Below are 57,671 nucleotides of genomic sequence, written 5' to 3'. Positions count from 1 at the left end.
GACTTTTCCCTTGCAGCGAATGGATATTATGTAAAGGATGGTAAAATCGTTGGACCAACCAACCTAATGACAGTTGCTGGGAATTTCTTTGAGATGTTGCAAGACGTAGAAAAGGTAGGCTCAGATCTAATATTCTCACCAATGGATGCTTTCGGATACGTTGACTCACCTTCTCTGAAGGTAAAGAACTTATCCATAGCAGTAGATTAAACCACGAACAAGAACTCCTCAGCAACGAGGAGTTCTTGTTCGTAATGTCGAAATTTGTCGGTGCCAGGCACCCTATGCAATGATTATGATTCCAGTTTTATATAGGAAGTGGTTTCGATCATATTTAACTAATTCAAATAGACCTCTCCCTATTCAGAAAGAGGTCTAACTCTGGAAGTCAATTTAATTATTTTGTGCCATGCGGGCAAGTGGTCCGTCTTCTGCAATAATATCTTGTATATCATAAACCGAGATTGGAAACATTGGGAAGCCAAAGACATAGGGTGTAATTTCATATAGTTGAAAATATATCACCAGTGTTTTATCAGCGATGTAAAAGTCTTGATCAGGACGAATACTTGTAAAATCATCAAGTAATTGTATATTCCGTTGTTTGATTTGCTGGTCAATCAAAGTCGAAAGTCGTTTTACATAATCACTTCCAGGCTTGAATAAGTCTTGTAGCTTATCATGCTTTTCTTTTTCTAAGTCGAATGTCAGTGACTTAATAAATGTCATCCCATGTGCAGCTCGATAATGATACGTATAATTAGAAAGAGATAAACTTAAAACATTTCGCTGGTTATTTTTAATCTCATAAGTTCCTAGCATTTCTTCTACAGTAGAAGGCATATTACCAACTTGTTGATCGATTAATTGTTGCGTTTGGTCGGCTATTGATTGATTAATATATCTTTGTAATCCTTGATTATTCATGGCATACACCTGGGGGAAATAAACGTTTTTATCGGAACCACTACTAATCCATTCCGTCTTTATATTTACTGGCAGTGTAACAGACATAGTTATCCATCCTTTAATGGGCTTTAACACATTATATTCAGGATGAATTTGGAAGTGACAGTAGAAGTTGCTAACGTCAACACCTCCATATGAATACTATTCTTCCACTTTCCCAGGCACCGAAATTTTTCACTTAACTTTAAACCGCTTACGGATTTATCACCCGTTTTATAAATTTACTTGTTCGCTCTTGGGTTGGGGATTTCAATACTTGACTCGGATGTCCTTGCTCAACAATTTGTCCATGATCCATAAAAATAACCGTGTCTGAAACTTGTTCAGCAAATTTCAATTCGTGTGTCACAATCACCATGGTCCATCCTTCATTTGCTAAATCTTTTATAACCTGTAATACATCACCAACTAACTCCGGATCTAATGCAGACGTAGGCTCATCAAAAAGCATTAATTCCGGTTCAATTGCCAGTGCTCTTGCAATTCCAACTCGTTGTTGCTGTCCTCCAGATAACTGATGAGGATACAGGTCCATTTTATCACCTAAACCAACTTTATTTAATATACTTTTTGCAAGTTGTAATACCTCATCCCTCTTTCTTTTTTGTACAATCAGCGGGCCTTCCGTAACATTTTCCAATGCAGTTTTATGAGGAAATAAATTGTATGATTGAAACACCATTCCTGCTTTACGACTTAGCTTGCTGAGTTGTTTTTTACTTACTTTTTGACCAAAGTTCACTTCAAAACCGTCGTGAAACGAAAGAACACCTTGGTCGGGTATTTCTAAAGCATTTAAGCATCGAAGTAGTGTTGTTTTTCCCGACCCAGATGGACCGATAATCGTTATAATGTTGCCCTCATCTATAGTTAGATCAATACTATTTAATACTTGTAATTCTCCAAAAGCCTTTGTTAATCCTTTTACTGATAAAAACACTACTTTTCCTCCTCATTAACGAGCAACATAACGATTTAAGCGATTTTCAATTTGGTCTTGAATGATGGAAAGCACAAAACAAATGATCCAATACAATAGGGCAGCCTCTATATAAAGGAGCATGAAATCATAGGTCCTTGCTGCTATCTCCTGTGCTTTACGAAATAATTCCGTTACTAATATTAGTGATGCCAGCGACGTATCCTTGACTAAACTAATAAATGTATTCGATAAAGGAGGAATGGAAACTCTAGTAGCTTGCGGTAATATAATTCGTTTAAGCGCTTGGGTATAATTCATACCAATTGTTTGCGCTGCTTCCCATTGTCCCTTAGGAATGGAGGAAATTGAAGCTCGTATAATCTCCGAACCATATGCTCCAACATTTAGAGAAAATGCAATTACAGCACTAGGGAATGGCTCAATAGTTAACCCAATACTCCCTAAACCGAAAAACACAATAAATAATTGGACTAGAAGTGGGGTCCCTCTAACAGCAGATACATAAATTCTTGCAGGTAATGTTATTATTTTATTTTTTGATAAACGCATGATCGCAGTAACTAGCGCAATGATTATACCTATTGTAAATGAAATTAAGGTAAGTGGAATCGTGTACCTAATCCCACCTTGAATCATCGGGATAAGGGAATTCTTAAACAACTCCCATCCCTCCATATCTCCCGTAATTGCTAAAAGTATATTACTCGGAAACATCTTCACCAAACCACTTTTCAGAGATTTCTGCTAACGTTCCATCCTCTTTCATCGCTTCCAGCTGTTCATTAAATGCCTCAACTAATTCTGCATTTCCTTTTCTAAAAGCAAATGCAGATTCGGATACTTCTTCTTCTCGTACTGCAATTTTCACTCCTGCATCTTGTTGTTGATTCAAGTAATCCAACACTGCTAGTCGATCGTTTACCGTTACATCCACACGACCTTGCCTAATTAATTCTATTGACTGGGACAGTCCCTCAACACTAACCAATTCTGCCCCATTTTCCTCTGCGATTGCTCCAAAGTTACTCGTTAAGGATTGGGCAGATCTTTTCCCTTCTAATTCTTCAAACGAATTTATGTCTGTATTGTCTTCTGGAACAACTACAACAGCAGATGACACGGTATACGGAACTGAAAAATCATAATTTTCGAGTCGATCTGGGTCTATCCCAACTTGATTAGCAATCACATCGAAGCGTGCTGCATTTAATCCAGCAAACATCGAATCCCATGCTGTTTCATTAAAATCTACTTCAACCCCCATCCGATCAGCAATTTCTCTTATCACTTCTACATCATATCCCGTTAACTCATCTTGCTCATTATGAAAAGTGAATGGCGCATACGTACCCTCTGTTCCAACAGATATTACTCCTTTATCCATTATTTCATCATATAATTCCCCAGTATCATCTGCACCACATGCAGTCATGAATACTGTAAATGTAAGGAACAATAGACCTAAAAATTTCTTCATCGTAATAAACTCCCATCGATTTTGTATGTTTCTATAAGGAATAGTTTCTATGACTTATTTTTTAGATAAATGAAGGAATTATTCATCAAATAGAATTGCTCACAAAAAATAGCCAGCACATAGCTGACTATAAAAGGGTTGAATATGGAATTAGCATGACACTTTTTAAATGATATCTTAGGTATCTGGATGATTTATGATTCAAATACAATTACAGGCCCACGCCACTTTTCGTTGTTTAATATTTTTTCATGTATCAAGCTACTGTTTGTATATTCAATAATTACATGTTTCCAAAAAATATAAGCTTCTTTATTTGCTTCCGTTTGCCGAATTTCCCAAAAACCTTTAAATTGGTTAAACAACGAAAATGCAACTTCCTTTCCTACCCCTTTTCTTCTATATTTTTTCATGATGAAAAAATCACTTATAACGTTTGTTTTCACAGAAGTACTGAGTTTGACATATTCCCTTGGTACATCAAGGATCACTAAGACAAAACCCGCAATTTCACCATTTACTTTTACTACAAATGGGCGCCGATAACTATCCGTCCATTGATGGTCTATATATTTATATGAATATAATCCATGGTAATTTAATATGTGTCCATCAAATTCACTACTATCATACCTATAAAGTTGAATTAAATTGTTTAAAATTGCTTTATCCTCATACGGGATTAAAGATAAAGAAATATCCATTTGGGAACCATCCCCTGACCTTTCACTTCACGTAAACAAACCAATTTCAAGTTGAAAATCTATGTAAGGAATATCATTTTCTATTTTATGCTTCATACTGTGAAGGATCTGATTTATTTTTTTATTATTTTTTTGCTCCTGAGTAAGGAATTTTGAAAAATACATATAGGAATATAATTGTCTATAATTTAAGAAGAAGGGCAATTTATTTATCCACTCAACACACAATTGATTTTCTGTATGATATCCTTCTATAAAAGAGTTCATAAAAAGCCGTGCAAATTCCCTTCGTTGCTGGATACCATTACCATTCATAGTTTGTAACGCATGATATATCACTATTGCAATATCATAAACAAACCAATTATATTCACAATCACCAAAATCAAATAATATAATTTTACTATTATCTATATAGAAATTTTTATGATGTAAGTCATTATGTATCATACCGTAAGCATTTTCACCTTTGGGCAACTGTTCAAGTTCCTTAATGTACATATCCCACTTTTGTCGCACTCCATCTGTTACACCATTTTCTTCTATAAAAATTTTTCCTTTATTCCAATCTTGTCTTCTAATTCTAGGATTACTTGGTTTATATTTTTTTGATAAGAAATGTATTCTTCCCAACGTTTTTCCCCATCTATAGTAAAAATCTGTATTCCAATCATGTGGGGATGAAATGTCTATAAAAGCACCCTTCGCTTTTTCAAAACCTACAACATAACACGCTTCCCCATGATCCAATGGTAATATTTCCATTAAATGCCCATCTTGAGAAGGTATAGGAGCCGTTACATGTAGATCTGACATAAGTAAATACGATATCCAATCTATTTCTGCCTCAATTGAGCTTTTTTCATAGATCGTACTTAGATAAAATTTTAATATAAAATTCTGCTTAGTACTTTTACATTCAAATACATTATTAGAGAATCCACCGATTAATTCTAGATCAGATACTTTTACACCAAATCTCTTTGCACCTTTCGATAAAAGAATGTTGTCCATCATATCACCTTATCCTTAAATTAAAGCTTTTATTATGATTACCAGTAACAAATGATCTTCATCCCTTCTACTTTCTTATAGAGGAGGTAATCAAAGTAATCTCGTCTTTTGACAATTCATTTCCCTTATAGTCAATTGCGTCTTCAACACCTTCAATAATCCAACTAATCCTCTTTACGTTATCACTATTATTGTAATATGCTCGTACGTCACTTTCATGTTACCACAATCCCCTTGTTTAAGTTCAAAAAATTCTGGACTAGTAAACCTTATGACTGAACATTATTGAATCTTTCTCTGGTTGATCTCGTTATTACTACTTTTTGAAGATACAAAGCAAAACACCGATAAGACCAAAGATAAAATCAACATTACTAAAACACCGAAAATTACTGTAAGTTGGATAGAAATATTTTCAGCTACAAGTCCCATAATACTAGTAGCTACTATTATTAGAACTGCTTCCATTAATCCATAAATGCTACCGACTCTTCCCATCATCGTCACAGGGATATTGTTTTGATAAAATGTTAAGAACCCAGTATTCGCATATGCGATAAAAAATGCTAATACAAAAAAACCTATTCCCGCAAAAAGAATGGAATGTGAAAAGGCGTAAATAATATAGCCTATCGAAACGAATACAGGACCGAAACCAATGAGTAATAAGGTTCTAATTTTACTTACTAATAGCGAGTTTGTAACTGCCCCTACAACAATACCTGCTCCGGCTATGGACACTAAGAAACCATAGTCACTTTCTGATAAACCAAGTACTTGTTTGGCAAAGGCTGCTTCGAGGGAGTCGATTGCACTTGCCATTATTACCATCACACAACTAAACAAAAAATAGATTATCATGGTACGACGATGGCGAAAGCTAAATTTAAAAACTATATTCCAATCTTCTTTTAGTATTTCAATTGATAATACGCTCTTTCCTGAAGAAAAGTTCTGTTGTTTTTCCAGATCAGGCATTAAAAGTGTAATTATTCCTGAAAACATTAATGCGATTGCATTAGCAAATATTGCAACCAGTGGAGTAACAACCATAAATAATAAGCCTGCAAGTGCTGGACCAATTAAAAAAGCACCTGAGGTAACTAAGCTAAAGAGAGCATTAAACCTTTTTCTCTTTTCTTCTGGTATTAATTTTGTAATGTATGACATGGAAGTTGGATAAAAGATGGAGCTTGCCATGCTCACTATAAAAACAAAAAAGTAAATCAAGAATAGAGATGCCATGAAAGGAATTAATGCAATGATTATAGATCGAAAAATATCAAGGTAGACCATTAGAGTTCGCTTATTTAGACGATCAATCATACTTCCAGCCCAAAAATTTGTAAGTAATGAAGCCAAAGTTTTAACAATATAAAGACCGGTTACTGCTAGTGGTGAACCTGTCATTTCATATACGATTAAATTAAGTGCTAGGAAATAAACCCACTCACCGACATTTGATATACCAATACCAAACAATAATATTGATGGATATTTCCAAGTTGCAATTTTTCCTACCAAACCCCTTCACCTCCCTAAAAATATGAACAAAAAAATCTCGCCCCCAAGACAATAGCCTTGGGGGCGAGATTTTTCATATCACGGTGCCACCCCAGATTGTTAATATGTCACCACATTAACCTCTCTAAGTATAGTGTTCCGCGGAATTACTATACTTTTGCTCTATAACAGGAGCAGCTGTCACGTTATCATCCATAATCCAACGTGATACTCAGAGTCTTGTTTCAATAAATCAATTCATACTCCTTTTCAGCATCCGGAGCTCTCTGTGATGAATAGATATCATTTACTCTTCTCGTCATCGTACTATTTTCTAATATATAATTTTTACAATATTATCATTTATAGAAATACATTTCAACACTTTTTTACAGTACCTTGATCTCTTAAGCGTTTAGTAGGTCATTCATTTATCCTTCTTACCTACATGTTGTTTTAATGCATTCGAAGTCTTTTCTAAAAAATCTTGATTCACTTCTACATAATAAACCCCGTCAATATATATATCTTTTAATCCCTCTTTAAGATTTATCAGTTGAATAGATTCAGAATAAATATCACCTAACTGGAACTGATTTAATATATCTCTGGGAATATTAGTTTTATTTTCTTTCATAAGATTTTTCAGCTCAGGAAACGTTAATCGTTCTTTAATTAAATCTTCCATATCATTTTCTTGAATTTTATTATCAACTTCTAAAGCTTCATTTATTTTTTCAATTGGAATTACCGAATAATAATCAATTGGTAAATCAAAAAGGTTTGACACTGTAGTTAAAACAGTTTCAGGATTAGAATTTATTGAAGCATGCGACAACTTATCTTCGCGAACCATTTCTCCTTCCGAGTTATATATTTCAACATAAGTATCACGTGGAATTGGTACAATTTGTATGCTTTTATCTTCACCGTTATAGGTTAATAAAATATTTATAGTATATCTATAATTGGTTGAATCCTTTCCAAATATTAATACTGAAAAGGAATCGTTCTTATAAGAACCTACCTCACCATAGGTAGATTGTATATTATTCGGATCTTCTTGACTTTGATTATTTCCTGATATTAGAGTTGATAATAATAAACCAACGGATAATAACAAGACGGTTATTGTACTCATAACCGGTTTAAAATACCGCTTTCCTAATAACATAAGAAGTGAGGTTTTAGACTCATTCTTATTTTGAATTTTTCGTAAGGTCTCTACCCTATCTTGTTTTGTAAAATTTAAATCTTCATCATCCATAAATGAAAACAATTCTTTATTATCCATACGCATTCGCCTCCTCGATTATTATTTTCAATTTATGCTTTGCTCTTTTCATCCTTGTTTTAACAGTATTAACATTTAGTTCTGTTACCTCAGCTATCTCACCAATAGTGAAGGATTTATAATAATATAGATAGATCACTTCTCGATATTTATCGGGCAAGGAAAACACAAACTTTTTCAACTCTTCATTTGCTGATTCTTTTATCACTACATCTTCTGTTGTAGATGATATGGATGAAACAACATTTCCGATAAAACTTTTAGCATGAACTTTTCGATAATGCCAGCTTCGCAGATAATCTTTACATTGATTAATAGTAATTCTATATAGCCAAGTTTTTATAGATGATTCAAAACGAAAACTATCTAATTTTTCATAACATATAATAAAAGTATTTTGAACCACATCCTTGGCTGTTTCTTGATCTTTTAAGTAGTTAAATGCAAGCCTAACCAAATCACTCCCATGTTCTTTCATGATCTCCTCTAATATTCCCTCTTTTACGTTATTCTCCATAACTCCCCTCTTCCTTCTACTCGAACTGTTTTTTCGATTTGCTCATTTGACGAATGCCGGTTATTCATGGTTTCAAATAATCAATATTTTTTCCATTAAACTAAATCTAGCTTCCTAATAAAATTGCTTTAACTATATTTCTAGTATAATGTCCCTCTCCATCCAAATTTTATGGGATGTCGAGCTAACCATTCTCTAACTTGCAATTGACTAACTATTCCACAAAACTAAAAGAAAAACTGCCGAAACAGCTCTTCAACTTTTTCTTACTTCTTCAAAACTGGTATCCATATTTCACTTTTAAACGTTGGTGAAGTTAAATCCTTATTTTCGTTCCACAATATCTCTGGACCTTTAGCTTGTTCGTTGTGTGACGATGGGGAACCCCGAAAAGCTCTAGTAAATGAATTTGGTGAACTGTACCCATACTTTATTGCGACAATAGAATAACGATTCATTTCTTTACATGTATGTCTAACATACCGTTTCATTAGTAGTATAAAACCTATTTGGCAATAGTAATAATCCTGTTAGGATCGGAAATACTATTATGTATAATAACAATTAATATATAGCCAAAGGTGAGAGTTTGGTTACATTTTCTTTTATATGCTTGTTTTTCATTATGATCTTTGGATATATGAAATTAAATACTCTTCAATTAACTGTAATTATACCATTATGGCTTTTCATAATAATTAGCTCGGGTATCATTATTAACGCTATTGTTACAAATTTACAATTTATTATGAAACCAACGACAGTAGACCCCTATCTTTCATACAAAATCTTGCTAAATTTAATATTGCCACTAACTATAATCATTTTTATTAACTTTTACAACATGCTAAAAATGCCACTAAAAGCGGGAATACCCATTTTAGGAGGCATTATATTAATGTTCGCTGAATTATTGGTGGAACAGGTAGGAGTATTCAAATATCAGCATTGGAATCTGTGGTTTTCCTCACTATTGTGGTTTTCAGTAATATTTATTTCCTTTGCTTTTTACCGTTACATCACTTCTGAATCCATGGAAGAAAGGTGATAATATTGCTTAAACTCCCATTAAATTTTGATGCAAATGAATGGTTTGTTCTAATTTCTTTGGTATCACTTATGATAATATTTATTAAAGTTCGAAAAATATTTCCTAGACGTATGACTATAACAATCCTATTATTCTTTTCTGTTATGGGATTATTTGTTGATGTCATTGCTGGAGTCGATTATCCGTTTAATTTCTATCAAATCATGGACTCTCTTAAGTTAGAACTTTTCGATGTTTTAGTTTATGCAGTTAATTACTCTATTTATGGATACTTTTTCTCCTACTTTATTCTAAAATGGGAAATGAAGAGAATTAATTTATTGTTATTTATTATCATATGGAGTGGGATTACTACCCTTATAGAATGGATCTCAATAAAGTTTCATGTGTTCACATACATGAACGGATGGAATATTGGATTTTCATCTATAGCATATATGTTCATTTTTACTATCAGTGCATTATTTATAAAATTATTTAGTTACTTGTGGGGCAACGTAAGAAGTGAAAGTATGTGTCTAAAAGGTGCTCACGATGAAAATCTGTAATTTAATAATTACCAACATCTAACCATTCGAATAAATGCTTTTATTGATTTCCTTTAGTTTATTTTTGAATTTATATTGAATTGCTTTAAAATATCCGTCAATCTTTAATGTCATACTGTTGCCATCAGTAAATATTATCGTACACCCTAAATTCCCTTTCTCGTCAATTTTCCCGTATTCGATAGATTCAACTTCTTCCCAAGTATAAGTATAGTGATTCATGGAAAACATGGAACGATAGGAAAGCTCTTCATCTGATAGAGATTTATAGGAGAATGAAGCAATAATAAAACAGAGAATACTTAAAATCACACAAGAAATACTTAAAAATATGGAGATTTTTTTAATATCCAAAATGAAGAGAAGTATAGTGGCTAAAAAAATCAATAAAAATCCTATTGCAAATGCAGTAAAATTTTCTCCTGGTGTGAAAACATACCACGTATCCTTACTATAATATAAAATTTGTGCAACGGTTTGCGGGACGAACAATAGTAATATTGGGGCGAAGATTGGTATACATACACCAAGCGCCAAGTAGATATGCCGGGTTTCATATCTTTTTTCATTCACTTACCTTCCTCCTTACTAACCGAAAAAAAAGACGGACTAATTCTTGATCTTTTAATCAACGGTATCTAATATAATATTGATTTCATCTAGTTTCTTGTAAAATTTGTATTCAATTGCCTTAAAATACCCATCATTTTTTAGCCTCATACTGTTACCATCTGTGAATATAATTGTATACTCTGATCTCCCTTTTTCCTCTATTTTCTCATATCGTATTGCATCCACATCATCCCATGAATAAGTAGCATGGTTAGTAGAAAATATAGAGCGATACGAAATCTCTTCATCTGATAAAGACTTATAGGATAAAGATGCCATTATAAAGCATGCAATACTCAAAACAATACAAAAAATACATAAATATATGGAAATCTTCCGAATGCCAATAAAAAATAGAAACATAGTGGATAAGAATATAAAGAAGCATCCAATCCCATATGCAATATAATTCTCTCCCGGTGTAAATACATACCAGGTGTCATTCGTATAATACAGCAGCTGCGCAATTGTTTGTGGAACAAATAATAGTAAGAATGGTGCAAAGATTGGAATACACACACCAATCGTTAAGTAAATATGCCGGGTTTCATATAACTTTTCACTCAACGAAATATCCCTCCTTCCTACTAGATTCTTTCAATTTATTACGATATTAACCTCAATAAGTTTCACAAAAGAATAAATTTTCTATATTTAGAGTCAGGAAATATCCTTTACTAGTTAGAATATAGTAAATTATGCTCCAATTAATAGTTTGACTTTGCTTTCATCCTCTAAAAATGTTTCTATTTGTTTTTTTAGTTCATCTTCACTGGAGTATTCACGTAACTCATCTCCATACCATTTTTGCAATTCTACTTTACCTAATTTGTATTCGTAATCATTAAAATGAAACGTTATCCAACCAGCATTCTGAACTAAAGTAAAAATAAATGTAGCATTATTTATTGCGGTTTCTATGTACCTTTTTTCTGATTCCATCCAATCATAAGTCAATACTATTCCAAACGGTTCCACACTTGTATTAAGTTCAATTTCTTCTATATGTTCACCACCTGGTAACTGGTGAACGATATTCGCTATCGCACTGTTATCACCTACAAAAGACCCTTTGTATTGAAATATATCCTCTGTTCCTTTTGTAGAATTACATCCATTCATGAAAAGTAATACCATAAAAGTATAGAAGAATATTCTAATCCATTTATCCATTTTAAATAAACCTCCATTTTATCACTGACAAGAGTAATGTCGTTGCATGTTTTGAGACATAAAGCTCTTTAAATAGTACTAATAATAAACTCCTGAAACTTATCTTCTTCTTCAGAATAAGGGTTATGATTACTTTCTTCAAAAATTGTTAATGATGCATTTGGGATTAATTCTGCAATTTCAACCCCATACTTCATCGGACATTGAACATCATATTTTCCGGCGTAAATATGGCTAGGTAAAATTACATTCTTCAATTCATCTCGCACATCATATGTTGGGTATTCTACTTTTCTAAAGTAGTTTAATCGTTCGCCAACAGTCTTTCCACTGTTGGGCTTTTTCATCGCAAGTTGTAATTTTTCTTCTGAGTTATAGGACATTAAATCCCACTCATACCCTATTTTTCTACGAATCTCAATCGGTGTAGATGGCTCGTCTAACTGATCCATTATTTCTACAATGCGGTTAAATTTAGGGTTCTGATGGCAGTAAATGCAATCTGGGTCTGCTCCATATTCATAACTTGCAGCTGCTCCACCCGCAATAATCTTGGTTAAAGACCGTGGTCTACTGGTTGCATATTTTAAAGCTAGCATACCTCCCGTAGAATGACCTGCAAATGCCCATTTTTTCAATTCAAGGGCTTTCCGAATTGATTCTATATCTAAAATAGCTTCATCCATACTGTATTCACAATCATGCGCAACTTGTACGGAATTACCCGCTCCTTTTAAATTGATTAAGTTAACAGAATAATAATCGGTAAAAGGATTGGCAAATGAATTTCCTCGGGAATCGTAAGCACTATAAAGATGTGTTATCGCAAGAGGATCCCCCTTTCCTTTTTCAAAAATTTCAAATACCCCTCTACTTGTTTCGATAAAACGTTGAACCCACATGATATCTCTCATTAACACATATTAGTTTAAGAGTTTTTGGTTGCATCGTATAAAGTTCCATAATAATTTTATCATAAATATGCAGAAAATATTGTTAACTTAATCCTTTTAAATAGAAATCGCCTATCAAAAGTACAAATTTTGATAGGCGAATATTTTCATTGTAATATAATATTAATTCTCCTGTTTACTTAAACTACCTAAAAATGTTTCCACAATGTTGTTGAACTTTTCACGATGCTCCCAAAACATCATATGTCCACCAAGAACTTCCGTCTTCGATTTTGGTGAATTTTTCTTCGTATAAGGTACTGCTATTTCAGACCAGTGCTCTGCAACAACTGTTAGAGTTGGAACAATTTCGCTTGATTGTTTCGCCTGTTCTCGATAATCCGAAAACATACCAGATGCAAACAAATTACCTGCAACATAATATGGCGTTTTTAATGACTCGCTCACAAGCCAGTCTAGCTCATCCTCGTCAAGCTCTCTTTGTATCATCACATTTTTTATATACTCCGTAATGAAAGCTCTTTGCCCTTTCGGATCCCGTAGAAAATTATTATAAATGGCCGCAATATCATCCAGTGAGCCTTCCACCCAATCCTCCTCATATATAGATAATGACTTTGGCGGCATATCTACTAATATGATGGCATGAAGATTATCTGCTCCATTTTGTTTGAAATATTCCCAGATTGTTAGACACCCAAATGACCAGCCAACTACTGTAGGGTTGTTTATATCTAATTGCTCTAGCACTGTAGCCAAATCCGCCCCATGCGTTACATAGTCATTTCCATGTAGAGATAGGGATGATCTGCCATGACTTCTAGGATCGATGACAATGACTCGATTTGACTTCGAAAAATGTGCTACCTGTTCGGAAAATACTTCTGTAGTAAAAGTAAATCCAGGAATAAATACAATTGGATCTCCTTTCCCTATATCTTGCACAAACAACTCTACCCCAGAATCTACCTCCACATACCTTCCACCTTTGATCAGCATACTTTCAACTCCATTCCTCTAAATGTACGAACTCCTAACATATTGTACATAGAAATTTTTATAACTATATTCATAAATACCCAAAAAAATTCCAGGTGCCTGGTACCGACATTATTCGACAACGGGTTAATAGTTGTAATACTACGTAATGTTTTTCCAAACTTATCACATATTTTTTCTGTTTTTATTACACATTTAAACGTTACATTAGTTATGAACCCAAATTGAAAGGAGATTAAAAAATGAATCTGAAAAACTTATTTGTAGGATTTATATCTCTTGCAGCTGTTTTAACTTTAGCTGCGTGTGGAGGCGAGACAAATGATGAGCCAAGCCCGGAAGAAAATTTGGAGGAAGAAACAGATTTTAACTCCGATGATGGTAGTGGTGTAGAAGATGATACCGAGTTTGAATCTGAGTTTGACGCAGAGTCTGAATTAAATGATGAGGATGATGCAGATAACGCTGAAACACCTGAAGATGAAACAGACAGTGAAGAAGATAATACGGATTCAGAAACTGAAACAGAATCCAATGATTCAGAGAATTAATTACCAAGATCAAAATTCTGGCTGAAGTATACCCTCCCCTCATTCTTTACCAAAGCCAGTTTATATATAGAGTAATTAAACCGCCCATTCATGGGCGGTTTTTTCCTTTCATCATAAATCCTTTCAAGTAAATTCCTTCTACTAATATCAACCTATCCTTGATTACAAAGGCAAAAAAGTGCCCTACAAGGGGTACTTTCACCTTTGTAGGGCTTGGTTATTAGTTTTCTTCTATTTCATTACGTTTTTTCTTAAATAGCTTAGATAATACTTCGTACACGATAGGAACAACAATTAACGTTAATAATGTTGAACTTGTTAAACCACCAATTACTGAAATGGCAAGGCCTTTTGAAATTAAACCTCCACCACCAGCTCCAACTGCTAATGGAATTAGAGCGCCAATAGTAGCAAGTGCTGTCATTAGAATTGGACGTAAACGTGTTGAACCTGCCTCTAGAATTGCTTCACGCATTCCTAAACCATCCCGTTCCATATGAATAATACGGTCTACAAGGACGATAGCATTTGTCACAACAATACCTATTAACATTAATAGCCCCATCATAACAGAAACAGAAATTGTTTCCCCAGCAATTAGTAATCCAACAAAAGATCCAATTACTGTAAATGGTAACGAAAATAGAATAGCAAATGGTGCAAGACCTTCACCGAATGTAACCACAAGGATGAAGTATACAATTAAAACCGCTGCTAACATTGCGACGCCAAGTTGGGTAAATGTTTCGGTCATATCTTCAGCAACACCACCAACGCCAACCGTTACACCTTTAGGTAAATCTAAATCATCAATCGCGTTATCTACTTCTGAAGTTGCTTTTCCAATATCATCACCAATAATTGTTCCAGATACTGTGGCATGGTACTCACCTTTACTACGTGCAAGTGTATTTAATGTCGTACCTTCTTCAACTGTTACTAGTTCAGAAAGTGGCATGGTTGTACCAAGAGCTGTCTCCACTTCAGTTTCTAACAGTTCTTCCACTGACTTTGGATCTGCTTCTTGTTCTTGTTGAACGATAACATCGATTGATTCCCCGTCTTTTTCAACCGTTGTTAATACTTCCTGTGTTTGATTAGGACTTAGCATCATAACAATTTGTCCTGTTGTTAGGCCGTATTGTAGTAATTCCTCTTGATCTACATTAAACGTATGCTCAACATATGCATCCTCTGCACTTGAAGAGACATCTTTTAAACCGTCATTCTCGCTTAAAACGTTCTCTACCATTTCAACCGATTCATTAAGTTTGTCTAAATCTTCACTATAGAATGTGTAGCTCAATTCATTGGTGTTCATGGACATGGACGTGAAATTTTGGCTTTTCCATTCACCAGATTGCCCAATATTAAACACATATTCTTCAATTTCCTCACGTACTTCAGGGAAATTTTCCATTTCTGGGTCAAAGATTAGGTACATTAAAGCACCGTCACCTCCGCCCCCCATCATTGCAGCCATTGGATCGCCACTATCGGTAACTGATACTTGAACAATATCAATATCGTCACGTTGTAGTAACTCATCTTCAACAACTTCAATGTTCGCTAAGGTATCTTCTTGTAAATCACCTGTTCCAGGTGTATAAGTTAAATACATTACTTTCTCTTCTTCACTACCCATGAAACTGAAGCCTATTAACGGCGTTAATGTCAGACTTCCTACTAATAAGATAATAGCCACTAGTGAAGTAATAATTTTATGGTTCAACGTCCAGTCAAGGACCTTTTTGTACCATTTAGATAGTTTACCAGAATCCTTATGACCACTTTCCGCCTTTTCACTATACAGCTTCTTCTTAAATAAGAAGTGTGATAGAGCTGGAACAATTGTAATCGCGACAAGTAAGGAAGCTCCAAGTGCAAAGGTCATTGTTAATGCAAATGGCATAAATAATTCCCCAACCATACCTCCAACAAAAATAAGTGGTGCAAATACTGCAACCGTTACGAGTGTAGATGATAAAATCGGTTTGAACATTTCGATCGTCGCTTCACGAACAAGTGCCCGACCTGTTAACTTTTCCCCTTTTAAATGTAGTCTTCTGTAAATATTTTCGACGACTACAATTGAGTCATCAATAACACGACCAATGGCTACTGTAACCGCACCAAGCGTCATAATATTTAACGTTATTTCCATCCAGTTTAATAACAGTAAAGCCATCAAAATGGATACTGGTATGGATACAATGGATATAATCGTAGATTTAAAGTCTCGTAGGAATAATAAAATAATTAATACGGCTATTAAACCTCCAAATATCGCTTTTTCAATCATAGTTAACACGGAGTCCTCAATTGGTTCACCTTGATCAAGCGTCACATCAATGACAAGCCCGTCGATATTTTTCTCTTCTTCTGCAATTAATTCCTTCACATCGTTTACCACATCAACGGTGTTTGCTTGTTGTCCTTTGACAATCTGGATTGCAATAGCATCTTCACCATTTGTACGTGAAACGGATTGTACTCTACCGACCTCCTCAATGGTAGCAATCTCGCTAAGTTTCACAAATGGTGATGGATTTGCCTCTGATGGCGTGATCGGAATAAGCATTTCCTTCAACTCATCAGCTGTCATAAATTTACCATCCACTGAAACAGCTTGTTCACCTTCTTCAAATTCATAAAGACCTAAAGAAATTGCCATATCACTTGCCTGAATCATCTGCTTAACATCATCTTCAGTCAAGCCAAACTCTTCCATTTTTTCTTCATTATAATTAAGTTCTACTTCTTCAATGTGTTGACCAGTAATAGTCGTAGATGCAACACCATCTATTTTATCAAGCTTCGGAAGCAAAATGTCCTCAACTGTGGAGGTTAAGCTAACGATATCTTCATCCTCACTACTCACACTTAATGCCACAACAGGCATCATATTCATACTAATTGCTGTTATTTGAGGCTCTTCAGCACCATCTGGTAAATTAACTCCATCTAATGCAGCATCTAATTCTCGTTTTGCCTCATCCATATCTATACCATAATCGTATTCCACTTGAATATTCGCCATATTAGAATACGAATTTGAAGTAACAGACTTTACATCTTCCAAACCTTCTACCGCTTTCTCTAAAGGTATGGATACATCCTCCATCACTTGCTCAGGAGTTGCCCCAGGATAAACGTCCATAACCATCAAAAACGGAATGGAAACATCCGGCATCGTCTCCATTTTCATTCGTGTACCTGAATAGATACCAGAGACTGTAATAATTATTGTGAGCAACCATACTGCTAGTTTGTTTTTCAATACAAAGTTGACTAATCCTTTCACGTTCACACCTACCCTAAATTGACTTATAAGACTCAGTTATATATAATAATGACTAACCAGTCACCTGTCAACAATAAGAGCGGGAGTAGATAAAATGAGTAAAAAACAATTAATTATGGATAAAGCGTTAGAACTGTTTGCTGAACAGGGATTCGAAGCTACATCTGTCCAACAAATTACAGATTATTGCGGCATTTCAAAAGGGGCTTTTTACCTAGCTTTTAAGTCAAAAGACGAGCTAATTATCGCGCTGATTGACCACTTTATGGAAGCGATTACTTCCGACATTGACCATGTAGTCAAAACAAAAAACAACGAAGAGCTATTATTTTCATTTTATTACACCATCTTTAACTCTTTTCAACAGCATTCTGATTTCGGTAAAGTTCTTATGAAAGAGCAAGCACATACATTCAATGAAGACTTCATTATAAAAATTAGGTATTATAATACTTTAATAGAACAAATGATTTTATCCATGCTTGAACGTTTGTATGGCAAAGAGATTGAACAAACAAAGTATGATCTCATGTATTGCGTTAAAAGCTTTATGAGTACGTATTCCGAGTTATTTCTATTTAATGGTGACCCATTGGAAATTAAATTAGATTTGCTATCACAGTCACTAGTCGAGAAAACAGATATATTAGCGAAACACGCAAAAAATTCGTTTATAACAAGTGAACTTCTACATGATATTCGCCAACCATTAAATGAAGAAATTACACAGGATCAGATCATTGAATTACTGAAACAAAAAATAGATGAAATGGATGAGTGTATCGAAAAAGACTCATTAATCTTATTAAAGCAGCATCTAATGAACCCCACATTTAGTCCAGCAATTGTAAAAGGATTGCTTGAAAATATACGTCAGCACTCACACTGTAAACGGATTTCCTATTTGCTACGTAACTATCTTAAGCTTAAAATAAGAGGATAAATGGGATATATAAAGAAATAAGAGACGAGGATTGATGTCCTCGTCTCTTATTTCTAAAAGTGTTTCTAATAATTCGTCCTAGATCATAATTTAGAATCCGTATTTCGCTTCTTTCTCTTCACGAATCTTCCTATAAGTTTCCGTTAAAACTGCAGTATCCTCCACTAAACGATCAATCCGAAATAACACGTCATCATCTATAATTTCTTTCCGATAAAAATCTTTTTCCTCAATAAATACATAGGTTTGAACAGTTTGTGCTTTCATATATGCCAAAATAGGTTTTAACTGTTGTTCTGGGATCAAATAATGCTTCGCCGATCCAGCTGTTACCAACATACTTACAACTTTATCCAGAAATGCTTTTTCAGGAAGTAAATCAAATATATTTTTTAATGTGGCTGGAATAGACGCCTGGAAAACCGGTGTACCAATTATAATCGCATCGGCTTCCATGATTGTTTGTGTTACATACTTTGTATCGCCTTGATATTCCAAATAATTCCTTCCATCACTAAATTGAACATCATATTCCGATAAATCTATGAAGGTCACATCTGCATCTGGATATTCTTCATTAAATGCTTTTACCGTGTATTCCATCGCAGTTTTGGTTTTCGAACCAACGATTGAACCGGATAATCCGACTATTTTCATATTCGTTGCCCCCTACTTCTTTGCCGTATGCTTTTTGATTGCTGGTAAAATCTCTGTACCAATAATCTCAATGTTTTTCGCCACGCGTTCAAATGACATTCCACCGAAATCGATTTGTGCAATATATCGTTGATGACCGAATTGTTCATGCTGATAAAGAATTTTTTCAATAATTTCCTGTGGACTACCAATATTCATTACATTATGCGGATCGACACCCTGTGCAAAATGCTGTTTCGGAAAACCTCGTCCATTCGTTTTCTTCATTCCCTCATTAATGTGAGGATACATATCTTTTAATGCTTGCTGAGAGGTTTCCGCTGCATAGAAGAAACCAGCTGTCGCCACTGGTAGTTCGGAAGGATCGTGACCACCTTGTCGTGCAGCTTCTCGATATGCATCAATAGTTCGCTTGAATACCGATACAGGTCCACCTAGATGAGCCATGAACATCCCAACGCCAGCATATCCTGCTTTAATTGCGCTGGCAGGTGTTCCACCAACTGCACGCCAAATCGGTAACGATCCATTTAGTGGACGTGGAAGGATTTTTGCATTGTTTAATGGAGCACGATATTCCCCACTCCAATTCACTACTTCCTCTTCATTTATTTTCCGTAGCAGATCAAATTTTTCTTCGAATAATGCTTCATAATCACGCAAATCATAACCTAACAATTCAAAAAGACCGACTCGTGATGCACGGCCAGCTACTATTTCCGCACGACCTTTCGAAATCAAATCAAGCGTAGCAAAATTTTCATATACACGAACTGGGTCTGATGTACTGATAATGGTAGAAGAGCTCGCTACTTTTATTTTTTCTGTTGCTTGAGCAATTGCTGCTAACACAACAGCATGTGCTTGAGTTGCAAAATATTCCTGATGACTTTCTCCAACACTAAAAAAGTCAATACCCGCCTGGTCAGCAAGCTTTGCTAATGCAATTATATCCTGAATACGTTGTTCTGTAGATATTCTATCTCCTGTTATTGGGTCTGGTAAATGATCGCCTAATGTATATAAACCAAACTCCAAACCATTACTGGGATCAATACGATATTTTTCCATATAAGTCACCTTTCTCTCTCAATTAGCTGAATGATTTATTAGATAATGTTAGTATAGAATATATAAACTGTAAATATAAGTACGCACTTTAAAGTTGCATAGTATACATTAGGATACTAAAGGAGAAAATTAGCACATGAAAATCGAACCGGAATTATGTCGAGTAGAGGATGCATTAGGGATACTAGTTGGAAAATGGAAGCCAATTATTCTTTTACATTTACTAAAAGAAGGAACGCAACGATTTAGTGAACTTAAACGTAGTATTCCAGATATCACCCAAAAAATGCTGACGAAGCAGTTACGGGAATTAGAAGATGAGGACATTATTGAGCGTGTCGTATACCCACAGGTTCCACCTAAAGTGGAATATTCTATTTCCGAATATGGAAAAAGCCTTGAACCAATTCTAGCAGCCATGCATGAATGGGGAACAAAACACACATTACGTAAAGCAGAGAAGTTGAGGAGTTAGGATCCAGGAATTTAGAAGAAAAATTATCTGTTCCATAATTATGAAGATAACAATTTTAAATGGGGTGTAAGGATGAGTAAACCTAGACGAAATGATCCATGTCCGTGCGGAAGTGGTAAGAAGTATAAAAAGTGTTGCGGAGCCTCTAATGTTATAGAGTTTAATCCAGAAATCTATAACATTGAACTAGAGCGTCTACATCAAGAGCTTATCTCATTTTCCATGGAAAAATTCGAAAAAGAATTGATGGAGCTATTAGAGAAATATTACCAACCATTTTTAGGAATGGATGAAGAACTTTCAGATATTTATATTAGAGGAATAACGAGTTGGGCAGTTTTTCTAGAACCATTTAATAACAATCAAACCATATTTGAATTATTTTACCAAAAACAGCAAGCAAAAATTAAACATACAAGAACGAAAAACACACTTTCCGAATGGGCAAAAGCGAAACCTGCTATCTATGAGATAATTTCAAGTGATGAACCAAGAAAAGAGACAACCATACGCGACATTATATCGAATGAGTATTATCAGATTTCTTCAAACGAGGAAGCTACTTATACTAAAGGTAATTTTGTAATTGGCTTGCTTATTCCATACATACAGTTGCATGACTTCTTTTTCATCATGATCGAAATACCAGTAGATAGATTAGACGAAGTCATAGAACTCTATCATTCCTATTCAAACAATAAGGATGAACTAATAGATGAATTTCCTAACTTCTTAGGAGAAGTATTAATGATTGATAAAGGTATCATACAATGGGACAATCCTGTACATGAAATGGTAGCAGAACTCTTCAGGCAACACATGGAAAGTAAAGGTTTTAGCTTTGAAGTTATATCGTGCGGGATAATGTTATGGCATGTTTATTGCGAAAGAAAAAATCCTACAGTCAAAAAACGTGGACCTTTTGCTGCAGCATTAGAATATTTGGTACAGACTGAGCTTTTTGAAAGTACTTCCATAACACAATCACAGCTTGCAAAAGAGTACGAAACGAATGCCAATACTATCTCATCCTATTACCGAAGGCTTTTAGATGAATTAGCTGATGATCTAGATTACTTAATTGATGACCAGCAGTTTGAGGAAAGTTATCATAACGATGACTTTAACACTTCTAACATTCCTGGTCCATTAAACTCAGAACAAACCATGCGTGAACTACAAAATTTACTTAATGAGCAAAATTTCGATTCCATCGAGGAAGCTAACGATTTTATGAAAAATATGATGCAAAATGGATCATTACATTTAGACAATACTACTTATTCTAAGTCTAAGTCTAATACAGACATTGCCCAGGATATGTTGTATGAAGCACAAGAAACTTATGGTGCAAAACGCAGGAAGTTAATTGAAGAAGCACTAAAAATCAATCCAAACAGTCCAGACGCATATCTACTACTTGCAGAAGATGCTAATTCAGCAAAAGAACAAGGTAGGCTCTTGGAAAAAGCAGTCAAGGCTGGTGAAAAAGATTTAGGAGAAGTATTTTTCAAAGAAAATAAAGGTCACTTTTGGATGATGATTGAAACTCGTCCATACATGCGAGCAAAAGCAACATATGCTACATCGCTTGAAGAAAGTGGATTTATTCAAGAAGCATTAAAACATTACGAAGAATTATTAGAATTAAATCCAAATGATAACCAAGGTATTCGTTATCTTTTATTGTCAATATATATAGAACTAGAGCTATATGAGCATGCTTCAAAATTGATAAAGCAATTTGAAGAAGATGAGACAGCAAACTTCCTTTTCAATAATGCGTTGCTAAGTTATTTTACGAATGGCTTATCGAGCAAAACAAGAAGGTTACTAAAAAATGCTAACAAGCAAAATCCATATGTAAAAGACTATTTACAAGGAACAAAACACATTCCAGCTCAAGCTTTCGATTATATTGGTTATGGAGATGAATCTGAAGCAATTGTTTATGCACAGGAAAATGCACACCTCTGGACGGGACAAGAAGAATTAATACTTGAGTTAGGTAAGTTGAAATAAATGCAGTAAAGCTAACGCTAGAAAAAATGGGTAATATCGGTTTAATAGGGATCCAATTTGCGTTTGAGTACTATGATTTTGAGAAATGGGTTGATACATCTCATCTCTTGAAAGCGGTCGTTATTGCTACAAAATAGTTAAATGAATTTATGTAGGAACGCTCAGAGACAATCCCCTCTCTGAGCGTTTTTTTGCGGATCATGAAGTTATTCGTATCGATAATGGAGTCTAATTTAACGAGCCGATGATAGCTAATCTCTATTCGCATTTATATTTACTTCAGAGAATAAAATCAACTGCTTCTTTAACAAGTGAAGTAAAATTATTAGGAAAAAAATGCCCTAAACCTTCAATAACAATCAACTTAACTGGTATATTATATTCTTCAAAAAGAGCTACTAATTCAAGTGTTTGTTGATAAAAAGGGTCCTTATCTCCTGTGATGATACAACCCTTTATATTTTCTTTATCCTCATTTTTGATTAGATTTTCAAAGGCAAATACATCTTTTATTGCTGGTATTACTGAAATAAACCCCTTTACACCCAACGTATTTTTTAAGCATAATTCCATTGCCAACTTACCTCCTTGTGATGCCCCAGCAAGAAGGTCTTGTTGTGTATGGTATTTACCTTTATAATCCATAAATGATTCACAAATTTCTTCTAATGCAATATTTGAGTTATCCCAGCAATAGGCATTATATCCATAAACTTGAGAAGATTGAAGAAACCCAAAAAGATAGTTATTTAATAAATCATTGTCAAACCAATAAGTAGCGAAGTCTTTTACATTAGATCCCCTCCAATGTAGCGAAAATATTCCTATGTCAGCTTTCTCATTTCCATAAATATATAATTGTGATTCAGAATTATGATTCCTAGTTTGTAATATGTCTTCACACTTATTAACAATTCTTTTGAAATCATCTCTTTCATGTAAAGATTTTAAATCTGGATCATGAGTCAATGTGAAAGAATTCCACCATACGCCATTACTTAATCCTTCTTCCAGAGCTGAAATAGCTAAGGTCTTTTTACCTTGCACTGCATAAGCACATGCTCTCCAAAAACATGTCTTATCTAAACGTTCCGGGTATTCTACTCGAGCTTGATCTATAAGGGAATGGACTTTTTCAAATTCTTCCATACCAAATGCAGTAAATAGATTATTTTGTAACGAAATAAATTTTGCCTCTGACACGATTACCCCTCCTTATTTGATTTATTTCGATTTCATATTTTTTGTATACTAAAAAAGGCAAAGACCCTATCCACACAGAAGTCCTTTGCCAAAGATGAAATATAAAACCATAAAACAATTATAATACAAAACCTCACAAATTACATGGAATAATTTTACAGGTGCCTGTCACCTGTAAAAAGTTACCTGCCGAAAAACTCATTTTTTCTTTCTTCTATATAATTATCATGAAAAAAGTCACTTATTTCAATATCAATATTGCCATGTGCGTCTTTAGGTTCTAACACCTTAAAGGTTACTAAGCTTAGAGGTGTATCTCCACCTGTAAATTTGTACACTTCTTCATTGTGCTCTAATACTTTAACTTTACTATACTTAAAATTCGGCTTCTTACTTATATACGTGTTACCAACTACTGGGAATTTTAACTTTTCCATTTCATCAAACATAGAAAAACCCCTTCCGTATATAATTTACTTCATTATATTCGATGAGGGGTTGGTATATTTCAATATTTTATTTCCAAAAATAACCACCTTTCACAGTTTAATTTTTCTAATGTATCCTTTCATTTTAGCCCTCCAATTATCGGTTCGAGAGATTTTTTGTGATGACAATCATATGCTGCATTCTTTCAAAGTCCACTCCAAAATCTCTTTTCCTTTTTCTGTAATCAAATAAGTTTTGCGCTGGTTATCTTCACTGTAACCCCCATACCTTACTATATTTAATACACATAAAAAAACCGAAACCCTATTATAAAGAAGTTTCGGTTTTGGAATATTTTAACAGGTGCCTGTCACCTGTCGATTACTACGCTTCGTCTTCTGCCAGAATGGCGTCATATGCTTCAGAGACTTTATTAAACTCTTCATCTGTTTCTATAGCAGCCAATTCACCATCTTCGTCTATTTTGAGAAAGAAGATGTCAATATCACCTTCACTTCCCTCTTCCAAGTCTTCCGTGAAGCTTACAGCTATATAGTCTGTACCTTGTAATGTAACTTTGGCTAACACTTCAACCTCTTGATCTTCATTGGCCTCATCACTAATTGTAAATACCTCGCCTACTTTAATTTCATCCATCTTGTTCGTACTCCTCTCTTATTGTAAGTTTTACTTCAACTATTATATTTGCCTCTATGTGCGAAAATCATGCTTTAACTTCTGCATTCAATATATTGCGCCCTTATTCGACAAAATTTCTCTAATTGGAATTGTTGCTTCACATATACTCATGATTACAGAATACGTAACAGTTCATCCATTAATTGTTCTGCTGAAATAGATTTATCTCCTCCGCCTTGTGCTATCGAATCCGAACCGCCTCCTTTTCCATTTATTTTGGGCAAGACGTCCTTTAATAATTGGTTCATATTTTTATCTAAATTCTTACCACTAGCACAAACTAGTTGCAGCTTATCGTCAATATCGTCGTTGATGAACAGTACGAGAATATTTCCTTCATTCTCTGTAATGCGTTTTGCCAGTTGTTGCAACTCTGGAACTGGACGTGACTGAAAAATCGACTGAACTAGTTTGTAATGACCTATTACCTTCGCTTCGTTAAGAAGTTTATTAGCTTCATGAGATATCAGTTGCATTTTTAGGTCAACAATAGTTTTTTCAAGCTCCTTCGTTTGTTGTATAACTCGCTTGGTAGCTTCTTGTAATTGTTCTTGCGGTACACTTAGTAACGATGTAAGGCCATGCACAATCATGTGTTTTTCATGGAGATGCTTCATTACTCTATTTCCACATACAAAGGAAACCCGAACTTTTTTCTTCTGTTTTTCCCAATGCAATACTTTTAATGAACTTACCTGACCGGTTTCGACCGGATGAGTACCACCACAGCCGTTATAATCAAAATCCGGGATAATGACAAGACGGATATTTTCTAAGACCGACAATTCTTTTCTCAGCATATAATTACTTAATTCTTTTTCTGTAACCCATTTCGTTTCAATCGGTCGGTTTTCTAGGATGATGTTATTAGCTATATTCTCCACTTTGCTCACTACTTCATCTGTAAGGTTATCTATTTGAAGGTCAATTGTACAAATTTCTTTTCCTAAATGAAAACTTACCGTTTGATACCCATATTCGTCTGCGAACGCTGCTGATAATATGTGCTGTCCTGCATGCTGTTGCATATGGTCGAAGCGCCTATTCCAATCTAACTCACCCACACATTCCGTAAGTACTTCCATAGGTTCATCGACAAAATGCCGGATTTCTCCGTCAACTTCCTCCACATCATTAACTCTCACATTGTTTAGCGTTCCCGTATCATGGGGCTGTCCACCACCAGTTGGATAAAATGCTGTCTGATCTAATACAACATAAGACCGACCTTGATCATCCTTGCTGGATTTTATTATATTAGCTTTAAATGAACGCACGTATTGATCCTCATAATAAATTTTAACTGTTGCCATATTCCACTCACCTTAATTTAATAAATTTGGTGCCTGTCACCCGTCGGTTTTTGTCGAACAATATCGTATATAATATGTCTTAAATAATATCCAGCCAGTCATCGATCCATCTACCAGTGCCTCGCAGTAACCAAAATATTAGTCTGAATGGAAATAAAATTATTTCAGGAACCCATATCAACACATCTACAATGAAGTCTAGAAAGGAATATTTTTCGTGATTCCTATTATTTTTTCTCATACGTTGATTCTTTTTCTTCCACCAATCCCTCATTTATTTGTTCGCTCCCTCACAATTTCTATCTGAATTAAATACGAAAAGGAGCACAAAAAGGTTTCAAGTGACAGGCAACTGTAAATTTTTTACAGGTGCCTGTCACTTTATTTTTCATCATAGTCTGGTGCTATGGATTTATTGATAAATAGGGCAACAATGAATGCAATACAGCATAGGGCTAGTGCAAACCAATATGCATGATGGACACCAAGTGTCATTGCATCACTTGCTACTTGTTCCGTAATCGGGCCAGTCTCCCCTTCTAAGTATGTTTTTTCCCCATGACTCATAATACTCACAAACACCGAAACTCCTAATGCGCCAGAAATCGGCTGTAAAGTATTTGCAATTGCTGTCCCATGTGGATACAATTTCTTCGGCAGTTCATTTAATGCATTCGTTTGCGATGGCATCATTATCGCAGAGATAGAAATCATTAATGCGATATAAACCAATACAAATGACCAGATTGGCACAGATTCAGAAATATTACTAAAGAAAATCATCACACCTACTAATACGAGTGTTCCGGGAATGATTAATTTCCTTGGTCCAAACTTATCAAATAAAGTTCCCATTACGGGTGACATAAGACCATTTAGTATTGCACCAGGCAAAAGTAATAATCCAGTTAGTTTTGCTGAATAACCTAATGGCCCTTGTAAATACATTGGCATGACGATCTCGGATGCAAACATCGCCATAATAACAATGACAAATATAATGACACCTCGAGTATAATTATTATATTTAAATACACGAACATCTAATAGAGGTTCCTCGAGCTTCAACTGACGCAAAACAAATAATACCAAGCTAAGTAAACCCACACCTATTATGATCAGGATTGTACGAGAAGCAAACCCTTCTGGATCCTCTCCAGCACTACTAAACCCATAGACAATTCCACCAATACCTATTGAAGACAAAATAATCGACAACACATCCACTTTTGGACGTGTAATTTCTCCAACATTTTGCAAGAATTTCCAAGCGAATATAATGGAAAATAATGCAAAAGGAATAACTATAATAAATAACCAGCGCCATCCTAATAAATCCACGATAACTCCAGACAAGGTTGGTCCTAATGCCGGAGCAAACATGATGACTAAACCAAATGTTCCCATTATTTTACCGCGAACTTCTGGACGATATATTAACAGCAAGGCATTCATAATAACTGGAATTAATAAACCTGTTCCAACTGCTTGAACCATCCTTCCAACTAATAACATTGGAAAATTAATTGCACACGCAGCTATCGTAGTACCTATTAAGAAAATAGTCATAACACCAATAAACATTTGCCTAGTCGTGAACCACTGAATTAATAAAGCAGAGATAGGCATTAAAACACCCATTACCAACATAAATCCAGTTGCCATCCATTGAACTGTTGGTGCTTCAATACTAAATACGGTCATTAACTCTGTTAAAGCTATATTTAGTAAGGTTTCGTTCAAAATTGCAAAAAACGCACCTATCATAAATGTTACTAATATTATTTTAGAATTCAATTTTGTTTCCATGATTTACCACCATCTTTCTAATACTTCAGAAAGACAGTATACCTCAAATGCAATATAGTGTCATGTATTTAGGTGCCTGTCACCTGTCGATTTTTGTCGGTGCCAGGCACCTAAATACCTCTTATTCCCCCAAGATCTCTCTTGTCTTATTAAGAATTTCTTCATCCTTCAACCGGAACTTAAATTCAACTCTTCTTGAATCATCTGCGCTATAGTTTCCACCTTCATCTGTACGATTATCTGAAAAGGACTTACTGTTTACGGTTAACTTTTCCTCTAAATGACTTTGGATATTTTTATAAGGAAAATCCTCCCCTAGGATATAGGATGCGACACTATAAGCTCTTTCTTGTGCAAGTTCTAAGTTATATAGATAGCTGCCATTGCGATCAGTATGACCTTCAATAATGATTTCTGCTACATATTCTTCATAGCCGCTTCCAAGCAATATGTCTAAATACGTGGGGACAAATTCATCTAAGAACGCAAATGACTCTGGCTTTAATTCGGCCTCATCGAATTCAAATAAAATGTCTGTGTTAAAAATAATCGCACCGGTTTTTTCATCTACTTCGATTCCTAATTCAGAATCACTGAATTCTTCTTTCATCTCATTGACCAATTGGGCACGCACTCCCATGATTTGATCAATGGTTCGTTTCATTTCTTCAATCTGCAGCGATTTTATAATCATCATAGTGATAAAAATTAAAATAAAACATAGAAGTACGGTTGTAAGCAAATCGGTAAAAGATGGCCAAAAATGTCCCTCATCTGTGTCTCTTTTAAATAAACGATGATATTTAGTATTCATTTTGCCTCAACCCTATACTATTCGGCCTTGGTACTCCCTGCTGACTTACTACGCCCAATTGTCGATTCAATGTTTGAATTTCTCGACTCAACTCCTGGAGCATTTGCTGTGTATATCTAGAATTACTCTGTTGGATCTCTTCAGAAAGTCTACGCAGTTCCTTGAATTCTCTCTTAATTTCTTCATTTGTATTATCCATGGAGGCGGATATATTTCGAACAACGTTTTCCATTTTATCTCCAAGTGTTCCTTCCAGATTAGCAACATACTTAGAGAGCGTATCCTTTAATATACCAACACTAGCTTCAACTTGATTTTCCCGTTGATTGAACGCTTGGTTCATTTGCGTAATGCTAGAATTTATTTCATTAATTAATTGGTTATTTTTCAAGCCTACTTCCTCATACGTTTGGGTTGCATTTTGTAGATGCTTTTCAAAGGTAATGGTCTCTATTGTATGTTTTTTCAAATGATCATTGAATGTTCGGTTAAACTCTTTCAAATCCTCAAATCGATCGGTCAGTAAATGCTTGTAGTCAGCTTGTGTTTGGTTAATCACTTCCAGTGCTTGTGGTAACTGGACAATCGACTCTCCTAAGCGATCAAAATCCTTTGATAGTTCACCTAAGTAAGTAGATATTCCCGCTAACTTCGTATTTAAGTCACTACCAAATACCTGTTTAAAATCTTTATTATGTGCTTCCATTTTTTTGACCAAATCATTACATTGATGCATGATTTTATCATAAGAATCAATGATAGATTCCTGTCCCTGCATGATAGATGACGTGAATTTTTTCAAGTCAACGACAGAATCCTCAAATTGATTTAGCGTGTCCATTTGTGTTGTGGAAACTTCTTTCACTTTTTCATACGTATTTTCAAATGCCTTTACCATACGGTCATTTCTTCCATCCATTTTTTTGAAATATGAAAATAACGAATCAAAATTGTCATTTAACCTCGCAGTACCTTCTCCAAATCCATCAGTCACTTCTTTCATCTGTTCGAATAATCCTTGAAACTCGGTTAGATTTTTAGAAAGACCGTCATTAAATGCAGCTAAATCTTGTGCTGATTGCTGTAAACCTGTTGTATAATCTTGAAAACCTTGGAAAGCCTGTTCAATACCTTGTAACGATTGTTGATTCGATTCATGAAGGTTAACAATAGATTGATTAATTGTTTCGGAAACGTCAATCAATCTACTCATACCGTTCTGATCGGTTCCTTCCAAGTTAGATTCTACTTTTAACATGATATCTGTAAGCATATGCTCCGTGTTCAAAGTTTTAATAAGTACTGTCATAATGAGAGAAAAGCCCATTCCAGCGATACTTGTGTAGAATGCGATATCAATACCTGATAAAACACTTGCTACATTTTCAACTAACTGATTACCAGTTCCGTCAATACTTCCTAAGGAAATCGTTAGACCAATAAATGTCCCTAGAACCCCAATTAATATAAATATAGACACCGTCATCTGAATTATTTTGATGAGGCTAACAACTGGAACAGAAAACACGCGCCAACCTGAAAATTTTTCCTGTACAAATGTTTCTACTTTTACCGAATCCTCTTTCTGTCGCTTATCATATTGTTCTTTAAAAGACAGTAGTGGATCTACATCCATTCGGTTCGACTCTTGTAAATAATTTCGTAGTCGCTTTAATTTACTAAACAAGGCAAGATGAACAAAAACTGTGATAAAAAAGGCAACGAACAACACCATAAAGATGAGCTCAATCACTGGATGTGATAAAATCGCTTGTACCTTCTGTTCACTAGCAAATAAACCCAAAATCGATTCCAGCATCATTTCCTCTCCCCATCTCAAAAGATTCCATCATACAAACATACTATTCAAAGCTCGGCCAAATCATGTATGAAATAGGTGCCTGTCACCCGTCGTTTTTTGTCGAATGCAACAGGTAATTAATGAACTACATTCATACTTTTATAACATGCATTCAAAAAAGCTTGTCCACAGTGGTAGACAAGCTTCTCATCATATCTCTATAAATCTTTATTTACTAAAACAATCACACACCATAAGAACATTTCCATCTGGATCCTTAAAAGTAAACTCTGATAGATCCGGAAATATTTGAATTTCTGTTACAATCTCTGCCCCAATCTCTCGAACATATTGAAATGCCGTATCAATATCTTTTGCGCTAAAATTAAATAAAGGCTGATTGGAGGGACGAAAGTCATACGACTTATCTAAACTGTGATCATCCAGAGTTAACCCCGGCCGTCCAGCACCCATATTAAATGTATAAATTGGTCCCTTTACCTCGCTTCCTTCAATTTCGACTCCTAGAAGTTTGCTGTACCAATGGACAGACTCTTTTATATCTTTAACGTGTATGAAAATGGTATCAACCCTGTTTTCTATTGGTTTTGCCATAACCATCAACCCTCTTCTCAAAAATTGGCTTTTCATTCAACTACTGACTTCTTTAATCCTAAGAAATATTTTAGTATAAAATGGATTATTATGCCTATAATGAATGACAATCCAACTCCAAATAGAGTTGCTTCAGTAGTAAATGTAGTATCCTTAACCTCAATAATATATAAATGGAACCCAAATAGAGATGGATCTGAAACAAGATTCGAATATCCTAATAACAATAGAATAATGGGCGTAATAAACACGGTTAGCACATACAAGAATGTCAGACTTAACCCACTTGATATAGCTTTAAACACTTTTGCCACTACCATCCCTCATTTCTATTAAAATATTTGTAATGTTCTTTCCATCTGGTAATTTAGGATGAAGCATTACAAGATTACCAAAAGCTAATAAAGTAAACAAACTAGTAAATTGATTATTAATTATATTAATTACTATGATTGATATGAAAATGGGGAACAAAGAACCACAAATCGCTACAATAAAATTTTTAATATGACGATTAAACTTTTCATGAGTAACATAAAAGTACTTTGCATTAATTTCTATAGCAAAATAATAGAATGGTTTTTTCTCTAAGACATTAAATATCATAATGGGAATAATGTGGCCTATTTCATGTACAATTAATACTAACAATGTTGCTAATATAATTATAATTAAAAACGAAAATATCGTCATTTCACAATTGGTCTCCTTAAATAAAATGTTTCAACGATGAAAAACATAATTACAGCAAGAGAAATATATGTAAATTGGACAAGTACTTGATTAACAATTAGCTGTCTTATAAACATGTCAAAAACATTTACAATAATTAAGAGTAAAATTATCACATATATTTTATTTAATTCATTTATTTTAATCACAAACCCTACCATTGTAGACAAAATAGTTACAAAACCGATAATAATAAATGTTTCCAGTATCCCAAACACTTCCATTCCAGTTAAAAAGTAACTAATTGCGATAAATAAAAAGTAAGTGAGACAGTTTAAACTATAGATAATGAATAATCTAGATAGAAAGTATTGGTATTTGCCAACATTTAACGTATAAATCGCTTGCAGGTACTCTCTAAAATGTATTCCGATAGTTAATGGTAAAAGTAAAATAATTTCCTTTAAACCGAAATTGATAATCATCGAATACATCATTGAAAAATTAGCTAAATCTAAACTGTGATACAGACTAATAATAAGGACGATCAAGGTGATGAAGAAAAAACTTTGCTCTTTGAAAACTTGATTACGAAAGAAATGTATTATTTCTAGCTTGCTTTGAAGTAAAAACTTGTTTTCGTAATCCAGTTTCTTTGAAGTGTATTTTTGTGAAAGTGTACCGGCATCTTTTTGCATAAAAGTTTTATTAAGAAATTCTAAAGAAAGATGAACAAAAAAATAGGTAACCAGTATGCCAAATAATAGAATGATAGTGGAATGTAGTATTTTTCTATCTCCTATTAACTCCGACAGAGGATTAATTAAAAAAATCAGACCGACCACTAATAATACATTAATAAAGGTATTTAGAAAAAATTTCTCTTTCACTGTCATAATTTTCATCGTTATAATATTAACAGCCATCCATAATGTAAATGAGAAAAAGTAAATAATAGTGGATGTGATTAGTAATAATAATAAGTATAATAGATTAACAGTAAAACCTTTTATTATAATACTTACCATTATCGGAAGCGCAGCGAGAATCAATATTATGAAATAGAATACGAATGGTAAAAAGATCCTACTCAAAATAATCTGGTGAGCTTTTATTTTTGAATTCAGGTAGAAAAACACAAAATCATTTGCTTTAAAACCATTTCTAAATATAATGACAAAGAAGATGCTTAATACAAGACTAATCTTAATAAAATTGATATAAACTATAGACAGATCTAAATCCATGTTCATGATTGTTTGTAATGTTAATGCACCATATATTGCATATACCAATAATAATCCCAGGGCTATTAATATTGAGTGAGAAGGATGTTTAGTTAAAAAGTATCTTACTTTTTCGGTAATCTTGGAAATTTCTATTCTCTTAACCACCTGATATATTAAGCTCATCTAATAACCCCTCAATATATTTATAATAATCCTTGTTTACTTTTGTATATAAATCCTCTAATAAAATATTACCAAACTTGCTTTTCACTTCTTCTTTCGTACTGTTTAATTTTATTGATCCGTCTCTTAGTATGACAATATTATCAAATAAATTTTTACCGAAATTTAAATCATGTGTCGAAATAAGCACTCCTACTCCCTGGTCTTTTAGTTTCCCTAATACTCGCTTTAAGGTTATAATCATATCTGGATCCAGTCCGTTAGTAGGTTCATCAAAAACTAGAAAGTTAGTCCCTCTAAATAATTGGCATACAATTTGTGTCTTCTTTTTATTGCCATGAGATAAGTTTCGAATAGGAACATGCACATATTTTTCAAGATTAAAAATTTCAATTAAATTTTCCAAATATGCTCTCTCTGTTACTATGCCATTAGCGGACTTCATTAATTGAAAATATTCCGTTGGAGTTAAATAATCTAGTAAAGATATATTATCTGGCAAATAAGCAATTTGGTTTTTGAAATAATCCACGTCATCCTGTGAATCAAAAGATAACTTACGATTATTTAACATAATTTCACCTTCAAACTCTATTAGTCCAAACATTGATTTTATAATAGTAGTTTTACCTGCTCCATTATGTCCTAACAGTAGATTAATCTCTCCCGGTTTAACTTTCATTGCTATATCTTTTAGCTCAAATGAATTGTATTTTTTTTGTTTAATATACAACGATATCATAATTACACTCCTAGGATAGTTATGTTGGTGGCATAGAATTGCTACCAATCCTATGCCACACTAGTTCTTACCTACAGAAGACTGAAATAGAAATCGGTCCTAATTTAAAGTCTCCACCATAATTTGCACCGTTACCATATGTTTGGCAAATCCACATGAGTAATGCTATCCCAGCAAAAGCAACAATCATGTATACAACAACCCACCAGCCTGCATTTTTTTGAACATTACTAGAAGTTGCTACTTCTTGATGTGCATATAATACTCTATTAATAAAGTCCAATAATGCAGTGTAAAGCAATAAAGATGATTTGTTTAAAGTTGCAGTCATATTTTAACCTCCCTTCTTTTTTAGTTGAAAGTCCCATTTTAATGTATCCCCTGTTGTAACTGGAACTAGATATTGTTACATCCTAAAGTGAGGATGAAAACAAACTAAAGATTCTTGGTGATTTAAAATGACACAAGGTGAATGGAATTCTAGTGAGGGTAAAAACTATTAACATGTGAGTACTAATTGAAGCAAAGTATAAATTAAGTTATAGATTCTTATTGGAGTTAAAGAGAATAACCATGAGGTAAATCCTTTGAAGGAAAATTGCTATTTTTCACATAAATTATAACGTGACAGTATTCACGAAACAATAGACATATAGTATGAATCTATTTAATGTCGTAGGTATTATGGATGAATTTTGAAAAAGCAAAAGCACTAGAGAGAGCTTTTGCTTGAAAAACTAAGTCCTAATTTTTCCTTGCAGTCCCAAAACTAATTACATACCCATCAGGATCCTGAATTGAAAATTCCTTCCATGATCCCCAATCTAAATTTGTCTCCTCTGGCTCTTGAACGATATTCGCGCCTCTTTCTTTCACCTGATCATACAGCGTTTCTAGCGAAGTATAGTCGTCAGCATATGCATAAACATCACTTACAACTTTATTTTGTGAACTGTTTGGGTTAATCGAATCCGTTTCATTAGCCTGTAAGAGTTTGATGCCTAACTTAATCCCATCCTTTCGCAATGCCCACCAATCGGTTACATCACACTCTAGAATTTTTTGATAAAATTCCTTTGATTTCTCTAAATTAGATACGAGAAAAACTGTCAAAGATTGAATTCTTTCTTCCATTATTATTCTCCCCCTTTCATTACCTATTGGTAAGCCTTCTCTCCGCTTAAGTATTTACCTATACCAAGTAGGTACACTATTATTAAAATTATCATGGTCTTTTATGACAGCAAATGAATATTTCTTCATCTTATTATATTGTTCTTTACTTAGCCGCTGTCCCCAAACTAAAGCTGACACAACGTGCATTGCACTATATAATCCATATAATCGCCAAAATTCATCAGTAACATGATTATCGTGATAACCATCAATGATTCCTTTTGTAAATTCAATGCTTATTGGTTTGGAAAAGAACCCCAACTTATGGAGGTCATGTACCGGGTCACCCCAATCCATTCGTTGAAAATCGATAATCCCAGCGAACGTACGATGATGTATTAATAGATTTGAGGGATGGAAATCATCATGTTGTAATGTGTTTGGTCTATCTTTCATAATATCTTCATGTTCTCTTATATATGTCGCAAGTAATTCCTTAATAGATTCTTCTATGTTAACCTGCTGTAATTCCATTAGGTATTTCTCACTTTTCTTTTTCTTCGTTATGTACCAGGATGGGTAATTTCTTGGTGCCGGTACTTGATGTATGTTTTTCAGTTCCTTGCCCGCTAAAAATCCTGCATTGTACTGTTCTGTTCCGGTTAAATCTTTTATTGCTTCCTCACCATCTGTACCTGGTAAATAGCTTAGAACCATATAACTCATTTCTATTTCGGGTAACGTATTATATTCTATTCCCTTCGGCACAAAACTAGAGTAATTTGATGCAATATTAATATAGTCAAACTCTTGTCTTCTTTTCTTTTCATTCTCGTTCAAAAAAGTTCTTAGAAGATACGTATCATCAATGATGTACTTATTATCGAATGAGAATCCTTTTTCAATCTTCCTTATCATGTTTGCGTTTTTTACATAGGAAATTTGTTCGATGCGATAATCATCCAACTCCCTTTTACCTTTCATAGCTTCACTCCTAACATAATATCTCCTACTTCATGAGTGGACGAACCAGTCCAAATTCATACACTCTTTTCCCAATGATTAATGGGGAGTTTATTAATATAGTATCAGATTAAATTGCAAGAGTGTAAACTCTTTATGCAATTCTTTGATCTATTATTATCCAAAGATTATAAATCAAAAAACCCACTCTCCCCAGTTTGAAAGTGGGTTGTTCATATATATATTAATATAATAAAAATCCTACTAATAGATCTCTACTACATCAGAAGGTAACCTTCTGACATGCTCCAAATAATGCATTACACCTTGTTCTTCATCAAGTGGATATTCAAAATCAAGTGTATTTGCTACAGTTGAAGCTGTTTTGCGAAATAGCTCACTCATTGCAAATAAAGATTTCCAAACGCCTTCGTAACTCCCATCAGAATAGGTTTGTAGTAGCTTATACCAGTACTCTTCAGATAAAAATCTTTCTAAATATTTCCCGGATTTTCCGATACTCACAGAATAATTTGTTTCTATTCCTACCTGCCATTCAAGCATTTTTATAAGCATGTTTCGAACTATATTCAAATGTTCGTGTGCATATAGGATCTCTCTTCTCCATAATCCTTTTGCTACATATGTCGATACCCACCAAAATTCGTTACAGCAATCCGTAAAAAATGTAGCTGATGGTGGTTTTACCCAGTAATCTTCATCCGTAGGAAAAGGCATATATGGTAGAACATGATCCTTATCGAGCAAAATAACCGTTAGCTTGTCTTCCGTACAATAGTTATCCATTTCTTCCACTGGAACCAGTGTTAAATCAATCCGATTTCCATCTTTAAATAACATAAGATACGAATATCTGTTACCGAGCTCAGATTGAAACATTGCCATGTCTTCGGGGGTTTGCATTATGATTCGCTCACCAAAAACGTCAATCCAATTTGGATCATTAATAAACGAAGGCATGTCCGTAACGATATAAACAATGTCATAATCCTGAAACGGATCAATTGGTGCATTGGCATTCGTTCGAGAACCGTTCATTCCAACTGCACGAATTCGATCATCGTCTTTTGATACGTTTAAAATAAGATCCATCATTTCTTTTTCAGAACGCAAGATAACACCTCCTAAAGTTATTATTTTCCTTATTATACGATATTTTACCATGAATTGTTTCGATTTCCGTAATATTTTTTATATTTTATGGAACACTATAGTTGTATCTACAACTAACTAATGTGAAAAGGAAATAATATATGATTTTTCTACTTTTTTCTGTGGTTATTTTTATTCTAGTAACATTACGCATACCCAAAAAATTAGAACGCTCCGAATTGATTGCGGTAGCTTATTTTTCCACTATTCTAGGGTTTGTTACGGATATCATCCTCGATCTTAAATATCATTTGTATGGTTATTTTGAACCTGGGGTACAATTTCCGGGGTTTTTACCAGCAATCATTCTTTTCCCAACAGCTGGTGTCGTATTTATGAATTTTTTTCCATTTATGAAGTCACTTGCTAAAAAGCTTCTTTATACATTTTATTGGACGTTATTTTGTCTAGGTTATGAGTTTCTTTCCGTAGAGTCCGACTATTTTTATCATAACGGATGGAAATATTGGCAATCGGCTCTAGCATACCCATTCCTACTCTGGCTCCATCTCGTACACCTAAAAATCTTCCGATGGTATACCAAAAAGAGCAGCCAGACCTAGTGCCTGTCACCCGTCGAGTTTTGTTGGTTTTTGTCGATCATTTCTATTTTGGATAAAGGAAAAGCATATCTTTCACTTGAAGGATATGCTTTTCCTCTAGCTACGCTCTTTTATATGCTTATTCCCGTATAGGGATGAACGGACAAGCTCTTTATCTGTCATTAGAAATTCATGGCTTCTCATTAATGAAGTCTGTAGTGCTGCATTTGCATTCGTTGCATCGTAGGCACATATTGACATCAGCCCCATTTTATTTACACTACAGTCTGCAACACGTTCATAATCATCCATTGTACAGGTAATATCAACTTGATCATTCCATTCCACATGTGCCCACGTACGAACATTAATATTTTCACATAAATAGGGCTCTAACATATTTCCAAATCGGTCAACTATGCTGTTGATATGAAAATCACCATAGCATCGATAAAAGGAGTAGTTATCAACATAATGGATATATTCTCTCTCTGTAATAGAAAACAACTGATTTATTCGTTTTACTGCTCGTTTATATATTTCTGGATTTTCTATGATAATAATGTGGTGTCCTTGATCTATACCTGACTTCATGTAAGCTAGCATGTTTTCAACATAATAAGTTATACTTTCAAAAAAATACAGTATATGTGATGTACTTGGTACCTCTACCTTTCTTGTTAAAGGGAGCAATTTTGTCACCAAACCACTTCTTTCTTTGCTATTATTGTTTTACATGTTTTCTTGAATGAACAGCGAAGGGAATACGGACGAATTTGAATTAATAATATAAAACGGAGAATCCACAATTTCAAAATCTGTCATTAGATACGGATAATTTCTCATCATTCTAATGTGCGAAACCGCTTTAACCATTGATGCATTATAAGAACGGATAATTAAAACCTTTTTATTATTAAATTGCGCTCGTTTTGTGGTGAGGTATTTCTCTAGCTTGCTTAACCAATCATTATCGTCATATTGCTTTTCATGCGACCATATACGTACTAACTTATCTTCGTCAAACTTTGCAACCAATCTTTGAAAGTAAGTAACCATTTCACTTGGTTCATATTGACCAAGGTCTTCCTTATTGACAAAATGAATATATTTTTTTATTTCTCTTTTCGTTAAGATTGTTTCCAAACTTCGTTTCAAGTGATTGAAGGTCATTTCGTAATCAATGATGATACAAAAACTATCTTTTTCAACTGCTGTTAAAAGATAAGATACTGCATGATGAGAGTACAGTTCAAAATCATTGTATAAGTATAAAACCTCTCCTTCTCCATTACATCGAAAGAATTCAGGTATTTCTCCACTCAGCACATTCTGTTGAAATGTACTTTGATTTAAATGATCCTGAAAGAACATCATTGGATCAAAATCCAATGCTTTAGCTATATTATTAGCAACAGTCAGGCTAGGATTACGCTTCCCAGTTTCAATCTGTGAATAATAACTCCTATCAATAAATGAAAAAGAGGCAACTTGCGCTTGGGTTAATCGTTTAGATTCCCGATATAGGATCAACCACTCTCTCTTCATAACGTTCCTCCAATCACATCAGTACATGATGCTTAAAATGTGTAACAGAATGTAGGCTTTCTAAAAATTGAGTTTATTATAATTAAACCATAGGTAAGGCTAGTTTATATGTGGTAATTATTGGGTAACATATTTTTAATGCTATATCTATCTAAAATTTTACAATATTACTAGATTTAATACATTCTAAAAGATTCATGTTTCTTTAGTTTACCAATTATTATGCTCCTTGCGTGTGGCTAGTTGCCACACATCATAGATATAGTAAAAACTTAGAAAAACACAGCCGAAGTAGTTACTGGCAAAAATCACTCGATGACATTTTTTACAATAAAAAATTGTGGCTAGTTGCCACAATCTATGACTTTACTACGTAACTCTATTAAAATGATATTCGTGCCAAGATTTGTGTTGATTAAATAAGGAGCGATAGTAATATGTTTGATTATAATTGTAAAAGAAATGACCTAATGGACCAAATACAAGAAAAGAAAGAAGAATTAATTAATATTGGACTTGAAAAAGGCTTGCAGCATAATGAAACGATATTAATTAGCCAACAACTGGATAAACTTATTTATAAGAGCCAAAAACTGAAGCTTCGAAATAAATGATTGTCAAAACTAGAGAGACATTCTAACCTATATTGACAGCTTAAATGGCAGTCCATTTCTTCAATCCTATTCTTGATAGCTAATTTATAACTTGAGTCCTTATTCCCTCAAGTCCATATTTTCTAACTTCTCTGTAAAAACATCTAGTAGATATTCCATCACCTCAGTGACACCTATAACAGTTATTACATTTCCATATTCAGATCATACCATTATCAACTCATTTATTTGGTTTGGACTTTTCTTATCCGAACTTCTAAATCGAGTTTAATAAACGCTAGATTATATAAAATTTCTAGCGTTTACATTTGACTTTTCTGTATAAAATTTATCTCATAAAATGGATAACCCTCCTCCTCTTCTGGTAGTGATGTGTATCCTAATTTTTCATAGAAGGATATAGAGTTAGGGTTTGCATTCCATTGTAACCAAGTAGCTCCTTGTAGTTCTGACCATTTTATAATATATTCAAAAATTGCTCTTGCAGCACCCCTATTCCTGTAATCTGATAATACAAATAGATCATGGAAACGATGCACAGTCTTCCCAGTTCGTAAATGAGGGCCATAATCTTGCAACCAACCATAACCAACTATAGATTCATCTAATATAGCAATACAGATACAGTGATTCTCGGAACTAATTTTTGAAATAAATCTCTACTCAGCCATTACTTTATCATCCGCCGCTCCCCTTTTTTCCAGGAGTGGCCATATATTTTCCCAATCACTTTTCTCTGCTTCTTTTACTATTACCTGTCTGTACATTTATACCTCCATAAATAAATCTAGCATTAACCTACTTTTCAGCTATAATTAAAAAGCGTTTTTCGTTTGTACAAATTCCTTTTATCGTACGATTGCTTCTAATAAATTCCTCCAAGATCATACCATCCTCAATCCTATTGCCGAAGTTTGGAATGATAGGTGTATGTTGAAGTAAAAACACAAGATCTTCGGGTCTTTGAAAATAGTTTTTAGCATTATAATCATAGGATTGCACTTTCGAAAATCCTGCTTCTTTCAGATCTTGAATGTAGGTTGCTTTTAAATTTCCATCTGGTTCATGAAACGCTTGTCCTCTTCCAAATACTTGTTTAATATTTAATTTATCTGCTTCACTTACTTGCTGACTTAAAAATATCCCACCACGTTTTAACACTTTTGCCACCTCAACAGCGCTAAAGGGCGCATGACGACAAGAGATAACATCGAAAAAACCAGCAGGGAATTGTAGGTCATCAGAATTCATTTGTAAAAACTTCACATTTGTTATTTCTGATTTCTCCAGGTTTTCTTTAGCGGTTTCTACCATACTTTTAGATAGGTCCACTCCTACCGTCAAAAGTAATGAAGATGCAATCGATAATAAACCTTCTCCTCCACCTGTACCAATATCTAGTAGGACATCTGTATTTTTACTATTCTTCCTTACTTCCTCATAAAATTCCCATTCAACTCCTTCAGATATTACTTGTAATTTACTAAAATCCCAACCATTCACTTTTCCTACTCATAAAAGCTTTCTAATTCATGCACACTTGGTTCCACCTTCCATGAAACACATTCCCGTCCATTTCACCTATCTTGCCTTCAAATTATACGTGCTATATTCTCCTGTATTGGTTGAGAACGAAAGGATATTCTTGTCTTATCTTTTCCTCCCAAATGATGGATCAGTTAAAAACTTCAGTATACTCTAATGGATTACTATTATCATCCTTTAGTATGAGTTCCGCATAGACATGATCCTTCATTTTTTTAGGTAACTTTTTATATTTCAAAAAACGTTCTTCTTTAGAAACTTCTACAACGTAATGGAGATCCTTATCAATTAAATCTACATTTATATGATCGATTAATAAATTAGGATTCATCCCTAGAATGATGCCATATTTCCCCTTGTTTGTTTGAATATCTTCAAAATAAATTTTATCAGTACCAAATGAATAATGAACAGCTTTTAACTTTCCATTCCATCCTTTAAGATAGCTGGCATAACCAATCATATTTTCATCGTCTGTTTGAAATAAGACGATGTTTGTATTTGAGTCTCCTATTTGAAATATATCAATTATAGCAGGGATGACTTCTCTATAATCATTTTCTTTATTGATCCAATCATTTAGATGCGTTTCTATGGATGATTCTTCATTTTCAAGTGTGTATTGATGAGAATGAATGTATAGTGGTAAAGTGATAGCCGTGCATAGTATTATTATAGATATCAAATACTTTACCTTCTTTGTCAAAAACATCTCCTCCTAGTTTACTCTGCTAATATAACTCTTTATATATCAATGGTACACATAATATTCCACTTAAAATCGGAAATTTTAGATTTATTCACAAAAAAGAATTCAAACGATTCATTACTTCCATTCGTTTATAACGTTTCTGCCTATACCTGATTTAGATCTTCATTATCTTCAACAATTAATATGGAGCCCAGACTTTAGGAATCTAATATGATATCTACAAAATATGTTTATTATAATAGTATATTTACTACGTCTTCTAACCTCATTCCACGAGAACCTTTGACTAGTACAATATCTTGAGACTCCACAGTCCGAGTTAAATTTTCAATCAATGCGTTTTTATTTGTATAGGAAAACACCCTATTCCTTTCAAAATACTTCTGAGCTTCCATTGCAATATGTTTAGAAAGATTTCCATATGTAAATAAATAATCAATCTTATTGGGACTAATTCGTTGACCGATTTCTTTGTGATAATCAACTTCTTTTTCACCTAATTCTAACATATCACCAAGTACTAATATTTTGTTCCGATAACCTACTAGTTCTTGAAAAGTTTCTATTGCCATTCGTACAGAATGTGGACTTGCATTCCAAGCATCATTAATAATCGTGAGCCCATTAGCCCCCATTATTTTTTGCATTCTCATATCCGTGAGTTTTACTTTTTGTAATCCATTAGCTATTGTTTTCATTGGAATACCAAGCTCCTTTCCAACTGCAATTGCTGCTAAAGCATTATAAACATTATGTTTTCCAATTATATTCATCGTAAATACTGGGGAATCATTATGATTAATACAGAATTGCATAAATCCAGAATTCATTTCAATTTTGGTAGGATAAAAATCATTACTACTAGACTGTTCACCAAAGGTAAGGGTTCTTAATTGTTTTTTATGGAAACGATCATTTATTTTTTGTAAGAGTGGTTCATCACCATTATAAATAAAGGTACCTTTTTCTTGTAGTCCGGTAATGATTTCTAATTTGGCATTAGCTATCTCTTCTTTGGATCCTAAATTGGCAATATGTGAAACTCCTATCATCGTTATGATAGCAATGTTTGGTTGAGCTATTGTAGATAACATTTCAATTTCCCCTCTTTGGCTCATCCCCATTTCGAGAACGACTATGTCATCCTTTTCCGAAACTTCTAATACCGTAAGAGGTAGCCCATATTCACTATTTAAATTTCCCTTCGTCTTATGAACTGTGAAAGTAGTTTTTGCAATCGAAGATACCATATCTTTTGTCGTCGTTTTTCCATTACTACCAGTAATACCAATCACTTTCACAGAAAGCTGTTTTCTGTAGTTCTTAGCTAAAGATTGCAGTGCGACCAAAGTATCGTCTACAAAAATCACAGGGATATCTGTGGGCGGATTAGGATGATTTTTTAACCATAAGGTTGCAACTGCACCATTTTTTATCGCTTCTCGCACATATAAATGCCCATCCTTTAGTCGTATAATTGGAATAAACAAATTACCTTGTTTAACTGTTCTCGAATCAATTGATACACCTTCAATCAATTGATTCTCATTGGACGATAATAACCCACTTCCAGATACCATATCTTGAATGTCTATTAATCTTCTATGAATCAAGTTCATCCCCCATTTACCGTTCGACATGTATAACACCTTACCAACTATTACTTCATATAGCCTTCTACTAACTCATTACATCTTTCTTTTGTCAGTCGAGCTTGTGTTGCTGTGAATTGGAATGCCTCCATCGATCCACCATCAAATCCGGTATCCTTTAACTCTTCTGTTGCATTACTAGCCGATCCACTTTTCAGATTACCTCCAAGTTGTTAGTTATTTTTAGCATGGTTCGACTTTCTGATAATGAATAATAAAAGCGCAGTCAGAGAGTTAAATCAGATTACGCCTTCATACATGATCAAAATTTTTTTAAAAAGAGAATACTTCCTGTCTATTCCTTTCCGCAATCATAACAACGGTTATCACCATCATGCTCTCCATACATACGTAGTTCTTTCTTTAATCCACAAACACTACAATTGGTAAAGTGAATTTGTGGTAAAATACCAGACTCCGCTAATTCTACCCACTCATTTTCGTACAATTTTTTACTCATTCCGTAATCAATAAACACTAGTTTATTCTCTTTATTTAATCCGTAATTACTGCTATCTTTTATATCAAAGCAATCAAACTCATTATCTAATCGGGACATAGCTTCTTCATATTTACTTGGGATGTAGATATTTTCTCTCTTTATATCTATTTCAAAGGATTGATTATCCCTCATTGCCACGGGTTTATAATAATCTTGAATCGACACATATTCATCTACATAGTACGTCTTTGCAAATAATTCATGTAACCCTTGCTCTACCATAGCATTATATATATCAAGCTCATTCAGAGATTGTTTATAACCAATTGGATGTATATGTAATTTAACGACATAATCAGATACCCGGTATACTTTTCTAGTAGAACCAATTCCAACGAAGTTTTCTTCCACACTGTATTTATACCAATTTTGTATTATATCTGTAAGCATGTATTTCCCCCTAAACTCTAGTAAACGTAAAATATTATAGACTATCAACTAGATATATATTACATGTTCCAATCTTCTACCCACTGTTTAGGTAGAGAAATACCTGCTTGTTTAAGTGCAACAGAATATTGTCCTTGATGGATCCCTTCGTGTTGTATCGCTGTACCTTGTAACTCAAGTATAGTTAAACATTCTGTACCTATCTTTATAGTCTCAAATTTCGTTTGACGAAATTCATTCGCTAAATCTTCCATACTTCTTTCCAATTCCTCTACTAACCTATTAGTTCTTAATAATTTGCCAGGAAAATGGATAACGCCTGTTCGAAGTCCATCACGGTATACATCTCTTACTCGAACGATATGAATAAAAAGTTTTCTCAAGCTACCTATTTCTGGAATTAATTGATCATCCCATTTTCTTACTGGTGTTGCTTTTGCTAATACGTTCGTTTGCTTTGCTGCATATATAAAGCCATTTACATCCATAATCTACTATTCCCTACTTTTTTGTTTAAGTCGCTCATTATATTCGATTGAACGATTTTTAGGAATGCTTAAAATAGTCCAATCACGACCTTTAGTTTGTTTACCAATATATAGGATTTGGCCAACGTGATAACTTATATGAGCTACTTCCGTTAGTATTGCTTGAAGCACATTCAAAGATTGCTGTCTTAAAGTTACCGTTTTAAGTAAATCCTCTTCTCTGAGATTTTCTAATGTACCAAAAAGCAAGCTCCAACCAGTCTCCCAATTTTCCATAAGTGTTTGCTTCGATTGATGATCATCTATAAATTCAGAATCTCTATCTCGATACGGCTTTTCGCCATCACTAGTCAAAAAATCTACCCATCGTGAATGCATATTTCCACTTATATGTTTCATAATTATCGCGATATTGTTAGATTCCTCATTCGGTTTCCAGTGTAATTCTTCTTCCGTTAATTGCGAAATTCCTTTCTCTGCTCTTTCTTTCAAGTGTCTAAACTGCTGAATCACTACAAAAAGGTATTCCTTTTCCATATTTGCCATAGTAATACCTCCGTTAGTTCTTATTTACTCTTTCACCTTAGTATCGATAAAGTAAGTATCATAAGATTCCTTCAAAATATAACCTAGTTTTTCCGCTAAAAGAACTGATTCCATATTAGCACCATCCCAGTTAGAATATATTCCTATATCAAGGCAGTATAAAATCAATGCAGCAGCTGTTACTGTTGCTAGGTTTTTTCTTCTATATTCTGGATGGGTAGCTATTTCAATCTCAATTCCATCATTATAAACACTAAAGGATGTTGCACCACATACAACTTTTCCATTATGTAATACAGCAAAACCTACCCCTCTATTCATAAAATCTTCAATACTTTGAAACTGACAAATAAAGTCTTCTGAAAGCTCATGTAAAGAAGGTTCTTGTGCTAGACTTGCATCAATTTTTTTCAATTCATATCCTTTTGGTAAATGAGATAATAAGTTTTGCAAATAATTTCTATCAAAATGATCAGGATTTTTTTCAAATCTATACCGTTGAAACTTTTGAATCGAACCTTGATGTACAGATTCAATTCGATCCTTCCATGTGTCATCATTGACTATTGCAAGGGTAAAATCATGCAAATTATAAAGTAATTCTTCTGCTTCCTTTGTATGCGGATTCCCAGCATAAAACACAAAGATCCCAACTGTAATTTGGGCTACTGTAGGATTCTCAAGGTCGTCCACCCATGCTGTACCCATATGACCTTGTAAACATGAGAGAATTATAGTACTATCTATATTTTCGAACATCGATGATAATTTTTTTCTCTGTATAATATCCGCTTCATAAATCATTCGATTCCATCTTTCTTTTTATAATTTTGAACATTCGTTTTTCACTATTTACATAAAACATTCTCAATCCGATTGCCATACTCCTCCTGTACCGGGAACAAAGCCACTTCTTTCATAAAAATTAGCATGATGTGCCTCATAAGTTACCGTCACAATTCCTAAACCAAAACGCTGAGCCTCCTGAAGTAATTCCCCCACCAAGGCAACACCAATCCCTTGCTTTTGATATGCAGGATGTACCATTACATCTTCTAAATATCCATGCTCTAATCCCATACCACAAACATATCCAAAGGCAATTAGTATATTATTTGTTTCATCTCTAACACCAGCCCAGAAATTACAACGATCGAATAAAGTAGGATAATCTCGATCGCGTCTTCCCCAACCGACAAGTTCTCTTAGGTCTGGTACCTCATGGTTTGAAATCGGCATATTAATTATTACTTTGTAGTCCAAATAAATTCCTCATTTCTTTTATAATTCATAAGTAATCGATTACTAGAATGATATAGCATATATCCATATTAACATAATATTCCACCCGGACTACACCGAATATTCACATTTCCATAAACACTTGCAAAATAAATCTGTAAATAGCATTAGCATCTGTATAGACTTACCCTTTTAAGAAATACTAACAATAATCATATGGCTGTACCTTTGGTAATGTTAGAAAGGAGATAAATATGAAAAAAGTAACTTCCGTATTTTGGATTACATTGGCTATTACATTAATCATTTCCCTTTGGGGTTCTTTTGCACCGGAAAGCTTTGAACGTATTTCGAGTGATTTAATGGGGTACATTTCAACCCATTTTGGTTGGTATTATTTATTAATAGTTACGCTATTTGTCTTGTTTTGTTTATACTTAATTATCAGTCCCTATGGAAAGATTAGACTCGGAAAACAATCTGAACGACCAGACTTTAGTTATCCATCATGGTTTGCAATGCTTTTTAGTGCCGGGATGGGGATTGGGCTTGTTTTTTACGGGGTTGCTTCACCAGTCTCCCATTATTTAAAAACTCCTCCGACTGCAGAACCTGGAACAAGAGCAGCATTAGAGGATTCATTACGGGTTACTTTTTTCCATTATGGTATTCATGCATGGGCAATTTACGCAATTATAGCGTTAATATTAGCTTATTTTACATTTCGTCATGGAAAACGAGGATTAATTAGTGCCACTCTTGAGCCATTATTTGGCGAGAAGATGAACGGTCCTTGGGGAAATACGGTAGATGTTCTTGCTGTATTTGCAACCATTGTGGGAGTAGCTACTACTTTAGGTTTCGGTGCTACGCAAATTAATGGAGGTTTTACGTATCTACTTGGAATTGATAATTCATTTACTGTACAACTCATTATCATTTTAGTTGTAACAGTATTATTTATGATATCTGCATATACCGGGCTTAGTAAAGGGATCAAATATTTGAGTAATGTAAATATGATACTAGCTGGTTTGCTTTTTATTGCCACATTATTATTAGGACCAACACAATACATTTTGGATTCACTTACTGATTCATTAGGTGCGTATATTCAAAGCATTCCCACCGAAAGTGTACGTTTAGCACCACATGATGAAACAGAACGGCAGTGGGTTATTGACTGGACTGTCTTTTTTTGGGCATGGTGGATTGCTTGGGCTCCATTTGTAGGGATCTTTATCGCTCGAATATCACGTGGACGTACCATTCGTGAATTTCTCTTGGGTGTATTGATCGTTCCTTCCGTTGTTGGATTCCTATGGTTCTCTACATTTGGAATTTCTGGTATCGAAGCACAAAATAATGGAGTTGATATAGCTGGACTTCCAGATGAACAAGCATTGTTTGGGTTATTTGATTCATTTCCATTTAGTGTTATCCTCTCCATAGTTGCTGTGATTCTAATAGGAACATTTTTTATCACGTCGGCCGATTCAGCTACTTTTGTATTAGGGATGCAAACAACGAATGGTTCTTTATCACCGTCTACAACCGTTAAATTTGTATGGGGGTTTTTCCAATCTGCTATCGCTGCAGTACTTTTATTTACTGGAGGATTGACAGCCTTGCAAAATGCACTAATCGTAGCCGCATTACCATTCTCATTCATCATGGTAATAATGATCTTCTCATTCCACAAAGCCATCCGAAAAGAAAAACTAAGAGAAGACTAAAAGATAAGGTGCCTGTCACTTGTCAATAATTGACAAGTGACAGGCACCTTTTACCGTTGTAGCATTTTTCATATTTTCTATCTTACAGGGAATTTTAATAGTATGAAGGAGTGACGCAACATGTATTTTCACAGACATGAACTGAATCCAATCGGAGATGCCTATGAGGTTGTGCTTTACTTAGAACCCCATCACTCTTTAGAGGAGTTTGCCGAAGAGTTTGGCTTGTCAATAAAAGCAGAAGAGGATATAAATCGCGTAGCAATTGGATATGTAAAAAGAAAATTTCCTACTCTACGTATAGATAAGATTAAAGTAATGATGGGTAGCGCTCTAGTTACTACAATTGTTTTCGGTGGTTTAACACAAGCTTCTGCAGAAGAAAACACAATAGGTGTTGAAGACGAATTTGATACGACTATTCCTGAAGACGATATAGAAATCGGGGATCTTGAAACAGTTCCCTTCTCTGAAGTACCTACAATACCTATGAATGAAGTGGAAAGCGAAGAAGGAACTGCCTTAAGTGATCCTGGACATGTACCTGGAGACTTTTTTTACTTTATTGAAATCGTTGCAGAAAAAATCCAGCTAGCATTAACGTTTGGCGATACGACTAAAGCAGAATTAATGTCCCAGTTCGCTAATGAACATATCGCTGCAGCCAATGCGTTATTTGCTGAAGGAAATACAGACGAAGCAATTAATGGATTAAACAAAGCGCTTGAAAGCCATGAGCTTGCATTAGATTATACTCCAGAACCAAATTCTCTTCATGAAGACGGACCAGATGAAGAAGATCCTGTACCGGAGGAGTTAAAAGACATTACCCCACCAATAGATCAAGGTTTAGTAGATAAGGGTGTTATGGATACCGAAGAGGAAGTAGAAGAAGCGGAAGAACCTGTTAATGGCATACGAGAAGAACTTCAGAATCAATTCAGCAAAAATATAACAGCATTATTGCTTGCTATGGAGAAAGTGAATAAACCAACTGCAAAGGCTATATTGGCCAGAAATGTAGAAGAAGTCTTTGCTAAAATGGAAAAAAAGTTTGGTAAGCTGACCAATATTGAGGAGCAATTTGCTAGTAATTATATTGTAGATGAACCGATTGAAGAATTACATGAAAATATGATAGCAGATCAAGAAGAATTTGAGGTAAGTTTGACCAAGGTTCATGAACTAGAGAATGAATCCTAAACTAGTAAAACGGAAAAGACTGTTTAAGTACAAAGAGGACTAGCAACATACAAGGAAGAAAAAGTCAAATATACAAAAAAAAATAGACAAGCGTAAACAAATCCAGAGAAACAAACTCTTTAGAAAGCTAGACAAAACATCGATACAAAAACAGCAGACCCAAGCTATAATTCTGAATTCAAGCAAGTAAATGCTCAAACCAAAGACAACCCCGGGAAAGAAAACAACTAACCCGAGTTTGTCGAATTCGACAAGTGACAGGCACCGTTAGTAAATCGAGTTTTCCTATTGTTTCCATTCATATACAGGATTAATTTTCCTCATACTAAAAAAGATTAACGACAAGGAGGGTTTATAATGGGAGAAATTAGTCAATTTAAAGGTGGAGAAAAGGCACCAAATAATGGGATTTATATTGAAGTTGGTGAAACAGGAAGTGGTGTAAAAAATCCTCACCAAGTTAAACTTAAGGCTGGAGATAAGTTTCCTGAAACCGCCAACAATGATCGAGTTTGGAAAAAAACACGTAGCTTACAAGACCCAAGTCCACAAAACAGCAGACACACCTCAAACTAATATTGATAATCATAATCTATACTAATCAATGAGTTAGCATTGAGTATAACTCGTGGGGGTGCCTGTCACTCCCTTTTTTTATGAGAATAATAAATAACTTGAAATATTCAAGCCCCTTCCTCTAAAATACAATTATTCATGCTTACATTTTTATAAAAAACGAAAAATCTAATAGATAAAAATGTATTTTTAATGGACTATTTATGTAGAAAACAATAATTTGTCCATTAGACTAAAAAAAGTTTTATGCTACAATTCGATTGATGCCACTTCTTTTTGCTTTTCTTTGCCCAATTTTCCAGTATGTAAATGATTTGAACAAAAGATTGTTTACCAATAATTAAAGGTGGTGAGTTAACTAAAAATGGTCAGTTCACTTAAGAAGATAGATACGATTCTTTATTTAAAGAGTTATACGAATAGGAAATAAAGGAGGAAAATTAATGAATGATAGAAATTGGTCAGCAAATAGCAGTGAGCAAGCCAATGACCATCTCGAAGTCAAGGCTTGGAAGATCGAGTTTTCACATCCAGATGAAAGAGAAGTATATATGGAAAGGTTACGAGTTGGTTCTGAATTTGATATGCGATATCGAGGAATATTTGAATTTTATGGTGCCGATTTAGTTGCTTATAAACTAAAACATAAATCAAGTAACCAGGTTAATGATTTTCTTCGCGTCTTTTCCAAATATCTTACTGATTATTTGGAAGACGATTGTCCCCCATCTTGGGAAGAATGTAGTCATTCCTTTTGTGAATAGCATCTATAAGGTAAAAAATATTGAAGACAATTTAGTAACTTTGATTGATATTGATTCAGCTCAAACCTATCAAATTGTAGACTTCCCTTCAAAAAAACTACTTCCAGGCATCCTACTAGATGGTACGATTGGTAAAATGAACGATGACTTTTTCTGGACGTGGCACTACACAGCATGTGTATATCCAGAAAAAGCACAGCAGTTTATATGTTTTGTAGATTAGTCACTTACATTTACTACTATCCCTACAAAGCTATTTAGAATAAAACAATTACTAAAAAATACGGAAGTAATTCCGAATACGTATCGAGAATGGAACATCTCCTCAGTTGCAGCATATGAACAAAAGCTTTGGTTAGGTTTTACCCATCACAATAATGGACGATCCAAATAATGAAGGAGGATGGCTAATTAACAGACCAAATCGCAGATGATTTGGTCTGTTGTATTTCCTATATATCAATGTTTATTTGATATAATCACTTAAATTAGCATACGAAATCGCAACCCAAATAACATAATGACAATACCTGTTGTCGATGTACTAATTTCTATGTTAATTGGGGTGCTATTTGTTAAGCTGATTTTTATATCCCAAGTAAGTAATTGTAATGTTATGTTAATATAAATATAGGGATTGTTATTCAACGAAGGAGTTATGTTTAAACAATAATAAGTGAGTTGTTATAAAAATGGTATTACCAGATACTTAAAAAATTTAAGGTTAGGGTGATTATTTCTTGAAAAGACATGCAAAGAAGATTCGATTAATCGGATGGATACTAATCATTATCCTAGGTTTTCTTAAATGGCAATATCCAGAAGAAACTTCTGTCATAACGAGTGGTTTCGGGGGACTTATTATAGTGTTATTCGTTTTTGGGTTAAATTTGTACGGGTTGCCAGATTCAAAAAAATCTAAAGATAATGAAAATGAATAAGTCAGCTGGTGCGGGTTTTTCTTATTGCATTAACGAGGGCTTTAGTTGAACAAGAAAATTTAACAAACAAAAATAAATCCAAGCGTTTTGTTTACTATTTGTACTGTTAATTTTGGTGCTAAACATAGTGTGTATTAGTATGTCATTTCAATTGTTATTTTAGATTTTCTCCAGTATCGGAACTACTTTTATTAACGGCCACTCCCCTAGTATAATCAGGATCTTACCTCAATATATAGCTTCTGCAACTTTTTTATTCCTTTGGATATGCTATATAAGAAGATTGTAATCAGCTCCTAGAATTGAGTGGATAGTCATCATGATAATACGAGTTATAGTATTTGGGGTCCTATATGTGACTCTATTATTTACCGCTTTTTTGTATCGACAGCCCCTTTTAGATTGGTTGAACAACAGTAGTTTTGAACTGCTACCTATCATGTTTTTGCTGGCCATATTGTTTAGTACAATCCCGATTATTCCCTTTACAGTATTTGCAGGAGCAATGGGTGCTAAATACGGCATTTGGATTGGAGCAGTGATTAATTGGACCGGAACAGTTGGTGCATCTGTAATCTTCTTTATATTAGCAAGATACTTTTTCGTTGAGTCCTTTCAACGATATATAGCTAAATATGAAAAAATTCAAAAGTTCGACCGTATTATTAGCCAAAACGCTTTTATAGCTGTTTTATTCAGTAGAATGATTCCAATTATTCCTACACCCGTCGTAAATATCTACTCAGGTCTTAGTACAATGTTATTTCGTCACTATATAACGGCAACTGCCCTTGGGCAAATACCTGGGATGATAGTCTATGCCTATCTCGGTAATCAACTATTCACATCCATCAGAGCATTTCTTATCGGTATGCTCATCTATATAGCATTCATCCTCCTCATCATCCCCATCTATCGCTGGTGGTACAAAACAGGATAACGTGGTGCCTGTCACCGACAAGATTCGACAGGTGACAGGCACCCTACATAAAGCTTATACTGAAAATGAATATATTTCATCTGTCATGGTTAGGGGGACAATTAAATGGAGAGATCAATCCGACTTTTACATAGTGATGACTATCCCTTATTGGAAACAATGGATACTGGAATAGAAGATGATTATGTAAAGCGCGTTTTTCACAGACTTTCAACAGGCGATAATCGTTTATATGGTTTATTTTTAGGTGATCAATTGGTTAGTTTAGGGGGAATTAACATATATGCCAAACGATATGCGATGTTAGGAAGATTACGAAGTGACCGTCGATTTAGAGGGCAGGATTTTGCAACCAAAGTAATGACATATATGCTGAAGGAAGCATTTCTTATAGATGGCATTCAATGGGTTGGAGCAAACACCCAAGAAGAGAATGTTCCTGCTCGGCGGGTAATGGAGAAAATCGGTTTTTCCCCATATACAATGCTACATGGAGCACTTACCGACGATACAACCACACTTACCATTGATGCTAAGCCGTGGAAATTAATCGACGACTTACAGCGAAAAAAAGATTGGCTACAGCAAACCTATGTGGATTCATCAGAGGTTTTTCCATACGAATGTTATTACCTATTCCCAGCATCAGAGGATTTGTTTCAAGATGAAAAATTACGTGAATGGTCATTCTATGAGAATGAGGAGAAAAATAGGTTCCTAATTACAAAAATAGATCAAAAAAAATATCACTACCTGCATGTTATCTACCCTTGGAATGACATGACGGAGCAAGTGGGATTATGGGAAACGATAACGGCTGATTACAAAAAGTTATTACAACAAAATGGAGAAGAAACATATATATGGATGGATTTATCAAAAGAAGAAGCTTCGTCCCTACCTTCTAATCACCAATTCACACTTCCATCCCCTTGGATTTTATATGGGATGAATAAAGAGAAATGGGATCAATTAAAGATGTGCCAGGCACTTGTAAAAAATTAACAAGTGCCTGGCACCCTATTTCCGTTTTACATTTTCAATGTCTGTGTCACTAAATACATTAGTTCCATGTCCACCTGTATGTTTAGCTATCCATTCTTTTGCTTCATTATAGGACATACCCGAGTTCTGATTTTTCCTTTTCACTTCTTCTATATCTGTTCCAGCATCAGTATATTTATTACTATCCGTCATGAAAATCCCTCCATTCGATACTATAATTATTTTGCACAGAATACATAATTTCATCCGAATGAAGTTAACCAGTGCCTGTCACCGACAGAAGTCGACGGGTGACAGGCACCTGTCGTTATTTATGTCGGGGTTAAATATACCCCTTCTGTTTACCGTATTCTATCAATCCATCATATGGATCCCCTTCAATTTCAAGAACCTTACAAAATGCTGGTTCCGTTTTAACCCCTTGTTTTTTCAAATAGATAACTTTCTCCTTTAAAAGAGGTATCTCCTCCATTAATTTGCTTTCAATGATCATATGTAGGTAAGCATATTGTTGTTCTACAGGCTGTGCTTGACCGAAAAGCTCATATTCAAACCCTTCATACGTGAAGTTTACCTTGATTACTGGTTCATTCCGTATTTTTTTCCGCTTAATACGGAAGTCTTCAAAACCAGCATATAACCTTCTCATTTCTGTCTCAAATCTTTCAAAATCATGAACTTCCATAATGATGTCCAGATCAGAACCTTCTACATCAATCCCAATAGGAAACGTCCCACAAAGCATCGGATTATATTCACTTAAACTGCAAAAAATATCCAGGTGCCTGTCACTTGGATATTTTTCCCAAGTGACAGGCACCGACAAGCCTACATTTTTCTCCATTAGTCATACCACGCCTTTGTTGGTCGATTTTTTGGATACCCAGCTCTTTCTCTATACTTTTTCCGCTCATTGGTAAAGTCGAACCATTGCTTCTTACTTGTTCGATCATTAGCATAATTAACTACGCAACGGATTTGATCCTCCACACAACTATCAGTCCACACACCTAATTTCTGCTCAAGTTCATCCAGCAGATGAGCACCATCCTTATCTTTTACGTCGTCCAATGAATAGATATGTAATTGCAATACTAGTTTTTCGGCTAATTTCACCCCTATTGATGGAACGATTTGAAACTCTGCTAAACCTTTGATCTTCCTTGCTCGCTCTTTAGAAACTCCTAACACCTGACACAATTGATCCACACTCAACAAATATATCTCCCGAAGTCTCATTTTCTCCCTTCGAAGCTTCCCTTTTTCATCACTAGTTAATGGCAATACCGGATTTGAATTCATAAACTCCCTCCATGACTAGGTGCCTGTCACCGACAAGTTTCGGCAGGTGACAGGCACCTACACTTCCACCTTCGTTTTAAACTTCTATTTCGTATTTGCTGTGTTGGCCGTATATGTTGGCGATTCCTTTGCGTTTATAGTTCTTTTGGTAATAATTGTTTAAATCTTGGTTACTCGCCAAACAATCAAAACGGATAAACTTCTTATCTTTTTCATTGACATATTCTTTTGCCCATTCTATAAGTTTATATCCAATATTTTTCCCAGCATGATCCCGATGGACAACTATTCGATGCAAGTAAACTACACCCGGATCATTGGCGTTTTCTCCCCATATATCACAGTCCCAATCTGTTGGATAATCTTCCAGCGTAATCGTAGCTATTGCTTTTCCATTTTCTTCTACGATATATGTACTATTATTCTTAATTGACTCCAGTACCTCTTCTTTATTACCTTCTAAATCAGTAATATAGTAATCCCATTGTGTTGTATCTTTTGATTGTAACCAAATTGCTGCTTGAAATAATAAATCCAAAACGATCTCTAAATCTTCTTTTCTAGCAATTTTTACTTGATGCATTTCATTAAGCTGAAGTATACTCATTAAATAACTCTCTCCTTGTTATCTATTTTCTACATTTTCCCTATGAACCTTTAAAATTTGTTTTAGCGTTGTATTAATATTAATTAGTGCTAATAAAATGATCCCTAACATAACAAATGTCACGATCTCTCCAGTCAATATTGAGACTGCTCCAAGAATAATGGCATAAATAACATATAAAAAATTGTTCATATCTTACACCCTTTCAATTATCAATAAGATTTACCGAGGAAGTATCGCATAATTTTTTATCGGTAATTTGTCTACGGAAAGTATTTCTAATTTATCAGTCTCAGAAGTTGTCATGACAATACACGGTTTTATTGCTAAATTCAAATAGTGTAAAACTCCTTTTTCAGTTTTTCTCTTAGTTTTTCTAATTACATCCCTTCGTTTACCTGTTATAGATTCTTCCGTACTTTAAAAACAATGAAATCCGCACTACGGAAATCCTCTGAAAAAGCAGGATATTTTCTAATCATCTCTTTTGATGGTTTTGGTTCTACTATTTTCTCTAAGTTAAAGCCTGTCTCTATTAATGTATTTAAATAATTACTTAAAGTTCTATGGAATAATAACATTTTTTCATTATTACCTAACGGCTGCTCGTAAACTCCCTCATAAAAATATTGATCCACGTTCCAATGTAGTTTCTTACCGTCTTCCGTTCTCTCCCATCCACTTTCTGGTGTTACAAAACAGGGATGCAATATGGAAAAGACAAAACTTCCTCCATTCTTTAATAATCGATACATTTCTTGAAAAGCTTTTTCATACTTCGCAAGGTCATGCATAACCATATTGGATACTATGACATCAAATGTACAATCTTGTAAGAAATGTAAGTCTTCACAATTACCATATTGATAATCAATAATAATGTCCTTTGACGTTCTTTCTTGTGCAATTTCTAGCATCCGTTTGGAATAGTCAACCGCAATTACATTCGCACCGGACCTAGCTAAGATCCGACTAAAATAACCTTCACCACATCCAGCATCTAATATTGACTTATTTTCTACTTTCTCTAAAAGTGATAACAATGTAGGTGTTAAAAATACTTCCTTATGCAAGTCTCCTTGTTCACTGTGATTTTGCGAGTAAGCATCGGCAAATCTCTCCCACCGTTTAATTGATTCTTCCGTCCCAACATTTTGGTCCATTGCCTTCCCCCTATACAACTTCACTAATAAAACTCTGCTAACATCGTAACACATAAAATTCCAAATTATTAATAAGAGGATGAATTTTCTATTACGAATTCACTTATCTCTATTTTTCTTCAACTTCCCTTATATGTATGTTTTCATAGCA

Annotated in this window: 66 protein-coding genes, 1 pseudogene and 1 other annotated feature (1 of these 68 only partly in view); of the genes and pseudogenes, 16 read left to right on the top strand and 51 right to left on the bottom strand. The window is 34.3% G+C overall.

Going from position 1 to position 57,671, the window contains the following annotated elements; translation table 11 throughout:
- A protein-coding gene (locus tag ACFSTA_RS17770) for a TldD/PmbA family protein (RefSeq protein ID WP_377558173.1) crosses the window boundary here: on the top strand, window positions 1-210 show its 3' end. 1,143 nt of this gene lie to the left of the window's left edge; only the last 210 of its 1,353 coding nucleotides appear in the window; its start codon lies beyond the left edge, outside the window; it ends in the stop codon at window positions 208-210.
- Window positions 211-393: 183 nt separating this feature from the next.
- Here the strand turns inward: ACFSTA_RS17770 and ACFSTA_RS17765 are convergent, their stop codons facing one another.
- From ACFSTA_RS17765 to ACFSTA_RS17720, 10 genes and pseudogenes are all read right to left on the bottom strand, one after another.
- Window positions 394-1,014, bottom strand: coding sequence for a DUF3298 and DUF4163 domain-containing protein (locus ACFSTA_RS17765; RefSeq protein ID WP_377558172.1), 621 nt, complete (start codon window positions 1,012-1,014; stop codon window positions 394-396).
- A 148-nt stretch (window positions 1,015-1,162) separates the two neighbouring features.
- A complete protein-coding gene (locus ACFSTA_RS17760; protein ID WP_377558171.1) occupies window positions 1,163-1,909 on the bottom strand; it encodes an amino acid ABC transporter ATP-binding protein in 747 nt (248 codons plus the stop codon).
- Between the two features lie 15 nt (window positions 1,910-1,924).
- On the bottom strand, window positions 1,925-2,626 hold the full coding sequence (locus ACFSTA_RS17755) for an amino acid ABC transporter permease (protein ID WP_377558170.1): 702 nt from the start codon (window positions 2,624-2,626) through the stop codon (window positions 1,925-1,927).
- Window positions 2,613-3,389, bottom strand: a complete 777-nt coding sequence (locus tag ACFSTA_RS17750) for an amino acid ABC transporter substrate-binding protein (RefSeq protein WP_377558169.1) — start codon at window positions 3,387-3,389, stop codon at window positions 2,613-2,615. Before ACFSTA_RS17750 ends, ACFSTA_RS17755 begins: the two co-directional genes overlap by 14 nt.
- A 194-nt stretch (window positions 3,390-3,583) precedes the next feature.
- The gene (locus ACFSTA_RS17745) at window positions 3,584-4,093 is read right to left on the bottom strand and encodes a GNAT family N-acetyltransferase (protein WP_377558168.1); all 510 of its coding nucleotides are present in this window, start codon (window positions 4,091-4,093) and stop codon (window positions 3,584-3,586) included.
- Between the two features lie 27 nt (window positions 4,094-4,120).
- Window positions 4,121-5,110: a phosphotransferase enzyme family protein gene (locus tag ACFSTA_RS17740; protein WP_377558167.1), complete on the bottom strand. Its 990-nt coding sequence runs from the start codon at window positions 5,108-5,110 to the stop codon at window positions 4,121-4,123.
- Between the two features lie 279 nt (window positions 5,111-5,389).
- Entirely contained in the window at window positions 5,390-6,631 is a 1,242-nt protein-coding gene (locus ACFSTA_RS17735) for an MFS transporter (protein WP_377558166.1), read from the bottom strand.
- A gap of 56 nt (window positions 6,632-6,687) precedes the next feature.
- Window positions 6,688-6,942: a binding site (T-box leader), on the bottom strand.
- 95 nt (window positions 6,943-7,037) lie between these two features.
- The gene (locus ACFSTA_RS17730; RefSeq protein ID WP_377558165.1) at window positions 7,038-7,904 is read right to left on the bottom strand and encodes an LCP family glycopolymer transferase; all 867 of its coding nucleotides are present in this window, start codon (window positions 7,902-7,904) and stop codon (window positions 7,038-7,040) included.
- Window positions 7,897-8,421, bottom strand: a complete 525-nt coding sequence (locus ACFSTA_RS17725) for a sigma-70 family RNA polymerase sigma factor (protein ID WP_377558164.1) — start codon at window positions 8,419-8,421, stop codon at window positions 7,897-7,899. The genes ACFSTA_RS17730 and ACFSTA_RS17725 overlap by 8 nt, the downstream gene beginning before the upstream one ends.
- A 266-nt stretch (window positions 8,422-8,687) precedes the next feature.
- Window positions 8,688-8,801 (bottom strand): annotated as a pseudogene (locus ACFSTA_RS17720) (AraC family transcriptional regulator); the annotation flags it as partial.
- A 673-nt stretch (window positions 8,802-9,474) separates the two neighbouring features.
- Between ACFSTA_RS17720 and ACFSTA_RS17715 the strand changes: the two are divergent.
- Window positions 9,475-10,020 carry a hypothetical protein gene (locus ACFSTA_RS17715; RefSeq protein WP_377558163.1) on the top strand — a complete coding sequence of 182 codons (546 nt, stop codon included), beginning with the start codon at window positions 9,475-9,477 and terminating at the stop codon, window positions 10,018-10,020.
- A gap of 18 nt (window positions 10,021-10,038) precedes the next feature.
- Here the strand turns inward: ACFSTA_RS17715 and ACFSTA_RS17710 are convergent, their stop codons facing one another.
- From ACFSTA_RS17710 to ACFSTA_RS17690, 5 genes are all read right to left on the bottom strand, one after another.
- Window positions 10,039-10,593, bottom strand: a complete 555-nt coding sequence (locus ACFSTA_RS17710; protein WP_377558162.1) for a hypothetical protein — start codon at window positions 10,591-10,593, stop codon at window positions 10,039-10,041.
- A 51-nt stretch (window positions 10,594-10,644) separates the two neighbouring features.
- Window positions 10,645-11,199 (bottom strand): hypothetical protein, encoded by a 555-nt coding sequence (locus tag ACFSTA_RS17705; protein WP_377558161.1) that lies wholly within the window; start codon window positions 11,197-11,199, stop codon window positions 10,645-10,647.
- Between the two features lie 129 nt (window positions 11,200-11,328).
- Window positions 11,329-11,805 (bottom strand): DUF4825 domain-containing protein, encoded by a 477-nt coding sequence (locus ACFSTA_RS17700; RefSeq protein WP_377558160.1) that lies wholly within the window; start codon window positions 11,803-11,805, stop codon window positions 11,329-11,331.
- 68 nt (window positions 11,806-11,873) lie between these two features.
- Window positions 11,874-12,707: an alpha/beta fold hydrolase gene (locus ACFSTA_RS17695; protein ID WP_377558159.1), complete on the bottom strand. Its 834-nt coding sequence runs from the start codon at window positions 12,705-12,707 to the stop codon at window positions 11,874-11,876.
- Window positions 12,708-12,881: 174 nt separating this feature from the next.
- Entirely contained in the window at window positions 12,882-13,718 is an 837-nt protein-coding gene (locus tag ACFSTA_RS17690; protein WP_377558158.1) for an alpha/beta fold hydrolase, read from the bottom strand.
- A gap of 242 nt (window positions 13,719-13,960) precedes the next feature.
- Here ACFSTA_RS17690 and ACFSTA_RS17685 point away from each other — a divergent pair, with 242 nt between their 5' ends.
- Window positions 13,961-14,269 (top strand): hypothetical protein, encoded by a 309-nt coding sequence (locus ACFSTA_RS17685; protein WP_377558157.1) that lies wholly within the window; start codon window positions 13,961-13,963, stop codon window positions 14,267-14,269.
- A gap of 220 nt (window positions 14,270-14,489) precedes the next feature.
- Here the strand turns inward: ACFSTA_RS17685 and ACFSTA_RS17680 are convergent, their stop codons facing one another.
- The gene (locus ACFSTA_RS17680) at window positions 14,490-17,573 is read right to left on the bottom strand and encodes an efflux RND transporter permease subunit (RefSeq protein WP_377558156.1); all 3,084 of its coding nucleotides are present in this window, start codon (window positions 17,571-17,573) and stop codon (window positions 14,490-14,492) included.
- 94 nt (window positions 17,574-17,667) lie between these two features.
- On the opposite strand from ACFSTA_RS17680, the gene ACFSTA_RS17675 reads away from it, so the two are divergent.
- Entirely contained in the window at window positions 17,668-18,516 is an 849-nt protein-coding gene (locus ACFSTA_RS17675) for a TetR/AcrR family transcriptional regulator (protein WP_377558155.1), read from the top strand.
- 90 nt (window positions 18,517-18,606) lie between these two features.
- Here the strand turns inward: ACFSTA_RS17675 and ACFSTA_RS17670 are convergent, their stop codons facing one another.
- Window positions 18,607-19,173, bottom strand: coding sequence for an NADPH-dependent FMN reductase (locus ACFSTA_RS17670; protein ID WP_377558154.1), 567 nt, complete (start codon window positions 19,171-19,173; stop codon window positions 18,607-18,609).
- A 12-nt stretch (window positions 19,174-19,185) separates the two neighbouring features.
- Window positions 19,186-20,244 carry an LLM class flavin-dependent oxidoreductase gene (locus ACFSTA_RS17665; protein WP_377558153.1) on the bottom strand — a complete coding sequence of 353 codons (1,059 nt, stop codon included), beginning with the start codon at window positions 20,242-20,244 and terminating at the stop codon, window positions 19,186-19,188.
- A gap of 136 nt (window positions 20,245-20,380) precedes the next feature.
- Between ACFSTA_RS17665 and ACFSTA_RS17660 the strand changes: the two genes are divergently transcribed.
- Window positions 20,381-20,719: a winged helix-turn-helix transcriptional regulator gene (locus tag ACFSTA_RS17660; protein ID WP_377558152.1), complete on the top strand. Its 339-nt coding sequence runs from the start codon at window positions 20,381-20,383 to the stop codon at window positions 20,717-20,719.
- A 72-nt stretch (window positions 20,720-20,791) separates the two neighbouring features.
- Window positions 20,792-22,741, top strand: a complete 1,950-nt coding sequence (locus ACFSTA_RS17655; RefSeq protein ID WP_377558151.1) for an SEC-C metal-binding domain-containing protein — start codon at window positions 20,792-20,794, stop codon at window positions 22,739-22,741.
- 279 nt (window positions 22,742-23,020) lie between these two features.
- On the opposite strand, the gene ACFSTA_RS17650 is transcribed toward ACFSTA_RS17655, so the two are convergent.
- The 16 genes from ACFSTA_RS17650 to ACFSTA_RS17575 form a co-directional block, all read right to left on the bottom strand.
- A complete protein-coding gene (locus ACFSTA_RS17650; protein ID WP_377558150.1) occupies window positions 23,021-23,944 on the bottom strand; it encodes a TPR end-of-group domain-containing protein in 924 nt (307 codons plus the stop codon).
- Window positions 23,945-24,126: 182 nt separating this feature from the next.
- Window positions 24,127-24,393: a hypothetical protein gene (locus tag ACFSTA_RS17645; protein ID WP_377558149.1), complete on the bottom strand. Its 267-nt coding sequence runs from the start codon at window positions 24,391-24,393 to the stop codon at window positions 24,127-24,129.
- A 364-nt stretch (window positions 24,394-24,757) separates the two neighbouring features.
- The gene (locus ACFSTA_RS17640) at window positions 24,758-25,030 is read right to left on the bottom strand and encodes a DUF1292 domain-containing protein (RefSeq protein ID WP_377558148.1); all 273 of its coding nucleotides are present in this window, start codon (window positions 25,028-25,030) and stop codon (window positions 24,758-24,760) included.
- A gap of 155 nt (window positions 25,031-25,185) precedes the next feature.
- A complete protein-coding gene (locus tag ACFSTA_RS17635; protein WP_377558147.1) occupies window positions 25,186-26,385 on the bottom strand; it encodes an alanyl-tRNA editing protein in 1,200 nt (399 codons plus the stop codon).
- A 381-nt stretch (window positions 26,386-26,766) separates the two neighbouring features.
- On the bottom strand, window positions 26,767-28,194 hold the full coding sequence (locus ACFSTA_RS17630) for an MDR family MFS transporter (RefSeq protein WP_377558146.1): 1,428 nt from the start codon (window positions 28,192-28,194) through the stop codon (window positions 26,767-26,769).
- Window positions 28,195-28,315: 121 nt separating this feature from the next.
- Window positions 28,316-29,008, bottom strand: coding sequence for an OmpA family protein (locus ACFSTA_RS17625; RefSeq protein ID WP_377558145.1), 693 nt, complete (start codon window positions 29,006-29,008; stop codon window positions 28,316-28,318).
- Window positions 28,998-30,827 carry a MotA/TolQ/ExbB proton channel family protein gene (locus tag ACFSTA_RS17620; RefSeq protein WP_377558144.1) on the bottom strand — a complete coding sequence of 610 codons (1,830 nt, stop codon included), beginning with the start codon at window positions 30,825-30,827 and terminating at the stop codon, window positions 28,998-29,000. Before ACFSTA_RS17620 ends, ACFSTA_RS17625 begins: the two co-directional genes overlap by 11 nt.
- Before the next feature lie 210 nt (window positions 30,828-31,037).
- Window positions 31,038-31,424, bottom strand: a complete 387-nt coding sequence (locus tag ACFSTA_RS17615) for a VOC family protein (RefSeq protein WP_377558143.1) — start codon at window positions 31,422-31,424, stop codon at window positions 31,038-31,040.
- A 32-nt stretch (window positions 31,425-31,456) separates the two neighbouring features.
- Entirely contained in the window at window positions 31,457-31,738 is a 282-nt protein-coding gene (locus tag ACFSTA_RS17610) for a hypothetical protein (protein WP_377558142.1), read from the bottom strand.
- On the bottom strand, window positions 31,722-32,117 hold the full coding sequence (locus ACFSTA_RS17605) for a hypothetical protein (protein ID WP_377558141.1): 396 nt from the start codon (window positions 32,115-32,117) through the stop codon (window positions 31,722-31,724). Before ACFSTA_RS17605 ends, ACFSTA_RS17610 begins: the two co-directional genes overlap by 17 nt.
- Complete coding sequence (locus ACFSTA_RS17600) at window positions 32,114-33,508, bottom strand: hypothetical protein (RefSeq protein ID WP_377558140.1); 1,395 nt, start codon at window positions 33,506-33,508, stop codon at window positions 32,114-32,116. Before ACFSTA_RS17600 ends, ACFSTA_RS17605 begins: the two co-directional genes overlap by 4 nt.
- Window positions 33,483-34,250, bottom strand: a complete 768-nt coding sequence (locus ACFSTA_RS17595; protein WP_377558139.1) for an ATP-binding cassette domain-containing protein — start codon at window positions 34,248-34,250, stop codon at window positions 33,483-33,485. Before ACFSTA_RS17595 ends, ACFSTA_RS17600 begins: the two co-directional genes overlap by 26 nt.
- Before the next feature lie 67 nt (window positions 34,251-34,317).
- On the bottom strand, window positions 34,318-34,581 hold the full coding sequence (locus ACFSTA_RS17590; protein WP_377558138.1) for a hypothetical protein: 264 nt from the start codon (window positions 34,579-34,581) through the stop codon (window positions 34,318-34,320).
- Window positions 34,582-34,994: 413 nt separating this feature from the next.
- Window positions 34,995-35,384, bottom strand: coding sequence for a VOC family protein (locus ACFSTA_RS17585; RefSeq protein WP_377558137.1), 390 nt, complete (start codon window positions 35,382-35,384; stop codon window positions 34,995-34,997).
- 54 nt (window positions 35,385-35,438) lie between these two features.
- On the bottom strand, window positions 35,439-36,350 hold the full coding sequence (locus tag ACFSTA_RS17580) for an aminoglycoside phosphotransferase family protein (protein ID WP_377558136.1): 912 nt from the start codon (window positions 36,348-36,350) through the stop codon (window positions 35,439-35,441).
- A 243-nt stretch (window positions 36,351-36,593) separates the two neighbouring features.
- The gene (locus ACFSTA_RS17575) at window positions 36,594-37,463 is read right to left on the bottom strand and encodes an aminoglycoside 6-adenylyltransferase (protein WP_377558135.1); all 870 of its coding nucleotides are present in this window, start codon (window positions 37,461-37,463) and stop codon (window positions 36,594-36,596) included.
- A 140-nt stretch (window positions 37,464-37,603) separates the two neighbouring features.
- Between ACFSTA_RS17575 and ACFSTA_RS17570 the strand changes: the two genes are divergently transcribed.
- Window positions 37,604-38,065 (top strand): hypothetical protein, encoded by a 462-nt coding sequence (locus ACFSTA_RS17570; protein WP_377558134.1) that lies wholly within the window; start codon window positions 37,604-37,606, stop codon window positions 38,063-38,065.
- A 96-nt stretch (window positions 38,066-38,161) separates the two neighbouring features.
- On the opposite strand, the gene ACFSTA_RS17565 is transcribed toward ACFSTA_RS17570, so the two are convergent.
- Together ACFSTA_RS17565 and ACFSTA_RS17560 are read right to left on the bottom strand one after the other, a co-directional pair.
- Window positions 38,162-38,746 carry an MEDS domain-containing protein gene (locus tag ACFSTA_RS17565; RefSeq protein ID WP_377558133.1) on the bottom strand — a complete coding sequence of 195 codons (585 nt, stop codon included), beginning with the start codon at window positions 38,744-38,746 and terminating at the stop codon, window positions 38,162-38,164.
- A gap of 30 nt (window positions 38,747-38,776) precedes the next feature.
- Complete coding sequence (locus tag ACFSTA_RS17560) at window positions 38,777-39,592, bottom strand: helix-turn-helix domain-containing protein (protein WP_377558132.1); 816 nt, start codon at window positions 39,590-39,592, stop codon at window positions 38,777-38,779.
- 437 nt (window positions 39,593-40,029) lie between these two features.
- On the opposite strand from ACFSTA_RS17560, the gene ACFSTA_RS17555 reads away from it, so the two are divergent.
- On the top strand, window positions 40,030-40,206 hold the full coding sequence (locus tag ACFSTA_RS17555; RefSeq protein ID WP_377558131.1) for an aspartyl-phosphate phosphatase Spo0E family protein: 177 nt from the start codon (window positions 40,030-40,032) through the stop codon (window positions 40,204-40,206).
- Window positions 40,207-40,508: 302 nt separating this feature from the next.
- Here ACFSTA_RS17555 and ACFSTA_RS17550 read toward each other — a convergent pair whose 3' ends face one another.
- The 9 genes from ACFSTA_RS17550 to ACFSTA_RS17510 form a co-directional block, all read right to left on the bottom strand.
- Window positions 40,509-40,850, bottom strand: coding sequence for a GNAT family N-acetyltransferase (locus ACFSTA_RS17550; protein ID WP_377558188.1), 342 nt, complete (start codon window positions 40,848-40,850; stop codon window positions 40,509-40,511).
- 154 nt (window positions 40,851-41,004) lie between these two features.
- Complete coding sequence (locus ACFSTA_RS17545) at window positions 41,005-41,709, bottom strand: class I SAM-dependent methyltransferase (RefSeq protein WP_377558130.1); 705 nt, start codon at window positions 41,707-41,709, stop codon at window positions 41,005-41,007.
- Window positions 41,710-41,881: 172 nt separating this feature from the next.
- Window positions 41,882-42,457: a hypothetical protein gene (locus ACFSTA_RS17540; RefSeq protein WP_377558129.1), complete on the bottom strand. Its 576-nt coding sequence runs from the start codon at window positions 42,455-42,457 to the stop codon at window positions 41,882-41,884.
- Between the two features lie 239 nt (window positions 42,458-42,696).
- Complete coding sequence (locus tag ACFSTA_RS17535) at window positions 42,697-44,076, bottom strand: UDP-N-acetylmuramoyl-tripeptide--D-alanyl-D-alanine ligase (protein WP_377558187.1); 1,380 nt, start codon at window positions 44,074-44,076, stop codon at window positions 42,697-42,699.
- Window positions 44,077-44,410: 334 nt separating this feature from the next.
- Window positions 44,411-45,007 (bottom strand): protein kinase, encoded by a 597-nt coding sequence (locus tag ACFSTA_RS17530; RefSeq protein WP_377558128.1) that lies wholly within the window; start codon window positions 45,005-45,007, stop codon window positions 44,411-44,413.
- A gap of 59 nt (window positions 45,008-45,066) precedes the next feature.
- On the bottom strand, window positions 45,067-45,495 hold the full coding sequence (locus ACFSTA_RS17525) for a DinB family protein (RefSeq protein WP_377558127.1): 429 nt from the start codon (window positions 45,493-45,495) through the stop codon (window positions 45,067-45,069).
- 6 nt (window positions 45,496-45,501) lie between these two features.
- Window positions 45,502-46,041, bottom strand: a complete 540-nt coding sequence (locus ACFSTA_RS17520; RefSeq protein WP_377558126.1) for a DUF1572 family protein — start codon at window positions 46,039-46,041, stop codon at window positions 45,502-45,504.
- A 24-nt stretch (window positions 46,042-46,065) separates the two neighbouring features.
- Entirely contained in the window at window positions 46,066-46,845 is a 780-nt protein-coding gene (locus ACFSTA_RS17515; RefSeq protein ID WP_377558125.1) for a GNAT family N-acetyltransferase, read from the bottom strand.
- Between the two features lie 63 nt (window positions 46,846-46,908).
- Window positions 46,909-47,304: a GNAT family N-acetyltransferase gene (locus tag ACFSTA_RS17510; RefSeq protein ID WP_377558124.1), complete on the bottom strand. Its 396-nt coding sequence runs from the start codon at window positions 47,302-47,304 to the stop codon at window positions 46,909-46,911.
- A gap of 233 nt (window positions 47,305-47,537) precedes the next feature.
- Here ACFSTA_RS17510 and ACFSTA_RS17505 point away from each other — a divergent pair, with 233 nt between their 5' ends.
- The 8 genes from ACFSTA_RS17505 to ACFSTA_RS17470 all read left to right on the top strand — a co-directional run bounded on the left by ACFSTA_RS17505 (window position 47,538) and on the right by ACFSTA_RS17470 (window position 54,448).
- Window positions 47,538-49,019 carry a glycine betaine uptake BCCT transporter gene (locus ACFSTA_RS17505; protein ID WP_377558123.1) on the top strand — a complete coding sequence of 494 codons (1,482 nt, stop codon included), beginning with the start codon at window positions 47,538-47,540 and terminating at the stop codon, window positions 49,017-49,019.
- Window positions 49,020-49,139: 120 nt separating this feature from the next.
- Window positions 49,140-50,222 (top strand): DUF5667 domain-containing protein, encoded by a 1,083-nt coding sequence (locus tag ACFSTA_RS17500; protein WP_377558122.1) that lies wholly within the window; start codon window positions 49,140-49,142, stop codon window positions 50,220-50,222.
- 357 nt (window positions 50,223-50,579) lie between these two features.
- On the top strand, window positions 50,580-50,798 hold the full coding sequence (locus ACFSTA_RS17495) for a YjzC family protein (protein ID WP_377558121.1): 219 nt from the start codon (window positions 50,580-50,582) through the stop codon (window positions 50,796-50,798).
- Between the two features lie 443 nt (window positions 50,799-51,241).
- Entirely contained in the window at window positions 51,242-51,562 is a 321-nt protein-coding gene (locus ACFSTA_RS17490; protein WP_377558120.1) for a hypothetical protein, read from the top strand.
- A complete protein-coding gene (locus ACFSTA_RS17485; RefSeq protein ID WP_377558119.1) occupies window positions 51,555-51,785 on the top strand; it encodes a hypothetical protein in 231 nt (76 codons plus the stop codon). The genes ACFSTA_RS17490 and ACFSTA_RS17485 overlap by 8 nt, the downstream gene beginning before the upstream one ends.
- 517 nt (window positions 51,786-52,302) lie before the next feature.
- Window positions 52,303-52,503, top strand: a complete 201-nt coding sequence (locus tag ACFSTA_RS17480) for a hypothetical protein (RefSeq protein WP_377558118.1) — start codon at window positions 52,303-52,305, stop codon at window positions 52,501-52,503.
- 355 nt (window positions 52,504-52,858) lie between these two features.
- Window positions 52,859-53,443: a TVP38/TMEM64 family protein gene (locus ACFSTA_RS17475; RefSeq protein WP_377558117.1), complete on the top strand. Its 585-nt coding sequence runs from the start codon at window positions 52,859-52,861 to the stop codon at window positions 53,441-53,443.
- Between the two features lie 105 nt (window positions 53,444-53,548).
- Complete coding sequence (locus tag ACFSTA_RS17470; RefSeq protein ID WP_377558116.1) at window positions 53,549-54,448, top strand: GNAT family N-acetyltransferase; 900 nt, start codon at window positions 53,549-53,551, stop codon at window positions 54,446-54,448.
- A gap of 15 nt (window positions 54,449-54,463) precedes the next feature.
- On the opposite strand, the gene ACFSTA_RS17465 is transcribed toward ACFSTA_RS17470, so the two are convergent.
- From ACFSTA_RS17465 to ACFSTA_RS17440, 6 genes are all read right to left on the bottom strand, one after another.
- Window positions 54,464-54,640 carry a gamma-type small acid-soluble spore protein gene (locus ACFSTA_RS17465; RefSeq protein WP_377558115.1) on the bottom strand — a complete coding sequence of 59 codons (177 nt, stop codon included), beginning with the start codon at window positions 54,638-54,640 and terminating at the stop codon, window positions 54,464-54,466.
- A gap of 130 nt (window positions 54,641-54,770) precedes the next feature.
- Entirely contained in the window at window positions 54,771-55,292 is a 522-nt protein-coding gene (locus ACFSTA_RS17460; RefSeq protein WP_377558114.1) for a DUF4269 domain-containing protein, read from the bottom strand.
- Window positions 55,292-55,750 (bottom strand): helix-hairpin-helix domain-containing protein, encoded by a 459-nt coding sequence (locus ACFSTA_RS17455; RefSeq protein ID WP_377558113.1) that lies wholly within the window; start codon window positions 55,748-55,750, stop codon window positions 55,292-55,294. Before ACFSTA_RS17455 ends, ACFSTA_RS17460 begins: the two co-directional genes overlap by 1 nt.
- A 76-nt stretch (window positions 55,751-55,826) precedes the next feature.
- Window positions 55,827-56,357: a GNAT family N-acetyltransferase gene (locus ACFSTA_RS17450; protein WP_377558112.1), complete on the bottom strand. Its 531-nt coding sequence runs from the start codon at window positions 56,355-56,357 to the stop codon at window positions 55,827-55,829.
- An 18-nt stretch (window positions 56,358-56,375) separates the two neighbouring features.
- A complete protein-coding gene (locus tag ACFSTA_RS17445) occupies window positions 56,376-56,549 on the bottom strand; it encodes a hypothetical protein (protein ID WP_377558111.1) in 174 nt (57 codons plus the stop codon).
- Between the two features lie 209 nt (window positions 56,550-56,758).
- Entirely contained in the window at window positions 56,759-57,520 is a 762-nt protein-coding gene (locus ACFSTA_RS17440; protein WP_377558110.1) for a class I SAM-dependent methyltransferase, read from the bottom strand.
- Window positions 57,521-57,671: the final 151 nt, after the last annotated feature.

The organism is Ornithinibacillus salinisoli (assembly GCF_042684965.1).
GTDB classification, from domain to species: Bacteria; Bacillota; Bacilli; order Bacillales; family Amphibacillaceae; genus Ornithinibacillus; species Ornithinibacillus salinisoli.
This window is presented reverse-complemented; position numbering and strand designations above follow the sequence as displayed.

What these genes read in the sequence shown, in the direction of transcription:
- ACFSTA_RS17765 (WP_377558172.1), bottom strand. Translation starts at nt 1,014, where the DNA reads ATGTCTGTTACACTGCCAGTAAATATAAAGACGGAATGGATTAGTAGT.
- ACFSTA_RS17755 (WP_377558170.1), bottom strand. Translation starts at nt 2,626, where the DNA reads ATGTTTCCGAGTAATATACTTTTAGCAATTACGGGAGATATGGAGGGA.
- ACFSTA_RS17750 (WP_377558169.1), bottom strand. Translation starts at nt 3,389, where the DNA reads ATGAAGAAATTTTTAGGTCTATTGTTCCTTACATTTACAGTATTCATG.
- ACFSTA_RS17745 (WP_377558168.1), bottom strand. Translation starts at nt 4,093, where the DNA reads ATGGATATTTCTTTATCTTTAATCCCGTATGAGGATAAAGCAATTTTA.
- ACFSTA_RS17740 (WP_377558167.1), bottom strand. Translation starts at nt 5,110, where the DNA reads ATGATGGACAACATTCTTTTATCGAAAGGTGCAAAGAGATTTGGTGTA.
- ACFSTA_RS17730 (WP_377558165.1), bottom strand. Translation starts at nt 7,904, where the DNA reads ATGGATAATAAAGAATTGTTTTCATTTATGGATGATGAAGATTTAAAT.
- ACFSTA_RS17725 (WP_377558164.1), bottom strand. Translation starts at nt 8,421, where the DNA reads ATGGAGAATAACGTAAAAGAGGGAATATTAGAGGAGATCATGAAAGAA.
- ACFSTA_RS17700 (WP_377558160.1), bottom strand. Translation starts at nt 11,805, where the DNA reads ATGGATAAATGGATTAGAATATTCTTCTATACTTTTATGGTATTACTT.
- ACFSTA_RS17695 (WP_377558159.1), bottom strand. Translation starts at nt 12,707, where the DNA reads ATGTGGGTTCAACGTTTTATCGAAACAAGTAGAGGGGTATTTGAAATT.
- ACFSTA_RS17690 (WP_377558158.1), bottom strand. Translation starts at nt 13,718, where the DNA reads ATGCTGATCAAAGGTGGAAGGTATGTGGAGGTAGATTCTGGGGTAGAG.
- ACFSTA_RS17685 (WP_377558157.1), top strand. Translation starts at nt 13,961, where the DNA reads ATGAATCTGAAAAACTTATTTGTAGGATTTATATCTCTTGCAGCTGTT.
- ACFSTA_RS17675 (WP_377558155.1), top strand. Translation starts at nt 17,668, where the DNA reads ATGAGTAAAAAACAATTAATTATGGATAAAGCGTTAGAACTGTTTGCT.
- ACFSTA_RS17670 (WP_377558154.1), bottom strand. Translation starts at nt 19,173, where the DNA reads ATGAAAATAGTCGGATTATCCGGTTCAATCGTTGGTTCGAAAACCAAA.
- ACFSTA_RS17665 (WP_377558153.1), bottom strand. Translation starts at nt 20,244, where the DNA reads ATGGAAAAATATCGTATTGATCCCAGTAATGGTTTGGAGTTTGGTTTA.
- ACFSTA_RS17660 (WP_377558152.1), top strand. Translation starts at nt 20,381, where the DNA reads ATGAAAATCGAACCGGAATTATGTCGAGTAGAGGATGCATTAGGGATA.
- ACFSTA_RS17655 (WP_377558151.1), top strand. Translation starts at nt 20,792, where the DNA reads ATGAGTAAACCTAGACGAAATGATCCATGTCCGTGCGGAAGTGGTAAG.
- ACFSTA_RS17645 (WP_377558149.1), bottom strand. Translation starts at nt 24,393, where the DNA reads ATGTTTGATGAAATGGAAAAGTTAAAATTCCCAGTAGTTGGTAACACG.
- ACFSTA_RS17640 (WP_377558148.1), bottom strand. Translation starts at nt 25,030, where the DNA reads ATGGATGAAATTAAAGTAGGCGAGGTATTTACAATTAGTGATGAGGCC.
- ACFSTA_RS17635 (WP_377558147.1), bottom strand. Translation starts at nt 26,385, where the DNA reads ATGGCAACAGTTAAAATTTATTATGAGGATCAATACGTGCGTTCATTT.
- ACFSTA_RS17630 (WP_377558146.1), bottom strand. Translation starts at nt 28,194, where the DNA reads ATGGAAACAAAATTGAATTCTAAAATAATATTAGTAACATTTATGATA.
- ACFSTA_RS17625 (WP_377558145.1), bottom strand. Translation starts at nt 29,008, where the DNA reads ATGAATACTAAATATCATCGTTTATTTAAAAGAGACACAGATGAGGGA.
- ACFSTA_RS17620 (WP_377558144.1), bottom strand. Translation starts at nt 30,827, where the DNA reads ATGCTGGAATCGATTTTGGGTTTATTTGCTAGTGAACAGAAGGTACAA.
- ACFSTA_RS17615 (WP_377558143.1), bottom strand. Translation starts at nt 31,424, where the DNA reads ATGGCAAAACCAATAGAAAACAGGGTTGATACCATTTTCATACACGTT.
- ACFSTA_RS17605 (WP_377558141.1), bottom strand. Translation starts at nt 32,117, where the DNA reads ATGACGATATTTTCGTTTTTAATTATAATTATATTAGCAACATTGTTA.
- ACFSTA_RS17600 (WP_377558140.1), bottom strand. Translation starts at nt 33,508, where the DNA reads ATGAGCTTAATATATCAGGTGGTTAAGAGAATAGAAATTTCCAAGATT.
- ACFSTA_RS17595 (WP_377558139.1), bottom strand. Translation starts at nt 34,250, where the DNA reads ATGATATCGTTGTATATTAAACAAAAAAAATACAATTCATTTGAGCTA.
- ACFSTA_RS17590 (WP_377558138.1), bottom strand. Translation starts at nt 34,581, where the DNA reads ATGACTGCAACTTTAAACAAATCATCTTTATTGCTTTACACTGCATTA.
- ACFSTA_RS17585 (WP_377558137.1), bottom strand. Translation starts at nt 35,384, where the DNA reads ATGGAAGAAAGAATTCAATCTTTGACAGTTTTTCTCGTATCTAATTTA.
- ACFSTA_RS17580 (WP_377558136.1), bottom strand. Translation starts at nt 36,350, where the DNA reads ATGAAAGGTAAAAGGGAGTTGGATGATTATCGCATCGAACAAATTTCC.
- ACFSTA_RS17570 (WP_377558134.1), top strand. Translation starts at nt 37,604, where the DNA reads ATGATTTTTCTACTTTTTTCTGTGGTTATTTTTATTCTAGTAACATTA.
- ACFSTA_RS17560 (WP_377558132.1), bottom strand. Translation starts at nt 39,592, where the DNA reads ATGAAGAGAGAGTGGTTGATCCTATATCGGGAATCTAAACGATTAACC.
- ACFSTA_RS17555 (WP_377558131.1), top strand. Translation starts at nt 40,030, where the DNA reads ATGTTTGATTATAATTGTAAAAGAAATGACCTAATGGACCAAATACAA.
- ACFSTA_RS17530 (WP_377558128.1), bottom strand. Translation starts at nt 45,007, where the DNA reads ATGCTTACAGATATAATACAAAATTGGTATAAATACAGTGTGGAAGAA.
- ACFSTA_RS17525 (WP_377558127.1), bottom strand. Translation starts at nt 45,495, where the DNA reads ATGGATGTAAATGGCTTTATATATGCAGCAAAGCAAACGAACGTATTA.
- ACFSTA_RS17520 (WP_377558126.1), bottom strand. Translation starts at nt 46,041, where the DNA reads ATGGCAAATATGGAAAAGGAATACCTTTTTGTAGTGATTCAGCAGTTT.
- ACFSTA_RS17515 (WP_377558125.1), bottom strand. Translation starts at nt 46,845, where the DNA reads ATGATTTATGAAGCGGATATTATACAGAGAAAAAAATTATCATCGATG.
- ACFSTA_RS17505 (WP_377558123.1), top strand. Translation starts at nt 47,538, where the DNA reads ATGAAAAAAGTAACTTCCGTATTTTGGATTACATTGGCTATTACATTA.
- ACFSTA_RS17500 (WP_377558122.1), top strand. Translation starts at nt 49,140, where the DNA reads ATGTATTTTCACAGACATGAACTGAATCCAATCGGAGATGCCTATGAG.
- ACFSTA_RS17495 (WP_377558121.1), top strand. Translation starts at nt 50,580, where the DNA reads ATGGGAGAAATTAGTCAATTTAAAGGTGGAGAAAAGGCACCAAATAAT.
- ACFSTA_RS17490 (WP_377558120.1), top strand. Translation starts at nt 51,242, where the DNA reads ATGAATGATAGAAATTGGTCAGCAAATAGCAGTGAGCAAGCCAATGAC.
- ACFSTA_RS17470 (WP_377558116.1), top strand. Translation starts at nt 53,549, where the DNA reads ATGGAGAGATCAATCCGACTTTTACATAGTGATGACTATCCCTTATTG.
- ACFSTA_RS17465 (WP_377558115.1), bottom strand. Translation starts at nt 54,640, where the DNA reads ATGACGGATAGTAATAAATATACTGATGCTGGAACAGATATAGAAGAA.
- ACFSTA_RS17460 (WP_377558114.1), bottom strand. Translation starts at nt 55,292, where the DNA reads ATGGAGAAAAATGTAGGCTTGTCGGTGCCTGTCACTTGGGAAAAATAT.
- ACFSTA_RS17455 (WP_377558113.1), bottom strand. Translation starts at nt 55,750, where the DNA reads ATGAATTCAAATCCGGTATTGCCATTAACTAGTGATGAAAAAGGGAAG.
- ACFSTA_RS17450 (WP_377558112.1), bottom strand. Translation starts at nt 56,357, where the DNA reads ATGAGTATACTTCAGCTTAATGAAATGCATCAAGTAAAAATTGCTAGA.
- ACFSTA_RS17445 (WP_377558111.1), bottom strand. Translation starts at nt 56,549, where the DNA reads ATGAACAATTTTTTATATGTTATTTATGCCATTATTCTTGGAGCAGTC.
- ACFSTA_RS17440 (WP_377558110.1), bottom strand. Translation starts at nt 57,520, where the DNA reads ATGGACCAAAATGTTGGGACGGAAGAATCAATTAAACGGTGGGAGAGA.